This window comes from Stenotrophomonas acidaminiphila (genome assembly GCF_014109845.1).
GTDB classification, from domain to species: domain Bacteria; phylum Pseudomonadota; class Gammaproteobacteria; order Xanthomonadales; family Xanthomonadaceae; genus Stenotrophomonas; species Stenotrophomonas acidaminiphila.
This window is the reverse complement of the sequence record NZ_CP043567.1, coordinates 1,414,893-1,470,771: the sequence shown is the minus strand read 5'-3', so window position 1 is coordinate 1,470,771 and position 55,879 is coordinate 1,414,893. Positions and strand designations below refer to the sequence as shown.

General features: G+C 69.8%; 54 protein-coding genes and 1 pseudogene (2 of these 55 only partly in view). 17 read left to right on the top strand and 38 right to left on the bottom strand.

Going from position 1 to position 55,879, the window contains the following annotated elements:
• The 8 genes from F0P95_RS06720 to F0P95_RS06685 form a co-directional block, all read right to left on the bottom strand.
• On the bottom strand, positions 1–54 hold the start of the coding sequence (locus F0P95_RS06720; protein WP_182336186.1) for a D-alanyl-D-alanine carboxypeptidase family protein. The gene continues 1,146 nt to the left of window position 1, outside the view; only the first 54 of its 1,200 coding nucleotides appear in the window; it begins with the start codon at positions 52–54; its stop codon lies off the left edge, out of view.
• A 116-nt stretch (positions 55–170) separates the two neighbouring features.
• Positions 171–1,382, bottom strand: coding sequence for a septal ring lytic transglycosylase RlpA family protein (locus F0P95_RS06715; protein ID WP_182336185.1), 1,212 nt, complete (start codon positions 1,380–1,382; stop codon positions 171–173).
• On the bottom strand, positions 1,379–2,515 hold the full coding sequence (gene mltB, locus F0P95_RS06710; RefSeq protein ID WP_182336182.1) for a lytic murein transglycosylase B: 1,137 nt from the start codon (positions 2,513–2,515) through the stop codon (positions 1,379–1,381). The genes F0P95_RS06715 and mltB overlap by 4 nt, the downstream gene beginning before the upstream one ends.
• Before the next feature lie 411 nt (positions 2,516–2,926).
• On the bottom strand, positions 2,927–4,057 hold the full coding sequence (gene rodA, locus F0P95_RS06705; RefSeq protein ID WP_182336180.1) for a rod shape-determining protein RodA: 1,131 nt from the start codon (positions 4,055–4,057) through the stop codon (positions 2,927–2,929).
• On the bottom strand, positions 4,054–6,054 hold the full coding sequence (gene mrdA / locus F0P95_RS06700) for a penicillin-binding protein 2 (RefSeq protein WP_182336179.1): 2,001 nt from the start codon (positions 6,052–6,054) through the stop codon (positions 4,054–4,056). The genes rodA and mrdA overlap by 4 nt, the downstream gene beginning before the upstream one ends.
• 3 nt (positions 6,055–6,057) lie before the next feature.
• Entirely contained in the window at positions 6,058–6,543 is a 486-nt protein-coding gene (gene mreD, locus F0P95_RS06695; protein ID WP_054662893.1) for a rod shape-determining protein MreD, read from the bottom strand.
• Entirely contained in the window at positions 6,540–7,601 is a 1,062-nt protein-coding gene (gene mreC, locus F0P95_RS06690) for a rod shape-determining protein MreC (RefSeq protein WP_182336177.1), read from the bottom strand. Before mreC ends, mreD begins: the two co-directional genes overlap by 4 nt.
• Positions 7,602–7,727: 126 nt before the next feature.
• Complete coding sequence (locus tag F0P95_RS06685; RefSeq protein WP_182336175.1) at positions 7,728–8,774, bottom strand: rod shape-determining protein; 1,047 nt, start codon at positions 8,772–8,774, stop codon at positions 7,728–7,730.
• A gap of 275 nt (positions 8,775–9,049) precedes the next feature.
• Between F0P95_RS06685 and F0P95_RS06680 the strand changes: the two genes are divergently transcribed.
• Entirely contained in the window at positions 9,050–9,982 is a 933-nt protein-coding gene (locus F0P95_RS06680; RefSeq protein ID WP_182336173.1) for a carbohydrate kinase family protein, read from the top strand.
• A 79-nt stretch (positions 9,983–10,061) separates the two neighbouring features.
• Here the strand turns inward: F0P95_RS06680 and F0P95_RS06675 are convergent, their stop codons facing one another.
• The 3 genes from F0P95_RS06675 to F0P95_RS06665 are packed head-to-tail and all read right to left on the bottom strand — an operon-like array spanning position 10,062 to position 11,565.
• Entirely contained in the window at positions 10,062–10,298 is a 237-nt protein-coding gene (locus F0P95_RS06675; RefSeq protein ID WP_054662880.1) for a hypothetical protein, read from the bottom strand.
• Positions 10,298–10,819 (bottom strand): hypothetical protein, encoded by a 522-nt coding sequence (locus tag F0P95_RS06670; protein WP_182336172.1) that lies wholly within the window; start codon positions 10,817–10,819, stop codon positions 10,298–10,300. The genes F0P95_RS06675 and F0P95_RS06670 overlap by 1 nt, the downstream gene beginning before the upstream one ends.
• Before the next feature lie 5 nt (positions 10,820–10,824).
• Positions 10,825–11,565, bottom strand: coding sequence for a hypothetical protein (locus F0P95_RS06665; RefSeq protein ID WP_182336170.1), 741 nt, complete (start codon positions 11,563–11,565; stop codon positions 10,825–10,827).
• 328 nt (positions 11,566–11,893) lie between these two features.
• Here F0P95_RS06665 and F0P95_RS06660 point away from each other — a divergent pair, with 328 nt between their 5' ends.
• Positions 11,894–13,207 (top strand): acetamidase/formamidase family protein, encoded by a 1,314-nt coding sequence (locus F0P95_RS06660; RefSeq protein WP_198422028.1) that lies wholly within the window; start codon positions 11,894–11,896, stop codon positions 13,205–13,207.
• A gap of 236 nt (positions 13,208–13,443) precedes the next feature.
• On the opposite strand, the gene F0P95_RS06655 is transcribed toward F0P95_RS06660, so the two are convergent.
• Both F0P95_RS06655 and ubiE read right to left on the bottom strand, forming a co-directional pair.
• Positions 13,444–15,396 carry a M1 family metallopeptidase gene (locus tag F0P95_RS06655; protein ID WP_182336168.1) on the bottom strand — a complete coding sequence of 651 codons (1,953 nt, stop codon included), beginning with the start codon at positions 15,394–15,396 and terminating at the stop codon, positions 13,444–13,446.
• 109 nt (positions 15,397–15,505) lie between these two features.
• The gene (gene ubiE / locus F0P95_RS06650; RefSeq protein ID WP_054662867.1) at positions 15,506–16,270 is read right to left on the bottom strand and encodes a bifunctional demethylmenaquinone methyltransferase/2-methoxy-6-polyprenyl-1,4-benzoquinol methylase UbiE; all 765 of its coding nucleotides are present in this window, start codon (positions 16,268–16,270) and stop codon (positions 15,506–15,508) included.
• Positions 16,271–16,362: 92 nt separating this feature from the next.
• On the opposite strand from ubiE, the gene F0P95_RS06645 reads away from it, so the two are divergent.
• Complete coding sequence (locus tag F0P95_RS06645) at positions 16,363–16,815, top strand: nucleoside deaminase (protein WP_054662863.1); 453 nt, start codon at positions 16,363–16,365, stop codon at positions 16,813–16,815.
• 129 nt (positions 16,816–16,944) lie between these two features.
• Positions 16,945–17,196 carry a hypothetical protein gene (locus tag F0P95_RS06640; RefSeq protein WP_182336166.1) on the top strand — a complete coding sequence of 84 codons (252 nt, stop codon included), beginning with the start codon at positions 16,945–16,947 and terminating at the stop codon, positions 17,194–17,196.
• A gap of 94 nt (positions 17,197–17,290) precedes the next feature.
• Here F0P95_RS06640 and smeE read toward each other — a convergent pair whose 3' ends face one another.
• Positions 17,291–20,437, bottom strand: coding sequence for a multidrug efflux RND transporter permease subunit SmeE (smeE, locus tag F0P95_RS06635; protein WP_182336165.1), 3,147 nt, complete (start codon positions 20,435–20,437; stop codon positions 17,291–17,293).
• 12 nt (positions 20,438–20,449) lie between these two features.
• A complete protein-coding gene (locus F0P95_RS06630) occupies positions 20,450–21,622 on the bottom strand; it encodes an efflux RND transporter periplasmic adaptor subunit (RefSeq protein ID WP_182336163.1) in 1,173 nt (390 codons plus the stop codon).
• A 187-nt stretch (positions 21,623–21,809) separates the two neighbouring features.
• Here F0P95_RS06630 and F0P95_RS17805 point away from each other — a divergent pair.
• Positions 21,810–21,962, top strand: a pseudogene (locus F0P95_RS17805) (TetR family transcriptional regulator); the annotation flags it as partial.
• Positions 21,963–22,329: 367 nt separating this feature from the next.
• Positions 22,330–22,509 carry a hypothetical protein gene (locus F0P95_RS17660; RefSeq protein ID WP_269150870.1) on the top strand — a complete coding sequence of 60 codons (180 nt, stop codon included), beginning with the start codon at positions 22,330–22,332 and terminating at the stop codon, positions 22,507–22,509.
• A gap of 64 nt (positions 22,510–22,573) precedes the next feature.
• Here F0P95_RS17660 and hslU read toward each other — a convergent pair whose 3' ends face one another.
• Complete coding sequence (gene hslU, locus F0P95_RS06620; protein WP_182336161.1) at positions 22,574–23,950, bottom strand: ATP-dependent protease ATPase subunit HslU; 1,377 nt, start codon at positions 23,948–23,950, stop codon at positions 22,574–22,576.
• Positions 23,951–24,076: 126 nt separating this feature from the next.
• Entirely contained in the window at positions 24,077–24,628 is a 552-nt protein-coding gene (gene hslV / locus F0P95_RS06615) for an ATP-dependent protease subunit HslV (protein WP_104938016.1), read from the bottom strand.
• Positions 24,629–24,778: 150 nt separating this feature from the next.
• Here hslV and F0P95_RS06610 point away from each other — a divergent pair, with 150 nt between their 5' ends.
• Positions 24,779–25,219: a CopD family copper resistance protein gene (locus tag F0P95_RS06610; protein ID WP_198422027.1), complete on the top strand. Its 441-nt coding sequence runs from the start codon at positions 24,779–24,781 to the stop codon at positions 25,217–25,219.
• On the opposite strand, the gene F0P95_RS06605 is transcribed toward F0P95_RS06610, so the two are convergent.
• From F0P95_RS06605 to F0P95_RS06575, 7 genes are all read right to left on the bottom strand, one after another.
• On the bottom strand, positions 25,207–25,602 hold the full coding sequence (locus F0P95_RS06605; protein ID WP_232528879.1) for a DUF1203 domain-containing protein: 396 nt from the start codon (positions 25,600–25,602) through the stop codon (positions 25,207–25,209). The genes F0P95_RS06610 and F0P95_RS06605 overlap by 13 nt on opposite strands.
• A gap of 192 nt (positions 25,603–25,794) precedes the next feature.
• Entirely contained in the window at positions 25,795–26,685 is an 891-nt protein-coding gene (gene xerC, locus F0P95_RS06600; RefSeq protein WP_182336159.1) for a tyrosine recombinase XerC, read from the bottom strand.
• A gap of 13 nt (positions 26,686–26,698) precedes the next feature.
• Positions 26,699–27,376, bottom strand: coding sequence for a DUF484 family protein (locus F0P95_RS06595; RefSeq protein ID WP_182336157.1), 678 nt, complete (start codon positions 27,374–27,376; stop codon positions 26,699–26,701).
• Complete coding sequence (dapF, locus tag F0P95_RS06590) at positions 27,373–28,209, bottom strand: diaminopimelate epimerase (RefSeq protein ID WP_425515916.1); 837 nt, start codon at positions 28,207–28,209, stop codon at positions 27,373–27,375. The genes F0P95_RS06595 and dapF overlap by 4 nt, the downstream gene beginning before the upstream one ends.
• Before the next feature lie 7 nt (positions 28,210–28,216).
• Positions 28,217–28,417 carry an LPS translocon maturation chaperone LptM gene (gene lptM, locus F0P95_RS06585; protein WP_182336153.1) on the bottom strand — a complete coding sequence of 67 codons (201 nt, stop codon included), beginning with the start codon at positions 28,415–28,417 and terminating at the stop codon, positions 28,217–28,219.
• 54 nt (positions 28,418–28,471) lie between these two features.
• Positions 28,472–28,882 carry a YbaN family protein gene (locus F0P95_RS06580; RefSeq protein WP_413975699.1) on the bottom strand — a complete coding sequence of 137 codons (411 nt, stop codon included), beginning with the start codon at positions 28,880–28,882 and terminating at the stop codon, positions 28,472–28,474.
• 8 nt (positions 28,883–28,890) lie between these two features.
• Positions 28,891–30,999 carry a S9 family peptidase gene (locus F0P95_RS06575; protein ID WP_182336151.1) on the bottom strand — a complete coding sequence of 703 codons (2,109 nt, stop codon included), beginning with the start codon at positions 30,997–30,999 and terminating at the stop codon, positions 28,891–28,893.
• 108 nt (positions 31,000–31,107) lie between these two features.
• Here F0P95_RS06575 and F0P95_RS06570 point away from each other — a divergent pair, with 108 nt between their 5' ends.
• Entirely contained in the window at positions 31,108–32,301 is a 1,194-nt protein-coding gene (locus F0P95_RS06570; RefSeq protein WP_425515915.1) for a pyridoxal phosphate-dependent aminotransferase, read from the top strand.
• Between the two features lie 94 nt (positions 32,302–32,395).
• Here the strand turns inward: F0P95_RS06570 and F0P95_RS06565 are convergent, their stop codons facing one another.
• Positions 32,396–34,495, bottom strand: coding sequence for a prolyl oligopeptidase family serine peptidase (locus F0P95_RS06565; RefSeq protein WP_182336148.1), 2,100 nt, complete (start codon positions 34,493–34,495; stop codon positions 32,396–32,398).
• 68 nt (positions 34,496–34,563) lie between these two features.
• Entirely contained in the window at positions 34,564–34,872 is a 309-nt protein-coding gene (locus F0P95_RS06560) for a hypothetical protein (RefSeq protein WP_182336147.1), read from the bottom strand.
• 131 nt (positions 34,873–35,003) lie between these two features.
• On the opposite strand from F0P95_RS06560, the gene F0P95_RS06555 reads away from it, so the two are divergent.
• From F0P95_RS06555 to F0P95_RS06535, 5 genes are all read left to right on the top strand, one after another.
• Positions 35,004–35,603 (top strand): lipocalin family protein, encoded by a 600-nt coding sequence (locus tag F0P95_RS06555; RefSeq protein ID WP_054662824.1) that lies wholly within the window; start codon positions 35,004–35,006, stop codon positions 35,601–35,603.
• 171 nt (positions 35,604–35,774) lie between these two features.
• Entirely contained in the window at positions 35,775–36,191 is a 417-nt protein-coding gene (locus F0P95_RS06550; RefSeq protein ID WP_182336146.1) for a putative zinc-binding protein, read from the top strand.
• The gene (ubiT, locus tag F0P95_RS06545; protein ID WP_182336145.1) at positions 36,184–37,035 is read left to right on the top strand and encodes a ubiquinone anaerobic biosynthesis accessory factor UbiT; all 852 of its coding nucleotides are present in this window, start codon (positions 36,184–36,186) and stop codon (positions 37,033–37,035) included. Before F0P95_RS06550 ends, ubiT begins: the two co-directional genes overlap by 8 nt.
• A gap of 67 nt (positions 37,036–37,102) precedes the next feature.
• Positions 37,103–38,131 (top strand): quinolinate synthase NadA, encoded by a 1,029-nt coding sequence (gene nadA, locus F0P95_RS06540; protein WP_182336143.1) that lies wholly within the window; start codon positions 37,103–37,105, stop codon positions 38,129–38,131.
• Positions 38,128–39,546 carry an L-aspartate oxidase gene (locus F0P95_RS06535; RefSeq protein ID WP_182336142.1) on the top strand — a complete coding sequence of 473 codons (1,419 nt, stop codon included), beginning with the start codon at positions 38,128–38,130 and terminating at the stop codon, positions 39,544–39,546. The genes nadA and F0P95_RS06535 overlap by 4 nt, the downstream gene beginning before the upstream one ends.
• 216 nt (positions 39,547–39,762) lie before the next feature.
• On the opposite strand, the gene F0P95_RS06530 is transcribed toward F0P95_RS06535, so the two are convergent.
• Complete coding sequence (locus F0P95_RS06530; protein ID WP_182336141.1) at positions 39,763–40,635, bottom strand: U32 family peptidase; 873 nt, start codon at positions 40,633–40,635, stop codon at positions 39,763–39,765.
• A gap of 10 nt (positions 40,636–40,645) precedes the next feature.
• Positions 40,646–41,644 (bottom strand): ubiquinone anaerobic biosynthesis protein UbiU, encoded by a 999-nt coding sequence (ubiU, locus tag F0P95_RS06525; RefSeq protein ID WP_182336140.1) that lies wholly within the window; start codon positions 41,642–41,644, stop codon positions 40,646–40,648.
• Between the two features lie 172 nt (positions 41,645–41,816).
• On the opposite strand from ubiU, the gene F0P95_RS06520 reads away from it, so the two are divergent.
• Positions 41,817–42,302, top strand: coding sequence for a DnrO protein (locus tag F0P95_RS06520; RefSeq protein WP_182336139.1), 486 nt, complete (start codon positions 41,817–41,819; stop codon positions 42,300–42,302).
• Here F0P95_RS06520 and F0P95_RS06515 read toward each other — a convergent pair whose 3' ends face one another.
• Positions 42,303–43,769 carry a UbiD family decarboxylase gene (locus tag F0P95_RS06515; RefSeq protein WP_182336138.1) on the bottom strand — a complete coding sequence of 489 codons (1,467 nt, stop codon included), beginning with the start codon at positions 43,767–43,769 and terminating at the stop codon, positions 42,303–42,305.
• 99 nt (positions 43,770–43,868) lie between these two features.
• A complete protein-coding gene (locus F0P95_RS06510) occupies positions 43,869–44,834 on the bottom strand; it encodes a helix-turn-helix transcriptional regulator (protein ID WP_054662802.1) in 966 nt (321 codons plus the stop codon).
• A gap of 161 nt (positions 44,835–44,995) precedes the next feature.
• Here F0P95_RS06510 and F0P95_RS06505 point away from each other — a divergent pair, with 161 nt between their 5' ends.
• Positions 44,996–45,772, top strand: coding sequence for a DUF481 domain-containing protein (locus F0P95_RS06505; RefSeq protein ID WP_182336137.1), 777 nt, complete (start codon positions 44,996–44,998; stop codon positions 45,770–45,772).
• An 84-nt stretch (positions 45,773–45,856) separates the two neighbouring features.
• On the opposite strand, the gene hemC is transcribed toward F0P95_RS06505, so the two are convergent.
• The 7 genes from hemC to F0P95_RS06470 all read right to left on the bottom strand — a co-directional run bounded on the left by hemC (position 45,857) and on the right by F0P95_RS06470 (position 52,772).
• On the bottom strand, positions 45,857–46,765 hold the full coding sequence (gene hemC, locus F0P95_RS06500; protein WP_054662796.1) for a hydroxymethylbilane synthase: 909 nt from the start codon (positions 46,763–46,765) through the stop codon (positions 45,857–45,859).
• Positions 46,766–46,787: 22 nt separating this feature from the next.
• Positions 46,788–47,513 carry a LytR/AlgR family response regulator transcription factor gene (locus F0P95_RS06495; protein WP_182336136.1) on the bottom strand — a complete coding sequence of 242 codons (726 nt, stop codon included), beginning with the start codon at positions 47,511–47,513 and terminating at the stop codon, positions 46,788–46,790.
• Between the two features lie 94 nt (positions 47,514–47,607).
• On the bottom strand, positions 47,608–48,273 hold the full coding sequence (locus F0P95_RS06490; RefSeq protein ID WP_182336135.1) for an alpha/beta hydrolase: 666 nt from the start codon (positions 48,271–48,273) through the stop codon (positions 47,608–47,610).
• Positions 48,274–48,685: 412 nt separating this feature from the next.
• On the bottom strand, positions 48,686–50,596 hold the full coding sequence (mdoH, locus tag F0P95_RS06485; RefSeq protein WP_182336134.1) for a glucans biosynthesis glucosyltransferase MdoH: 1,911 nt from the start codon (positions 50,594–50,596) through the stop codon (positions 48,686–48,688).
• A gap of 294 nt (positions 50,597–50,890) precedes the next feature.
• The gene (locus F0P95_RS06480; RefSeq protein ID WP_182336133.1) at positions 50,891–51,196 is read right to left on the bottom strand and encodes a DUF3817 domain-containing protein; all 306 of its coding nucleotides are present in this window, start codon (positions 51,194–51,196) and stop codon (positions 50,891–50,893) included.
• 213 nt (positions 51,197–51,409) lie between these two features.
• Entirely contained in the window at positions 51,410–52,036 is a 627-nt protein-coding gene (locus tag F0P95_RS06475; RefSeq protein ID WP_182336132.1) for a CoA transferase subunit B, read from the bottom strand.
• A gap of 1 nt (position 52,037) precedes the next feature.
• Positions 52,038–52,772 carry a CoA transferase subunit A gene (locus tag F0P95_RS06470; protein ID WP_182336131.1) on the bottom strand — a complete coding sequence of 245 codons (735 nt, stop codon included), beginning with the start codon at positions 52,770–52,772 and terminating at the stop codon, positions 52,038–52,040.
• Between the two features lie 146 nt (positions 52,773–52,918).
• Between F0P95_RS06470 and F0P95_RS06465 the strand changes: the two genes are divergently transcribed.
• Both F0P95_RS06465 and F0P95_RS06460 read left to right on the top strand, forming a co-directional pair.
• The gene (locus F0P95_RS06465; protein ID WP_182336130.1) at positions 52,919–54,265 is read left to right on the top strand and encodes a phosphohexomutase domain-containing protein; all 1,347 of its coding nucleotides are present in this window, start codon (positions 52,919–52,921) and stop codon (positions 54,263–54,265) included.
• Between the two features lie 9 nt (positions 54,266–54,274).
• Positions 54,275–55,678: a mannose-1-phosphate guanylyltransferase/mannose-6-phosphate isomerase gene (locus F0P95_RS06460; protein WP_182336129.1), complete on the top strand. Its 1,404-nt coding sequence runs from the start codon at positions 54,275–54,277 to the stop codon at positions 55,676–55,678.
• Positions 55,679–55,811: 133 nt separating this feature from the next.
• Here F0P95_RS06460 and F0P95_RS06455 read toward each other — a convergent pair whose 3' ends face one another.
• A protein-coding gene (locus F0P95_RS06455) for an acyltransferase family protein (protein ID WP_182336128.1) crosses the window boundary here: on the bottom strand, positions 55,812–55,879 show its end. The gene runs 1,021 nt beyond the window's last position; only the last 68 of its 1,089 coding nucleotides appear in the window; its start codon lies off the right edge, out of view; the stop codon is at positions 55,812–55,814.

Here is a 55,879-nt window from a genome sequence, read left to right as displayed (position 1 = left end):
CAGGCCGATGGCGAACGTCGTGGCCATGGCGGCGGCGGCAAAGCGGAATTTCATCGGAAAACGGTTCCTGTCGGGACAAGGAATGGAAAACAGGCGGTCATTGTAGGACGTGGCGGCAGCATCGCACCGGCATCAGCGCCCATCGGCGTGGCTTCCATGCCGTACTGCGGTCAATCGCGGACGATCTGCGGCCTGCCGAAGCCCAGACCGGCGATGCGGCCGGCAAGTTCCGCCGCCTTGGCCACGTCGTCGGCGGGCACGCGCAGGCGCCACAGCGTGCGTCCGCCGCTGACCACGTCGCTGAGCGTGGCACCGGCGATGCCGGCCGCACTCAGTTGCCCCAGGGCGCGGGAGGCGTTGTCGCGACTGGAAAAGCTCGCCACCTGCAGCAGGATCGCGCCCAGCGCACGGGCCGCGGCGTCGGGCGCCGGGGCGGCCGCCAGCGGCGCGACGGCGACGGGCAGCGTCGAAGGCGACGGATCAGGGGCAGCCGGCAATGCCTGCACGGCCACCGCCTGCGCAGCCGGACCGGCGGCGTGGACTTCGGCCGGCCGCGGCGTCCGCGCCGCGCCGGGCGTGGCCGGCAACGCCTGCACCAGCTGGTCCATGCGACTGGGCGGTGGCGCGGCGGCGGTACCTGCCGCCGGTGCCGCGGCGCGCCCGCGTGCCGGGCGACGCGTCTCCCGCGAGGCCAGCAGGCTGTCGCTGCCCGGGGTCAACCCGCGCACCTCCACCCGGCCGGTGCCGCGCTGGGTGATGCCCAGCCGCACCGCCGCGGCATAGCTCAGGTCGATCACGCGGCCGTCGTGGAACGGGCCACGGTCGTTGACCCGCACGATCACCGACTCGCCGTTGTCCAGATTGGTGACACGGGCGAAGCTCGGCAGGGGCAGCGTCTTGTGCGCGGCGGTGAACTGGTACATGTCATAGACCTCGCGGTTGGAGGTCAGGCGCCCATGGAACTTGGCGCCGTAATAGGACGCGGTGCCCTGTTCGACGTAATCGTCGACCCGCTCCATCACCCGGTATTCCTTGCCCAGCACCACGTACGGCGAGCGGTTGCCGACGGTCGAACGCGGCTCGTCGCTGACCAACGGCTCGGGGATGCAGGCCACGTCAGGCACGTAGTCGGGGGTGGTGTCCTTGACGCCCGGGCGGTACAGGCCGCCGGCACTGTAGTTGCCGCGCGTGGTGGGGTCCTCCTGCGCCCTGGCGTAGGGCGAGCCCTCGGGGCAGTGCGACGGACGCCCGCCGTGGCCGTGCACCACGCTGCCGGGCGAGGCGCCATGGCCGGCGCCGCTGGACTTGGACCTGGGTGGCGCGCTGCTGCAGGCAGCCAGCCCGAGAACGATCAACGCAGGGACCAGCCACTTGCTGTTCATGCCGGAGGCAACTCCTGTCCGGCGATGGCCTGGGACAACTGGAACACGGCCATCGCGTACATCTTGGAAAGGTTGTAGCGGGTGATCGCGTAGTAGTTCTGGAAGCCCAGCCAGTACTGCTTGCCGTCGCTGCCTTCCAGGGTGATCGGGGTGGCGGTGGCGCCGGCCGCGCGCACCGGCACGACCGCGTGGTAGCCGCGCGCGGCCAGCGCGTCGATGCCCAGGGTCGGCGTCCAGTCCACGGGATTGAGTTCCTCGCGGCCCGCATCGAGCGTGGCCGGCACCGCGACGGTGCCGCCACGCACCCAGCCGCCCTTCTTCACGAAGTAATTGGCGATGGACGCGAACACGTCGTCGTAGCTGTTGAACAGGTCGCGGCGGCCGTCGCCGTCGCCATCCACGGCATAGTCCAGGTAGCTGGACGGCATGAACTGGCCCATGCCCATCGCGCCGGCATAACTGCCCTTGAGCGCGGCGATGTCCAGCTTCTCCTGCGCGGCCAGTTCGAACAGCTTGGCCAGCTCGTCGCGGAAGAACAGCTCGCGGCGCACCTCGCGCTCGAGCTTTTCCGGATCGCCGCTGCGCGGGTACTTGAACGCCAGCGTGTACAGCGCATCGAGCACGCGGTGGCTGCCGGTGTTGGCGCCATAGCTGGTCTCCACACCGATGATCGCCACGATCACCTCGGCCGGCACGCCGCTGCGCGCCTGCACGCGCTGCAGGGCGTCGCGGTGCGTGGCCAGGAACCTGCGTCCACCCTCGATGCGCGCCTGGCTGATGAACATCGGCCGGTACTCGTTCCACGGCTTGACCCGTTCGGCCGGGCGCGCCATGGCGGCGATGATCGGCTCTCGGATCTGCGCCTGCGCCAGCACCGACTCGATGTAGGCCGGGTCCAGGCGATAGCGGGCAGCGGTATCGCGTACGAAATTGGCGCGCGCGGTCTCGAACGGCACCGGGGTGAGGTCCACCGGCGGCAGGTCGGGCTTGCGCTCGGGGGCGGCTTCGGCCGGCGTACCGCCCGTGCCTATCGGTTTCCCCGCCGGGTGCGGAGCGGGAGCAGGCGCCTGGGGCTGGGTCGCGCAGGCGACCATGCCCAGGGTAAGACAGCAGACCAGAACACGTCGAATCATTAGCCGAGATTAACAGGTCATTGATGAATTTCCATCAATAACACCATGAATCGCAAAGAGATTGAAGTGCCAGGGATGAGCGCAGCGGAGGACACGCCACCACGTTGCAACGGCCGGGAAACTGAATGCGCAACGGCCGGGCAGTCCCCTGCGCGGACGCCAGAAAAAATCTGGGCACCGGCTGCACCCCCATCCCCGCGGGTGCAGCCGGTGCCCGGACCGGATTGCGACACAAGCCGGGCGTCTCCCCACGCCCGGCCTGCGGATCCCGGCCTTGCCGTCCAGCAGGTCTGCAGGCCGGCCGCCACGGCGCGACGCGTCCGGTGGCGGATGCCATTGTGACGCTTTTGTTAAACCCGGTGTTTGATCCTGATCAACCTCTTCCGGACGGCGCCCGCCTGTGCCGCCGGCTCAGCCGTGGCCGCCATGCACCGGGTTGTAGCCGCGCGCGGCCATCACCAGGCCGAACCCGGCCAGCAGCGACACCGCGGCGGTGCCGCCGTAGCTGATCAGCGGCATCGGCACGCCCACCACCGGCAGCAGGCCCGAAATCATGCCGCCGTTGACCAGCGCATACACGAAGAAGGACAGGCCGATGGCACCGGCAACCAGCCGCGAATAGCCATCGCGCGACTGCGCCGCGATCCACAGGCAGCGGCCGATGATGAAGATGTACAGCGCGATCACGAGCGCCACGCCCAGCCAGCCGAATTCCTCGCTCAGCACCGAGAACGCGAAATCGGTGGTCTGCTCGGGAATAAAATTCAGGTGCGACTGCGAACCCAGCCCCCAGCCCTTGCCGGTCAGCCCGCCCGAGCCGATGGCGATCTTGGACTGGATGATGTTCCAGCCAGCGCCCAGCGGGTCGTTGTCCGGATCGCGGAACGTCAGGATGCGATCCTGCTGGTAGGGCCGCAGGAACGAGAACCACGAGATCGGCGCGAACAGGACCACCGCCAGGGCGCTGCCGCCGACCGTGCCGGCGGTGATGAACCACCACCACGGCATGCCCGACAGGTACAGCACGAACACGCCGCTGGCGGCGATCAGCATGGCGGTGCCCAGGTCCGGCTGCAGCATCACCAGCGCGGTGGGCACGCCGATGATCATGCCGGCGACCAGCACCACCGGTATCCGCGGCGGCAACGGCATCCGGTGCAGGTACCACGCCACCATCATCGGCATGCTCACCTTGAGCAGTTCGGCCGGCTGCAGGTAGAACAGTTTCAGGTCCAGCCACTGGCGGCCGTACTTGCCGGTGCCCAGCACGAACACCGCCAGCAACGGCAGCATCGACAATGCGTAGATCATCGGCGTCCAGGCGCGGATGCGCAGTACCGGCACCCGCGCGATCGCCCACATCGCCACCAGGCCCACCGCGAATCGCGCGCCCTGGGCCATCACCAGGCCACTGCCCCCGGCACTGTCCAGCACCGCCAGGCCCATGCCCATCAGCGCGCACAGCGCCAGCAGCAACGGCCAGTCCAGGCCGCGGGTAAGGCGCTGCGCCATTTCCAGCAGCCAGCGCAGGAAGTCCCTCATCGCCGTTCCTCCTGTGCCGGTTCCGGCGACGATGCCGGCGACGGTACCGGTGTCGGGAGCGGTTCGCCCGGCGGCGCTACCGCCGGAGCGGGGGCGGCGGAAACGGCAGTGGCCGCACCTTCGACCACGCCACTGGCATCGGCGGCCTGCTGCACGTCGGGCATCACCCCGAGCAGCCACGCATCGAACACCTTGCGCGCGATCGGCGCCGCCGCCGCGCCGCCGTAGCCACCGCCCTCGACCGCGACCGCGATGGCGATCCGCGGATCCTCGGCCGGGGCGAAACCGATGAACAGCGCACGGTGGCGCAGGTGCATCGGCAGGTTCTTCGGATTCACCGCGGCGGTGCCCTTGCGGCTGACCACCTGCGCGGTACCGGTCTTGCCGGCCATCAGGTACGGCGCGCCGGCCGCCACGCGCCAGCCGCTGCCGCCCGGCTGCATGGTGCCCATCATGCCTTCGCGCACGGCCTGCAGATTGGCCGGATTGGGACTGATCGGCCTGGATTCGGGCTGCGGCAGCGGCGCCCAGTCGTGGTCGAAGCCCACCTTCTGCTCGACCACCAGGTGCGGCCTGCGCAACTGCCCGGAGGCCAATCCGCCCACTCCGCGCACCAGCTGCAGCGGGGTCACTTTCCACAGGCCCTGGCCGATGCTGGCGTTGACCATGTCGCCCGGATACCAGCGCTCCTTGCGCAGCCTGGCCTTGGCCGCCGGCGACGGCAGGATGCCGCCGATCTCGCCGGCCAGATCGATGCCGGTGGGCTGGCCGAAGCCGTAACGGCCGCCCATGTACTGGTCGTAGCGCTCCACGCCCATGTCGGTACCGAGCTGGTAGTAGTACGTGTTCACCGACTGCGAGATCGACTTGCGCAGGTCGGTCCAGCCATGGCCGCCGCGATTGGCGTCGCCCCAGCCGCGGCTCACGCCCGGCAGGTAGAACATGCCGCGCGAGAGGATCTTGTCCTCGGGCCGGCGCAGGCCGCTGTCCAGCCCGGCCAGGCCGAGGAACGGCTTGACCGTGGAGCCCGGCGCCACGCCGCCGAGCACCAGGCGGTTGAACTGCGGCCGCGAGGGGTTCTCGTTGAGGCGCTTGAAATCGGCGTGGGAAATGCCGTTGACGAACAGGTTGGGGTCGTACGACGGCAGGCTGACCATGGCCAGGATCTCGCCGGTGCGCGGGTCGATCGCCACCGCCGACCCTTCCTGCTCGCCGAACGCGGTCACCATCGCCTGCTGCAGGTCGACATCGATCGACAGGCGCAGGTCCGCGCCTGACTGCGCGGGCACGCGGCCAAGCGTGCGGATCGCCCGGCCCTGCACGTTGGTCTCCACCCGCTCGTAGCCGACCTTGCCGCGCAGCTGGTCCTCGTAATAACGCTCCAGCCCGGACTTGCCGATATGGGTCAGCGCCGCGTTGCCCTCGCCCAGCTCCTGCAGGTCCTTGTCGTCGACCCGGCCGACGTAGCCGATGACATGCGCGAGCAAGTCGCCGTAGGGGTAACGACGGGTCAGGTAGGGCTCCAGCTCCACGCCCGGGTAGCGCCAGCGGTCCACCGCGAAGCGCGCCATCTCCTCGTCGCTGACGCGCAGCTTCAGCGTCACCGGGATGAAGCTGCGCCGCGCCTTGCGCGACTGGTTGAAACGCTCGATGTCCTCGTCGCTCAGCGAGAAGATCGCCCGCAGCCCGTCCAGGGTGGCGGCCATGTCCTGGACCTTGTTGGGGGTCACGTCCAGGCGGAACGCCGGCACGTTCTCCGCCAGCAGGCGGCCCTTGCGGTCATAGATCAAGCCACGCCCGGGCACCACCGGCCGCGCCTTGATGCGGTTGGCTTCCGAGCGGGTGGCGTAGACGTCGTGGTCCAGCACCTGCAGCTTGAAGTACCAGCCGGCCAGCACGCCGAGCCCCAGCAGCACGCCGAGGAAGCCGACCGCCGCACGGCGCCGGAACTGCTCGGCCTCGGCCTGCGGGTTCTTGTGCTGGCGCCGCCCGTACATGGCTCAGTGCCCGCGCTTGCCCAGCCGCGCGGCGTCCAGCAGCACGTAGATCGGCAGCCACAGCAGCATGCCCGGCAGCGGCGCCCACCAGTAGCTCCACGGCAGCAGCGGCTCGGCGGTGAACAGGCGCACGGCGGCGCTGATGATGCGGTCGTTGAGCAGCAGCCCGCCGATCGCCAGCGCCTGCTGCGACAGCGGGAAGAAGCGGATGCGGGCACGGAAGCGCTGCAGGATGAAGGCGAACACCACCAGCCGCAGCGCCTGCTCGCCGAGGATCCCGCCGTACAGCAGGTCGGCCAGCAGGCCGATGCAGAAGGCGAAGCCCAGCCCGACCCGCTCGGGGGTTTCGATCACCCAGTAGCCCAGCACCAGCGCCAGCCAGTACGGGCGGATCGGCTGCAGCAGGTCCGGCAGCGGCACCAGCCCCAGCAACAGGGCCAGGGCGATGCTCGCCGGCAATACCCAGCCCCGGCTGCGCAGGCGGCTCATCGGCGGTCTCCTGCCGGCGCCGCCGGCACGTCGGTGGCCGGGGACGCGGTGGCGGCCGGCGTCGGTACGGGCGCCGGCGGGGTTGCCGGTGCGGTGGCCGCATCGGCTGGCGCCGCCGGTGCAGCGCCCCGCGGCACCTCGTTGCCCGGCACCGGACGCGGACCCGGCGCGGTGTCGCCGGCCGGCGGCTCCAGGCCGGTGGTCACCGGCATGCGCGGGATCTGCGGCACCGAGCGCAACAGCAGCACGTCGCGGCCGCGGTCCAGCTTGGCCGCCGGCTCCAGCTCGCCGACCAGGAAGGCATGGGTGTCGTCCGGCCGCAGCTGCAGGATCCGGCCCACCGGGAAGCCGGCCGGGAAGCGCCCGCCGAGCCCGGAGGTGACGATCTCGTCGCCCACTTCCACCCCGGCGCTGAGCGGAATGTCGCGCAGCTCGAGGCGGTCGCCGCGCCCGTAGGCGATCAGGCGCACGCCGTTGCGCGCCACCGTCACCGGCACCGCATGGTCGGGGTCGGTCAGCAGCAGCACGGTCGAATGCAGCGGGGTCACCGCGATCACCTGCCCCATCAGCCCACCGGCATCGATCACCGCCTGGCCGATGCGCACGCCTTCGCGGCTGCCGGCATCCAGCACCAGGCGCTGCTTCACCGGGTCCAGGTCGATATCCAGGATCGGCGCCAGCTGCACGTCCAGCCCGCTGCGCTCGGCCACGTTCAGCAGCTCGCGCAGCTGGGCATTGTCCAGCGCCGCGGTCTGCAGGCGGGTCAGGCGCGCGTTGGCCAGCAGCAGCTGGTTGCGCAGTTCACGGTTCTCGGCGACCAGTTGGTTGTGGCTGGCGGCGTTGTCGCGCACCGAGGCGCCCAGGCGCCCGGGCAGGCCGGCCAGCGCCCACACCGGCTGCACCGCCACGGCGGCCTGCGTGCGCAGGCGCGACAGCCAGCCGCCCTGGTCGTCCAGCACGATCAGGGTGATCGCCAGGGCCAGGTAGGCCAGCAGCCGCAGGGTGCTGCTGGCGTCGCCCTGTCGGGAGGCTACGGGTGGACCGGCATAGGGCGGCACGACGGACTTCAGCTGGAAAAATACGGGAGAAGGATGCGACGACGCCCCGGCGGTGCGATGCCCGGCGCCTGCGCGCCACGGGCACCGCGCCGCAGAGGCGCAGGCGCGGCAGGGAGCCGGTGCGGCTTATTCCGGCGCAAAGAACTCGTTGCCGTGCATGTCGACCAGCTCCAGTGCACGGCCACCGCCACGCGCCACGCAGGTCAGCGGGTCGTCGGCCACCTGCACGTGCAGGCCGGTTTCCTCGGAGATCAACCGGTCCAGGTCGCGCAGCAGGGCGCCACCGCCGGTCAGCACGATGCCGCGCTCGGCGACGTCGGCGCACAGTTCCGGCGGAGTCTGCTCCAGTGCCAGCTTGACCGCCGAGACGATCCCCGACAGCGGCTCGTGCAGGGCCTCGAGCACCTCGTTGGAGCTGATCTTGATCATCTTCGGCACGCCCTCGGCGAGGTTGCGGCCGGAGATTTCCATCTCCTGCACCTCGGCCTGCGGGTAGGCGCAGCCCAGTTCCACCTTGATGCGCTCGGCGGTGGCTTCGCCGATCAGCATGCCGTGGTTGCGGCGCACGTAGTTGGTGATCGACTCGTCGAAGCGGTCGCCGCCGATGCGGACCGAGGCTGAATAGACGATGCCGTTGAGCGAGATCACCGCCACTTCGGTGGTGCCGCCGCCGATATCGATGACCATCGAGCCGCACGCCTCGGTGACCGGCATGCCGGCGCCGATGGCCGCCGCCATCGGCTCCTCGATCAGGTACACGTCGCGTGCGCCGGCCTCCTCGGCCGATTCCTTGATGGCGCGGCGCTCGACCTGGGTCGAGCCGGCCGGCACGCATACCAGCACGCGCGGGCTCGGGCGCAGCACGCGCGACTTGTGCACCTTCTTGATGAAGTGCTTGAGCATCGCCTCGGTGTAGGTGAAGTCGGCGATCACGCCGTCCTTCATCGGGCGGATGGTGGTGATGTGCCCCGGGGTACGGCCGAGCATCTGCTTGGCCTCGGCGCCGACGGCGGCCACCGAGCGGGTACCGCCGATGGCGCGGTCCTGGCGCACGGCCACGACCGACGGCTCGTTCAGCACGATCCCCTGCCCGCGCACGTAGATGAGGGTGTTGGCCGTGCCCAGGTCGATGGACAGGTCATTGGAGAACATGCCGCGGAGCTTCTTGAACATCTGGGGAGTGATCCTGAGGGCGCGCGCCCACGCCGGATGGCGAAAAAATGGGCAGAAAACGAGGTTGGCTAGCCTATCAACCCACCCCGGCACGGGCAAGGAAAATCCATGCCCGCAGCGGGTTTGGAGGCCCTTGCCCGGGCGCCCCGGCGACACGTGGTTCTGGTCGCGCGCCGCCGCAGCCGGTACCCTTATGCACTTTGGCGCGCGCCCGCGCCACCCCGCCTGCGCCCGCATGGCGGCGGCCCCCCTTTACCCGTATAGGCCCGTTCGCGATGTCCGCTCTGATCTGTGGTTCCCTTGCCTTCGACACCATCATGGTGTTCCCGGACCAGTTCAAGAACCACATCCTGCCGGACAAGGTGCACATCCTGAACGTGTCCTTCCTGGTCCCGCGCATGCGCCGTGAGTTCGGCGGCTGCGCCGGCAACATCGCCTACAACCTGCACCTGCTCGGCGGCGCCCCGATCCCGATGGGCACGGTGGGCTCGGACTTCGGCCCGTACCGCGAGCACTTCGACGCACTGGGCATCGACCTGACCCGGGTGCGGGTAATCGAGGAGCTGTTCACCCCGCAGGCGTTCATCACCACCGACCACGACAACAACCAGATCACCGCCTTCCACCCGGGCGCGATGATGCGGTCCTACGAGAACCACGTGAAGGACGTGCCGGGCGTGACCCTGGGCCTGGTCGGCCCCGACGGCCGCGAGGGCATGATCCAGAACGCCATCGAGTTCAAGGAGATGGGCGTGCCGTTCATCTTCGACCCGGGCCAGGCCATGCCGCTGTTCAACGGCCCGGAGCTGCGTACCTTCATCGAACAGGCCGACTACGTGGTGGTCAACGACTACGAGTCCAACCTGCTGCAGGAGCGCACCGGCTGGAACGAAAAGGAGATCGTCGGCCGGGTCAAGGCCTACATCACCACCCGCGGCCCCAAGGGCGCGGTGATCCACACCCCGGAAAAGAGCTACGACATCCCGCCGGCGCACGAACGCCGCGTGGTCGACCCGACCGGCTGCGGCGACGCGTTCCGCGCAGGCCTGATCTTCGGCATCCAGAAGGGCTACGACTGGCTGACCATCGGCCGCATGGGCAACCTGATGGGCGCGCTGAAGGTCGAACACCCGGGCACCCAGAACCAGCGCTTCGACTTCGACGAGTTCAACGAGCAGTTCAAGCAGCAGTTCGGCTACGCGCTCTGATCCTGCGCGCCCGGGACACATGCAGACGGCGCCGCAGGGCGCCGTTTTCGTTTGCGTCTGCGGACCGCGCCACGGCCCATTAGCGCGGCGCGTAGCGCGCCGCCTCGCGCTCCAGCCACGCCGGCAGCTCGCGCCGGCGCACGCCGTCGTCCCTGGCGCGCTGCAGGCAATCGAGCATGTAGCGCCGTTTGTCCTCGTCATCGCCGGCCAGCGACAGCGCCAGGTCACGGTCCATCCAGCGCCGGAACAGCAGGTACAGCACCACGTGCAGGGCGATGGCCAGCACGCTGACCACGATCACGATCACCAGATCCATCACCGCACCTCCGTCGTTGCCGGCGCCACCATCGACCCGCGCACCCGCGCCAGTTCCTGGCCCAGGGTGAGTTCCCGCGACCCGCGCCGCAGGTTGCCGGCACGCAGCACGCTGCCGCCGGCCAGATAGAGCAGGTAATGCTCCCCGGGCCGCAGCGCGACATTGCCGAATTCCGCCGACGGCAGGCAGCCGATGGCGTCGAGCCGGTTCGCCGGCGCCACCTGCAGCGCCGCATCCCCTGCCCCCTTGATCCACTGGCGCACATGCACCCGGGCATCGTCCGGTGCGACCGCCACGACGTCGGCGATCACGATGGCGTCGGCCCGGGTGGCAAGCATGGCGGCCAACGCCTGTTGCCGTTGCAGGTCCCCAGCCACGAGCCGGCGCTGCATGTCGGCGGGCAGGCTGCCGCAGGCGAGCGCCGGCGGCGGGGGCAGCCACAGCAGCGCGACCAGCGCGCATGGCCAGTACGCGCGCGGCGCACCGCGGCGCAGCGGCTTGGAGCCGGCGTGCGTGTCCATGCCGCTCAATCCCAGCCCGCGGGCATCTGGCTGCCATCCAGCCCGCCGGTCTCGAAGACTGCTGTACGGGTGCCGCCGGCCTTCACCGGGAACTCGATGCGCACCACCCGGGCCTTGCGCGCCAGCCGCCACAGGCCACGGTTATCGGTGATGAACATGGCGATGGCCTCGTCGGTGTCGGGGCGGTACGCGGCCATCCGCCGCGGCGCCTGGTCGTCCACCGTCACCGTGACCTGGCAGCTGGCATAGCACGCCTTGGCGAAATCGCCGGTCTGCAGCACCAGATAGGCGTGGCGCTTCCATTCCGGATGATCGCGGAACACCAGCTGCACCACCTTGGGGCCGGTGCCGTCGACATCGACCCGCTCCTTGCCCTGGATCATCGCCGAGCGCTGCACGCCCTTGCTGCCGACGGCCACCTGGTTGTAGCTCCACAGGCCCTGCATGCGGCGCAGTTCGCGCGCGGCCTCCGCCTTTTCCTTGACCTCGGCGAAGCCCGGCTCGATGCGGCTGGCGGCAGCCGATCCGGGAAACTGGTCGAGCAGCGCGGCGCCGTGGACACGCGCCTTCTCCCACTCGCTGGCGGTCACCGCCGCGTCGTAGAGCCTGGCGATGCCGTCGGCATCGGCCTCGCGCCGGGCACGTTCCTGGGCGGCGGCGGCCTCCTGCTGCTGGCGCTCGGCCTCCGGGTTGCTGCAGGCGGCCAGGGCGACGACGCACAGGGCGCCAAGGATCAGGGGTTTCATCGAGCGACTCCGCGTGGACAGGCGCGGCGATGCCGCGCGATGGCGTCCACTTTAAACACCCGCGTGGTGCTCCGTCATTCCCGCGCCGCCCACCCCCATGCCGCGGGTGGCACCGGCGCGTGCATGCCAGCCACTCCCGCATCTCCGGCGTGGCCAGCGCCGCGCCACGCCGTACTCGACGCCGGCAGCGGGTTTGCCGCTCCAATCGTCCCCGCCCTGCGACCCATGCACCGGCAGCCCATCCCGTTACGTTTGACACTGCGGCAGCGGCATACCCCTTCGTAGACTCCGCCAACATGCCCCCGGGCGCCTCACGGGCACACGACACGTGCGTACCCCACTGAAATGGTCCTCGCTGTTGTTGTCCGCATTCCCGTTCGGCGCCCTCGCCGCCGACCAATGGATCCTGACGACCGATCTGTGGGGCAACACCGCCCAACAGACCTTGAACCTGGACGTGCAGGGCGCGCGTGTCAGCGGAACACTGGGCGGGGACCCGATAACCGGCCGCCTGGAGGGTGCGCAGCTGCAGTTCACCGCGACCGACAGCGACGGCCAGCTCCATCACTACGACGGCCGCATCGAGGGAAACCACATGCAGGGCCGCAGCGACGAGCCCGATACCAACAACCGCAGCGCGCGTGCGGCGCACTCCTTCAGTGCGTGGCGGGTACCGACGCGGGCGGACGCTGGGCCACGCCTGCACGCGTTCACGCCAACCGATTATTCCAACACGTTCGATGCCGATCGCGCTGCGGTACTGGTGATCTGGCCGGGCGATTCGGTGCAGACCCGCACCCTGGATTCCGGTGGCGTCGACGAGAACGGCATCACCCGCGCATTGTTCGGCAACCCACAGGTCGGCCCCTTCTTCGTAGCCGGGGCTGAACCGGGCGATACGCTGGCGATCACACTCCAATCGCTCGGACTCAACCGCGATTACGCCGACAGCCTCGACGGCATCGTCGGGCGTTTGAAGACCCCTCGCATCGCCACGGAAACATCCAAGCTGGGCAACCCGGTTCGCTGGGAACTGGATCGCGTGCGCGGCGTGGCGCGGCCGCAAGGCGCCAGCGGCAGGTTGAGGAACTTCGAAATCCCGGTCAAGCCGATGCTCGGCGGTCTCGCCGTCGCACCCGGTTTCGGTTACCCCCCCTTTTCCACCGGCGACACCGGCGACTTCGGCGGCAACATGGATTTCAACGCCGTGGTCCAGGGAAACACGGTTTACCTGCAAGTGCAGCAACCCGGGGCGCTGCTCTATCTGGGCGATGGGCATGCCCTGCAGGGCGATGGCGAAACCAGCCAATGGGCGCTGGAAACCTCGCTGGATGTGGTGCTGAAGGTTGAGCTGATCAAGAACCACCCCATTGCCACTCCGCGGGTGGAATCACCCACCCAGATCATGACGCTGGGGCAGGCCGGCTCCAGCGACGATGCGCTGCGCCTGGCGACATCGGGGATGCTGCAGTGGCTGCGCCAGGCCTACGGCCTGGACATGTCGCAGGCCACCCAGGTACTCGGGGTGGCAGCGCAGTACAGCGTGGTCAATCTTGCTGGCCGCAGCGTTGGCGTAGCGGCGAAGATCGACAAATCGGTGCTGAAGAGTCTGCCGGTTGCCGCGGGAAAAGCGGGCGACTGACCGGCCGTGGCCGGGGTCGAGCCCCGGCATGCGCAACGCCCGGCAAGCACCGCGCATTGGGCGCGCCATCCAAAGGCGCCCGCGTGCTGCTACGTGCCCGTCCCCTGCCCGGCCAACGGCCTGTCCCGGGGGGGGCGCCGCACGGGTCCGGGCGGCACGCCCCTTGGCATTCGCGGGGATGGAAACACGGACGGCGAGCCGAAGCTCGCCGTCCGGGTGAAGCGCGATCGGGCTGATTACTGCTTCGGCACTGCGTCCGGCTTCGGCGCGGCCTCGGCCTTGGCGATCATGTCGGCCACCGACGCGGTGGTGATCGGGTGATAGCCCGGCTTGGCCCTGGCGAATACCTCCTTGGCGAAGGCCAGGCCTTCCGGGGTCTTCAGCAGCTCGGCGTAGATCGGCAGGATCAGCTTGCGGCGACCGACCTTCTGGATGAACTCGCCGGCGGCCGGCTGGGCCTGGGTGTAGCCGCTGCGGATGGCCAGCGGATACCAGCGCATGGCGATCTCGCCGTTCGGGGTGCCGGTGAAGTGGTAGCCCTTGTCCAGCTGTTCGAGCTTGGCCACCGGCACGGTCTTGCCCAGGCCGTCGATGAAGCGCACCCATTCCTGGGTGGTCCACTGGCTGGTCACCTGGTTGCTCGGCAGCTGTTCGCTGCCCAGCCAGGCGATGCGTGCGGTGTCGACCACGGCGAAGCCGCGCGAGCGGGCCTTCGGCGCGAACGACGGGATGCCCGGCTCCTCCAGCCACGCGTGCAGTTCGGCATCGCTCACCGCGGTCGGGTTCTTCGGCAGCAGGTTCTTCTTCAGGTACTCGACGAACTGGTCGGTATTGGCGCTCTGGAAGGCATGGTCATCGAACCAGCCGCGCAGGAATGGATCGAACACCTCGCGGCCGAAGCGCTGCTCCAGGAACTGCAGGAACCATGCGCCCTTGACGTAGGCCACCTGGCTCAGCGCGTCGTCCGGGTCACGCTCGTTCAGCGGCGGCAGCGCCAGCGCCTGGTCGGCCGGGCTCATGTCCTTCACTTCGTTGAGCAGGTCGGTCTGGTCGATCTCGCGCTCCATCTCGGCCGCCTCCTGGCCGTACAGCGCTTCGGTGATGCGCGCCTGCACGTAGGTGGTGAAGCCTTCGTTGAGCCAGATGTCCTTCCAGCTGGCGTTGGTCACCAGGTTGCCCGACCAGCTGTGCGCCAGCTCATGGGCGACCAGCGAGACCAGCGACTTGTCGCCGACGATCACGGTCGGAGTGGCGAAGGTCAGGCGCGGGTTCTCCATGCCGCCGAACGGGAACGACGGCGGCAGCACCAGCATGTCGTAGCGGCCCCAGCGATATTCGCCGTACAGCTTCTCGGCGGCACCGATCATCTTCTCGGTGTCCTCGAACTCCTTGGCCGCCTTGTTGACCATGGCCGGCTCGGCCCACACGCCCGAACGCGGCGAGATCGGCTCGAACACCAGGTCGCCGGCGGCGATGGCCAGCAGGTAGGACGGGATCGGCTGCGGCATCTTGAAGGTGTAGTCGCCATCGCGGGCGGCCTTGGGGTCGTTGTCGGCGCTCATCAGCACCATCACGTCCGGGCGGCTGGCCACGTGCGCGCTGTAGGTGAAGCGCACGCTCGGGGTGTCCTGCAGCGGCACCCACGAGCGCGCGTGGATGGCCTGCGACTGGCTGAACATGAAGGGCAGCTTCTTGCCCTCGGTCATCGACGGCTCCAGCCACTGCAGGCCCGAGGCGGTCGGCGCGGTGTGGTAGGTGATGCGCACGCTGGCCGGCTGCTCCGGGGCCTGGATGGTCAGCTTGCTGCCGAACACCTTGTCCGCCGGCGCCAGCTCGAACTGCAGCGCGGTGGCGGCGCCATCGGCAGCCAGCGCCTCGACCTTGGCGATGGTCAGCTCGCGGGTATCCAGCACCAGCTGCCTGGCGGCCTTGTCCTTCCACTCCAGCGCATAGGTGGCGGTGCCGCCGATCTGCTTCTGCTCGAAGTCGACCTTCAGGTCCAGCGCCAGGTCCTTGATGACGACCTTGTCCGGCTCGGCGTAGGAGCTTTCATCGTGGCTGCGGCTGACGGTGTTCACGGCGGCGGCGGGCTTCTCGGCGACGGGGGCGGCGACGGGGGCGGCGGGGTCCTTGGCGCAGCCGGCGGCGAGCGCGACGGCCAGGGGCAGCATCAGGAAGGGTGAACGCATGGGATTACCTTTGCAGCGAAGGAGTGGGTGCAGCAGGCGAGGCGCGGAAGAAGGCGGGAACGCGGACCCGGGCAGCGCCCGTCCCCGGTTCCCGGGCCCTCTCCCATGCCTAGATCTTGTAGCCGGAGTGGATGGCGACGATGCCGCCGCTGAGGTTCTTGTAATGGCAGCGGGCGAATCCGGCCTCGGCCATCATCGCCTTGAGCTCTTCCTGCGGCGGATGCTTGCGGATGCTCTCGGCCAGGTACTGGTAGCTGTCGCCGTCACCGCGCGCGAACAGCTTGCCGAGCCGCGGCAGCACCTTGAACGAATGGAAATCGTAGATCGGCTTGAACCAGTCGGCGGTGACCTCGGAGAACTCCAGCACGCGGGCCTGGCCGCCGACCTTGAGCACGCGGTACATCTCGCGCAGCGCGGCGTCCTTGTCGGTGACGTTGCGCAGGCCGAAGGAAATGGTCACCAGGTCGAAACTCTGGTCCGGGAACGGCAGCGCCTCGGCGTTGAGCTGTACCCACTCGAAGCCGGACACGTGGCCGCGGTTGGTGAGGCGGTCGCGGCCCACCGACAGCATGCCGGCGTTGATGTCGCCCAGCACCACGCTGCCTTCGGCGCCCAGCCGCTCCTTGAGCAGCACCGCGATGTCGCCGGTGCCGCCGGCCAGGTCGAGCACGCGGTCGCCCGGCTTCACCTGGGCGGTGGCCACGAAGTAACGCTTCCACAACCGATGGATGCCCAGGCTCATCAGGTCGTTCATCAGGTCGTAGTTGTCGGCCACCGACGTGAACACCTGGCCGACAAGCTTCTGCTTGTCCTTGGCCGGCACGTCGCGGAAGCCGAAGTGGGTGGTGCCGCTCTTGTAGGGGGATTCGCTCATGCGCCCGATTATCGCACTCCCGCGGCGGCGGCGTGCCGGGGCCCGGGAGCGGGCCGTTATCATGGCCGGCCACCCGACGGATGCCCGCCCCCATGATCGCCACGCCCGACTACCGCGCCCTGCTCGACACCGCCATCGCCGAGGCCCGCCAGGGCCTGGCCGAGGGCGGCATCCCGATCGGCGCGGCGCTGTACCACAACGATGGCCGCCTGCTCGGCTGCGGCCACAACCGCCGGGTGCAGGAGGGCGACCCCTCCATCCACGGCGAAACCGACGCCTTCCGCAAGGCCGGCCGCCAGCGCGGCTACCGCGACACCATCATGGTCACCACCCTGGCCCCGTGCTGGTACTGCTCCGGGCTGGTGCGCCAGTTCAACATCGGCACCGTCGTGGTCGGCGAATCGGTCACCTTCGCCGGCGGCATCGACTGGCTGCGCGAGAACGGGGTCAGGGTCATCGACCTGAACGATGCCGGCTGCATCGAGATGATGCGCGGCTTCATCGCCGGCAATCCGGAAGTCTGGAACGAGGACATCGGCGAGTAGGCCCGGCGCGACGCCACCGGATGTGACGCGCTCCACATCCGGGCGATTCCGCCATCGCGCCGCCACCCAGGTGTCATCGGCACCGGCTATGCTCGGTCATGCAGGGGGCACTGCCATCAAGGTGACGCGATGCAATTTTCGCCCGTACACGGACGCCATCGGGAATCGCTGCGCCAGGCCGGAGAACGCCTGCGCGCCCACTATGCCCGCCATCGCCGCTCCGCCGCCTTCTGGGACGCCTACCAGCAGATCCAGAACGAGCTGGCCGAGGCCTTCCCCGAACACCGCGCCGAACTGTGCAACCGCATGGCCACCTTCGCCCAGCGCCTGGGCGCGGTGGAGGAGGCGCAACTGGTGGATGCGGAGGTCCGGCCGGACTGACCGCCAGGGCACATGACGACGACGCCGGGGCATGCCCCGGCGTCGCCATGCCGGCGGGGCGACCGGCGCCACGCCGGCCCCCGCGGCACCGGGCTCACGCCTGCGGCGGTTCCCCGTTCGCGGCCAGACGGCGGCGATTGAACAGGCGCTGCACCACCACGAAGAACAGCGGGATGAAGAACAGGCCGAGCACCGTGCCGGCGATCATGCCGCCCAGCACGCCGGTGCCGATGGCGCGCTGCGCGCCGGAGCCGGCGCCCGAGGCGATGGCCAGCGGCAGCACGCCCAGGCCGAACGCCAGCGAGGTCATCACGATCGGGCGCAGGCGGTCGCGTACCGCATGCATCGTCGCCTCGATCACGCCCGCGCCCTTCTCCAGGTGCTCCTTGGCGAACTCGACGATCAGGATCGCGTTCTTCGAGGTCAGGCCCACCGTGGTCAGCATCGCCACCTGGAAGTAGACGTCGCGTTCCATGCCGCGGAAGGTGTTGGCCAGCACCGCGCCGAGGATGCCCAGCGGCGCCACCAGCAGCACCGCGGTCGGCACGCTCCAGCTCTCGTACAGCGCGGCCAGGCACAGGAACACGATCAGCAGCGACAGGGTGTACAGCAGCGGCGTCTGCGAACCGGCCTCGCGCTCCTGGTAGGACACCGCGGTCCATTCGATGCTGAACCCAGGCGGCAACTGGCTGGCCAGCTTCTCCACCTCGGCCATGGCGTCGCCCGAGGCCACGCCCGGCGCCGCCTCGCCCTGGATTTCCAGCGCCGAAACGCCGTTGTAGCGCTCCAGGCGCGGCGAACCGTAGTCCCAGCGCTGGCTGGCGAAGGCCGAGAACGGCACCATCTGCCCGGCGCTGTTCTTCACCGTCCACAGGTTGAAGTCCTCCGGGTTCATGCGGAACCCGTCGTCGGCCTGCATGTACACGCGCTTGACCCGGCCGCGGTCGATGAAGTCATCGACGTAGCTCGAGCCCCATGCGGTGGCCAGGGTGCTGTTGATCGCATCCAGCGACAGCCCGTGCGCGCCGGCCTTGGCCACGTCGATGTCCAGCCGCAGCTGCGGGGTATCGTCCAGGCCGTTGGGGCGGACGTTGGCCAGCTTGTCGCTGCTGCCGGCCATGCCCAGCAGCTGGTTGCGCGCATTGACCAGCGCATCGTGGCCCTGCCCGGTGTTGTCCTTCAGGAAGAAGGTGTAGCCCGAGGCGGTGCCCAGTTCCGGCATCGCAGGCGGCGGGAAGGCGAAGATGAACGCGTCCTTGATCTGCCCCAGCGCGGCCATCGCGCGCCCGGTGATCGGGCCCACGCCCTGGTCGGGGGTGCGCTCGTGCCAGTCCTTGAGCTTGACGAAGGCCATGCCCGAGTTCTGGCCCATGCCGGAGAAGCTGAAGCCCTGCACCGAGAACACCGATTCCACGGCGTCCTTCTCGTTCTGCAGGAAGTGGTCCTCCAGCTTGTAGATCGACTCCAGGGTGCGCTCCTGGGTGGCGCCCACCGGGGCCTGCACCAGCGCCATCAGGATGCCCTGGTCCTCGTTGGGCAGGAACGAGCTGGGCAGGCGCATGAATAGCACGCCCATGGCCACCGCCAGCGCCGCGAACACCGCCATGAAGCGCCACGGCCGCGCCAGGATGCCACGCACGCCGCGCTGGTAGGTGCCGCTGGTGCGGTCGAAGCCGTTGTTGAAGCCATTGAAGAAACGCCCGGCCAGGCCGCGGTGGGCGACGTGGTGCTCGCCCTTCTTCAGCGGCTTGAGCATGGTCGCGCACAGCGCCGGGGTCAGCACGATCGCGACCAGCACCGACAGCGCCATCGCCGAAACGATGGTCGCCGAGAACTGGCGGTAGATCACGCCGGTGGAGCCGCTCATGAACGCCATCGGCACGAACACCGCCGACAGCACCAGGCCGATGCCGACCAGCGCGCCGGTGATCTGGCCCATCGACTTGCGCGTGGCTTCCAGCGGCGACAGCCCTTCCTCGGACATGATGCGCTCGACGTTCTCCACCACCACGATGGCGTCGTCCACCAGCAGGCCGATCGCCAGAACCATGGCGAACATCGTCAGCATGTTGATCGAGAAGCCCAGCGCGGCCAGCACGCCGAAGGTGCCCAGCAGCACCACCGGTACCGCGATCGTCGGGATCAGCGTGGCGCGGAAGTTCTGCAGGAACAGGTACATCACCAGGAACACCAGCACGATCGCCTCGAGCAGGGTCTTGACCACGCCCTTGATCGACACCTTCACGAACGGCGTGGTGTCGTACGGGATCACCGCCTTCAAGCCGTGCGGGAAGTTGGCCGCCAGCTCGTCCAGGGTCGTGCGCACGCCCTCGGCGGTGGCCAGCGCGTTGGCGCCGGTGGCCAGGGTGACGGCCAGGCCCGAGGCCGGCTTGCCGTTGTACCGGGTGACGAAGTCATAGGTTTCCGCACCCAGCTCCACGCGCGCCACGTCGCCCAGCTTCAGCGTCGAGCCGTCGGTCTCGGTGCGCAGCACGATGTCGCGGAACTGCTGCGGGGTCTGCAGCCGGTCCTGCGCGTTGATGGTGGCGTTGAGCTGCTGGCCCTTCACCGCCGGCGCACCGCCCAGCTGGCCCACGGCCACCTGCGCGTTCTGCGCGCGCACCGCCGCGGTCACCTCGTCCACCGAGACCCGGTAGGTCTGCAGCTTGTTCGGATCCAGCCAGATGCGCATGGCGTACTTGCCGCCGAACACCTGGATCGAGCCCACGCCCGGCACGCGGCTGAGCGGGTCGATCACGTTGGAACCGACGTAGTCGGAGATGTCGTGCTCGTCCATGCTGCCGTCCTCGGACACGAAGCCGATGACGTTGAGGAAGCCCGAGCTGGACTTGGCGACGTTGATGCCCTGGCGCTGCACTTCCTGCGGCAGCAGCGGCATGGCCAGCTGCAGCTTGTTCTGCACCTGCACCTGGGCGATGTCCGGGTTGGTGCCGCTCTCGAAGGTCAGGGTGATGCTCGCCTGGCCGTTGGAAGAGCTGTTGGACGAGAAGTAGATCAGCCCGTCCAGGCCCTTCATGTTCTGCTCGATGATCTGCGTCACCGAGTCCTCGACCACCTTGGCCGAGGCACCCGGGTAGTTGGCCGAGATCGATACCGCCGGCGGTGCGACCTCCGGGTACATCGAAATCGGCAGCTTGAGCATCGCCAGCGCGCCGGCGAGCATGATGATGATGGCGATGACCCACGCGAAGATGGGCCGGTCGATGAAGAAGCGAGCCATGTGCGTCTCCGCTTACTGCTTGGCGGCCGGCGCGGACGGCGCGGCGGGCTTGGCGGGCGCGGCACCCTTCTCGGTGGCCTGCACCGGCATGCCCGGGGCGATCTTCTGCAGGCCCTCGACGATGACCTTGTCGCCGGCCTTGAGGCCGTCCTCGACCAGCCACGTGTCGCCGATGGCGCGGCTGACGGTGACCGCGCGCTGCGCGACCTTGCCCTCGGCGTCCACCACCATCGCGCTGGTGTTGCCGCGGGGATCGCGGGCAATGCCCTGCATCGGCACCAGCAGCGCGTCCTGGCGCACGCCGCTGCCCAGCACGGCGCGCACGAACATGCCCGGCATCAGCACCTGGTCGGGATTGTCCACCCGCACGCGCAGGCCGTAGCTGCCGGTACCCGGGTCGACGCTGACCTCGGAAAACTCCAGCGTGCCCTTGTGCGCGTAGGTGCTGCCGTCTTCGAGCACGATGTCCACCGGCAGCTCGGAGGCGCCCTGCAGGCGCCCGGCGGCCAGCTCGCGGCGCAGTTGCAGCAGCTCGGCCGAGGACTGGCTGACGTCGATGTAGATCGGGTCCAGCTGGTTGATCGTGGCCAGCGCTTCGGCCTGGCCGGCGTTGACCAGCGCGCCCTGGGTGACGCTGGACTTGCCGATCTGGCCGCTGATCGGCGCGGTGATGCGGGCATAGCCCAGGGTCACGTTGGCCGCGTCCAGCGCGGCGCGGGCGGCGCCGACGTCGGCCTCGGCCTGCTTCCAGGCGGCCTGCGCGTTCTCGTCGTCCTGCACGCTGATGACCCTGCTCTTGACCAGCTCGCTGCTGCGGCGCGCGGCCAGGCGCGCGGCGTTGGCGCTGGCCTCGGCCCGTGCCAGCTGGGCGCGGGCGCTGTTGGCCTGGGCGCGATAGGCGGCGTCGTCGAGCTGGTACAGCGGCTGGCCCTGCTTGACCACGCTGCCCTCGGTGAACAGGCGCCTGGCGACGATGCCGCTGACCTGCGGGCGCACCTCGGCGACCTGGTAGCCGGTGGCACGGCCGGCCAGTTCACGGGTCAGGGTGACCGGCCCGGCCTTCAAGGTGACGACGGTGACCTGGCCGGGACCACCGCCCTGCTGCGGCGGCTGCCCGCCGCAGGCGGCCAGTGCGGCGGCAACCAGCAGCGACAGGAGGGCGGGACGGAGAATCGATCGATTCATGGCGGGGAGACTCGGCAGTAGGTAAGGAAGCCACCCGACCGGGCCGGCCCGCCCCGGAGGGCGGCCACCCGCGGCGGTGCGCGGGGCGAACCTGCGCACGCGGCCGTGATCGGACGACGGGAAAAGAGCGCGGAAGAATACATACATGCACGTCTGTTTGTAAATTGGTAGAATTCAGACATGTTTCATGTCAGCTGTGAGCAACGGCAGTGCGATGGCGCGTAAGAGCAAAGAGGACGCGCAGGCGACCCGCGAGGGCATCCTCGACGCGGCGATCGCCTGTTTCCACGAACATGGGGTGGTCGGTACCACGCTGGCGATGATCGCCACCCGCGCCGGTTATACCCGCGGCGCGGTGTACTGGCACTTCAAGAACAAGACCGAAGTGCTGGAGGCGATGATCGAGCGCGACCGCATGCCGTTCGTGCAGCGCCTGCAGCGCACCTACGCACCGCAGCGGCAGACCCCGATCCTGGACCTGCGCGAGGTCATCCGCGTCTCGCTCGCCGAGCTGGTCGGCGACCCGCGCCAGCGCAGCCTGATGGAGATCCTGCTGCGCAGCGAGCAGTCCAGCGAAAGCCTGAGCGTCCAGGCGATGCAGCGCCAGAACTCGCAGGAGGAGCTGGACATGGTCACCCGCACCCTGGAACGCGCGCGTGAGCTGGGGCAGCTGCGCCCGGGGCGTCGATCCCGCCGCCGCCAGCCGCATGCTGCACATCAGCCTGACCGGCGCGCTGTACAACGCCATGGCGCAGCCGGAGCAGTACGACCTGGAACGCGACGGGCTGATGGTGATGGACGTGGTGCTGCAGGCCTACGTCCGCGACGGGGTGTTCCAGCCGGGCGTGTTCCCGGCCCAGGCCGACAGCGCCGGCTGGGACGCCTGATCCCGCGCCACCGGTACCAACGACAACGGCGCCCGCGGGCGCCGTTGTCGCAATTGCGGTCCGGTTACAGGATGTAGCGGCTCAGGTCCGGGTCCTGCACCAGTTCGCCCAGGTACCTGTCGACGTAAGCGGTGTCGATGGCGAGGGTTTCGCCGTCGCGGTCCGGGGCCTCGTAGCTGAGCGTGTCCAGCAGCCGTTCCAGCACCGTGTGCAGGCGACGGGCACCGATGTTCTCCTGGCGCTCGTTGACCTGGAAGGCGATCTCGGCCAGGCGCTCGATGGCGTCGGCGGTGAAGCTCACCTTGACGCCTTCGGTGGCCAGCAGCGCCTCGTACTGCTTGGTCAGCGCCGCCTTCGGCTCGGTGAGGATGCGCACGAAGTCGTTCTTGCTCAGCGCACCCAGCTCCACGCGGATCGGGAAACGGCCCTGCAGTTCCGGGATCAGGTCGCTGGGCTTGGCCAGGTGGAACGCGCCGGAGGCGATGAACAGGATGTGGTCGGTCTTGACCGTGCCGTACTTGGTGGACACGTTGGAGCCTTCCACCAGCGGCAGCAGGTCGCGCTGCACGCCTTCGCGCGAGACGTCGCCACCGGACGCGTTCGAATCACCGCGCTTGGCGACCTTGTCGATCTCGTCGATGAACACGATGCCGTGCTGCTCGCAGGCCTCGATGGCCGCGCTGCGGATGTCGTCCTCGTTGACCAGCTTGCCGGCCTCCTCTTCCACCAGCAGCGGGCGCGCGGCCTTGATGGTCAGGGTGCGCTTGTTCGACTTGGCGTTGCCGAGGTTGGCGAACATCGAGCGCAGCTGCTGGCCCATTTCCTCCATGCCCGGCGGGGTCATGATGTCCATGTTCACGTTGGCGGACATCTCCAGCTCGATCTCGCGCTCGTCCAGCTCGCCGTTGCGCAGCATGCGCCGGAACTTGATGCGGGTCTCGCTGTCGGCCGCCGACGGCTCGTTGCGCGCGGCTTCCGGATCGAAGCCGATGCCGGCGCTGCGGCGCGGCAGCAGCGCGTCGAGGATGCGGTCCTCGGCCTTCTCCTCGGCCTGGGTGCGCACCCGCACCTTGGCCTGCTCGCGGTACAGCTTGACCGCCGTGTCGGCCAGGTCGCGGATGATCTGCTCAACGTCCTTGCCGACGTAGCCGACCTCGGTGAAGCGCGTGGCCTCGACCTTCACGAACGGCGCATTGGCCAGCGTGGCCAGGCGCCGGGCGATCTCGGTCTTGCCGACGCCGGTGGGGCCGATCATCAGGATGTTCTTGGGCATCACCTCGTTGCGCAGCTCGGCCGGCAGCTGCATGCGGCGCCAGCGGTTGCGCAGGGCGATGGCGACCGCGCGCTTGGCATCGTGCTGGCCGACGATGTGGCGGTCCAGCTCCTGCACGATCTCGCGCGGGGTCATGGTGGCGGAGGACACTTCGATCTTGTGGTTCATGGCTTTACCTGGAAAACGATGGCGCCGGGGGGCGGGAGTCGCGGGCTGCACGGAATGCCGGAACCGGTGGAAGCGGGATGCCGCACGTGGGCTCCGCCGCCTGCAGGTCGCGTCCGGCACGTGCCCTCAGAGTTCTTCGACCACCACGTTGGTATTGGTATAGATGCAGATGCCGCCGGCGATGTTGATCGCCTCGGTGGCCACCGCGCGCGCGTCCATCTGGGTATGCGCCAGCAGCGCGCGCGCCGCGCTCAGGGCGTAGGAGCCGCCGGAGCCGATGGCGATGATGCCGTCTTCCGGTTCGATCACGTCGCCGGTGCCGCTGATGATCAGCGAGGTTTCCCTGTCGGCCACGGCCAGCAGCGCCTCGAGCTTGCCCAGGCGGCGCTCGGTGCGCCAGTCCTTGGCCAGCTCCACCGCCGCGCGGGTCAACTGGCCGTGCTTCTCCAGCTTGGCTTCGAACAGCTCGAACAGGGTGAAGGCATCGGCGGCGGCGCCGGCGAAGCCGGCCAGCACCTGGCCGTCGCGGCCGAGCCGGCGCACCTTGCGCGCATTGCCTTTCATCACCGTGTGGCCCAGCGTGACCTGGCCATCGCCGGCGATCGCCACGTGTTCGCCGCGGCGCACGCAGCAGATGGTGGTGGCATGGAAAACATTCGGGTTCTGGCTGGGATCCATTGGAGCCTCCGGGGTGTCCCGGCAACAATGGGGGCAGCGGCGGACGGTTCAAGCATCCGCGCCCGGGCGGCCACTGCTTGATTCAGGTCAAGCAGCGCCCGCGGCGGCGGGACGATCATGGCGGCGTGGCCCGGCCACCCGAGGAACACCGTGATCCCCTACCCGCTGCTGCTCATCGCCCACCTGTTCGCCGCATTGATGTTCGTCGGCGCGGTGTTCTTCGAGGTGCTGATCCTCGGCAGCGCCCTGTCGCAGGTGTCGGCGGCGACCCGGCAGCGCATCGAGGCGGGCATCGCCCGCCGCGCGCGCCGGGTGATGCCCTGGGTACTGGCGGTGCTGTACGCCAGCGGCCTGGGCATGGCCTGGCATTACCGCGTGGCGCTGGCGCAGCCGCTGGTCAGCAGTTTCGCGCTGATGCTCACGCTGAAGATCGCGCTGGCGCTGAGCGTGCTCGGCCATTTCGCCGTGGCGATGGCCACGCGCGGCCACGGCGAGCGCATCACCCGCCGTTTCCGGCGCATCCACCTCAGCGTGTTCTGCCACATGCTCGGCATCGTGCTGCTGGCCAAGGCGATGTTCTATCTCACCTGAGTGCGCGCGCGCCCGGCATGGCACAGGTAGCAGCCATGGCGGGCGCTGTGCAGGTGCGCATACGCGATGCCCGGGTCGTCCAGCTGGCCGCCCAGCCACGCCCCCACCTGCACGCCCTCCATCACCTCGGCGGCCACCAGGCAGTCGGCGTGGTCGTAGGCGCGCACCGACACCAGCCGTTGCGCGACATACGGCGGCACCGCGTTGGCCGCCAACCGCGCCGGCATCGCGCCGCGGCGGATGAACACCGGCCCGCAGGCGCGGTACGGCGAAGCCGCGGGCTGGTGCCAGTACGGCACCAGCAGCAGTTCCTCGCCGACCGCGGCGTCGCGCAGGCTGACGCGACAGGGAAAGCCGCGCGCGCTGTCGGCGATGCGGCGCACGGCGTGGTGCGCCGCCAGCCCGGCGTCATCGAGATCGAACAGGGCTGCAGCGATGCGGGATCGATGCCGGAAAGCACGAAGGCGGCCATGGCGGTCAACGGGAAGCGGGACAGGCACGCAGGATGCCGCCGCGATGACGCGCCGGCCGGCCATATCCAGACCCGGCATTGCGTCCGTGCGCGGCCCCGCCGCTCAGTCCGATGTGGAGCTGCGCCGCTTGGCGCGCGGATGCGCCGCGTCGTAGACCTTGGCCAGGTGCTGGAAATCCAGGTGGGTGTAGATCTGGGTGGTGGCGATGTCGGCATGGCCAAGCAGTTCCTGCACGCCCCGCAGGTCGCCGGACGACTCCAGGATGTGGCTGGCGAAGCTGTGCCGCAGCATGTGCGGATGCACGTGCTTGAACAGCCCCTGGCGCTGCGCCAGCTGCTTGATCCGGATCTGCACCGCGCGCTGGCTGATCGCACCGCCACCGCGGCCGGGGAACACCGGGCCGTCGTTGGCGCCGCCACTGTCCTTGCGCCACGCCAGCAGTGCCGCCATCGCGTGCGAGCCCACCGGCACGGTGCGCTCGCGGTTGCCCTTGCCGTGCACCAGCACCATCGCGCTGGCCAGGTCGATATCGCGCCAGCGCAGCGCGCACAGCTCGCTCAGGCGCAGGCCCGAGGAATAGAACAGCTCCAGCAGCGCGCGGTCGCGCAGGCCCAGCGGCGCGTCGGTCGGCAGCTCGACCAGGCGCACCGCCTCGTCGGCATCGAGCACCTGTGGCAGCTTGCGCGGCGCCTTGGGCGCGCGCAGCCCGGCCGCCGGGCTGCTGCCGATCGTCCCGCGCTTGAGCAGCCAGGCGTAGAAGCTGCGGATCGCCGACAGGCGCCGCTGCAGGCTGCGCGGCGACAGGCCGCGGCGGTGCCCGGCGGCGATGAATGCGCGCAGTTGGTCGGTTGTCAGCGCCAGCGGTTCGCCGGCCCCCTGCGCATCGCACCACTGCGCCAGCGCCGCCAGATCGCGGCGATACGCATCGAGCGTGTGCGCGGACATGCGCCGCTCGACCTGCAGGTAGGACAGGAAAGCTTCGACGGCGCCCATCGCCGCGGCCACCTCAGCCGACGCGGAAGCGCTGCAGCGCCACCACCAGCGATTCGCCCATCATGCGCAGGAACAGCGTGCCCATGCCGGGATAGAAACGGTTGGAGTCGTGGCTGCCGACGGCGATCAGGCCGACGCCCGGCAGCGGCAGCAGCGCGGTGGACATCACCTCGCCGACCCGCTCGCCATACAGCACGTCGTTCTTCTCCGGCTGCAGGCGGCCGCAGATCGGCTCGCCATCCTGCAGGCAGTCGTGGAACGGTGCCAGCCGCGCATCACCGGCGGCGATGACCTGCAGCCACGGCGCCTGCTCCAGTTCCGCCACCGGCTGCAGGCTGACGATGCGCACCAGGTCGCCGGCGAAGTCTTCTTCCAGCGACGCGGCCATCGCGCGCAGGGTGTCGGCGGCGGTTCCCTGGCGCATCAACGCCAGGGTCAACTGGTGGGTGCGGACCGCCAGGCGCTCGTTGACCTGCGCGTTGGTGCCCAGCTCGGCCAGCCGCCGCGACAGCTCGCGGTTCTTGTCGCGCAGCACTTCCAGCTGGTAGCTGGCCAGCGACGCGGTCGGGCCGTCGTCGCGCGGTACCACCAGCGTCAATGCCAGGTCGGGGAACTGCTTGAGGAAGGTCGGATGGCGCCGCAGCCAGGCCGCGACTTCGTGGGCGCCGATTTTCTCCAGGGTCTCGTTCATCCCATCCACTCTCCATCGAATACGAAGGCCGCCGGGCCGGACATCACGATCTGCGCATCGTCGGCCGGCCACTGGATGCGCAGGTCGCCACCGGGCAGCGAGATCACCGCATCGCGCGCCAACCGGCCGCGCTGCATCAGCACCGCCGCCGCCGCGCAGGCGCCACTGCCACAGGCCAGGGTCTCGCCGACGCCGCGCTCGAACACCCGCAGGCGCACGTGGCCGGGGCCCAGCACCTGGGCGAAACCGACGTTCACCGACTCCGGGAACGATGCATGCTGCTGCAGCAGCGGACCGATCCGCTCCACCGGGGCGGCATCGATCAGGCCCACTTCCAGCACCGCGTGCGGGTTGCCCATCGACACCGCGCCGAAGCGCACGTTCTCGCCCTGCAGCGGCATCACGTATTCCTCGCGCGCGCGCGGGAAGCCAATCAGCGGAATCCGCGCCGGCTCGAACTCGGGCCGGCCCATCGCCACCGCGTAATGCCCGGCGTCCAGCCGCCGCACGACATGCGTGCGCAGCGGGCTGTCGATCAGGAATTCATCCCCCTGCGCCGCGCCGTCGCGTACCAGCCAGGCGCCCACGCAGCGCGCGCCGTTGCCGCACTGCTGGGAGGTGGAGCCGTCGGCGTTCCAGATCCGGTACGCGGCAACCGAGCCGGCGGTGCGCGGCGGCTCGATGGTCAGGATCTGGTCGCAGCCGACGCCACGGTGGCGGTCGGCCAGGCGCCCGGCAAGGTCGGCGTCGGGCGGCGGCGCGCCATCGCGCAGGTCCAGCACCACGAAATCGTTGCCGGCGCCATGCATCTTGGTGAAACGCAGGCGCGGCATGGCCGGCCTATTCATGGTCGTGGCCGTCGGCCTTCGCTTCCTGTGCGGGGCCGTCGGCCTGGGGGTGCGCGGCGGGTTTCACTTCCTGCTCTTCCACCGGCACCGGCTTCTGCGGCATCACCAGCAGCCCCTTGTTGCCGCAGGCGGTGAGGACCAGCAGCGCACAGGCGGCTGCAACGAGCATCGGAAGGCGGGACGTCTTGTTCATGGCCCGAGTATATCCACTCGTGCGTCAATGCAGCCGCGCCAGCGCGCGCGCCGCTCACCCCGGCGGCGGCAGCGGGCGCAGCCACAGCCAGGTGCAGACGCAGGCCATGCTGCCGATCGAAAACCACTTCACCCAGGCCAGCGGGACGCACCACAGCATCACCAGCGCGCACACCAGCATGGTGAGGGTGGCCATCCACTTGCCCCTGCGGCTGACCGCGCCATGCGCCTGCCAATCGGCGATGGCCTTGCCGAAGCGCGGATGCGACAGCAGCCAGCGGTGCAGCCGGTCGGAGCCGTGCGAGGCGGCCCAGGCCGCGATCAGCACGAACACCGTGGTCGGCAACCCCGGCACGAAGATGCCGACGATGCCCACCCCGAGGCTGGCATAGGCCAGCAGCCACCAGGCCCAGCGCAGGCGCGCCGGGCGTCGTCCGGGCGGTATGGGCGGCTCCGGCACGGGCACCGCTGCCGTCAGTGCGCCACGTCCAGCTGCGACAGCACGAACGCGTAGGACTTGGCCAGTTCGTGGTAGCGCTGGAAGCGGCCGGACTTGCCGCCATGGCCGGCTTCCATGTTGGTGCGGAAGACGATGGGATGGGTGCCGGTGTTGACGTCGCGCAGGCGCGCCACCCACTTGGCCGGCTCCCAGTACTGCACCTGCGAATCCCACAGGCCGGTGCCCACGAACAGCGCCGGGTAGGCCTGCGCCCGCACGTTGTCGTAGGGCGAGTAGCCGAGCATGTAGTCGTAGTACGGCTTCTGCTCGGGGTTGCCCCACTCGTCGTACTCGTTGGTGGTCAGCGGGATGCTGGCGTCGAGCATGGTGGTGACCACGTCCACGAACGGCACCTGCGCCACCATTACCCGGTAGTCGCCCGGCGCCTGGTTGGCGACCGCGCCCATCAGCAGGCCGCCGGCGCTGCCACCGGACGCGGCCACCCGGTCCTTCGCCGCGTAGCCCTGCGCCACCAGCGCACGGGTGACGTCGACGAAATCGTTGAAGGTGTTCTGCTTGTGCAGCAGCTTGCCGTCCTCGTACCAGTGGCGGCCCATTTCCTCGCCGCCGCGGATATGGGCGATGGCATAGACCACGCCGCGGTCCAGCAGGCTGACCACGCTCTGGTTGAAATACGGATCCATCGACATGCCGTAGCTGCCGTAGGCGTACTGGTACAGCGCGGCGGTGCCGTCCTTGCTGAAGCCCTTCCTGTAGACAAGCGACACCGGCACCCGGGCACCGTCGCGCGCGGTCACCCAGACGCGCTCGGTCTGGTACAGCGACGGGTCGTAGCCGATCACCGGCTGCTGCTTGAGCTGGCGCCGCTCGCCGGTCTTCACGTTCAGTTCGTAGGTGGTGGCCGGCGTGGTCAGCGAGGTGTAGCTGTAGCGCAGCCAGTCGGTGTCCGGCTCGGCGTTGACCGACAGGCCCATCGAATACGCCGGCTCGTCGGCCTTGACCAGCTCGCTGCGGCCATCGGCGAACAACAGGCGCACGCGTTCCAGCGCCTCGGCGCGCTCGGCGATGGCGGTATAGCCGTCGAACAGCTCGAAGCCTTCCACCAGCACCTGCGGATCGTGCTTCACCCAGTCCTGCCACTGCGCGCGCGAGGTGGCACCGTCCGCCGCGGTGACCAGCTTGAAGTTCTTCGCGCCGTCGGCATTGGTACGGATCACCCAGCGGCCGTCGAAATGGTCGGCGTCGTATTCCACGTCGCGCGCCCGCGGCGCCAGCACGGTGAAGGCCGCCGGGTCGTTGGCCGGCGCGTAGCGCAGCTCCGAGGACACGGTGCTGTCTACGCCGATGGTGATGTAGCGGTCGTCGCGGGTACGGCCCACGCCCATGTAGAAGCTGTCGTCGCCTTCCTCGTAGACCAGCGCGTCGCTGCTGGCCGGGGTGCCCAGCACGTGCTTCCTGACCCGCACCGTAAGCAGGGTTTCCGGGTCGTTTTCGACGTAGAACAGGGTGCGGTTGTCGTCGGCCCACACCACGTTCGGCGACACCCCCTGGATCACGTCCGGCAGCAGCTGCCCGGTGGTGAGGTCCTTGAAGCGGATCACGTACTGGCGGCGGCCGACGTCATCCTCGGCCCAGGCCAGCAGGCGGTTGTCCTGGCTCACTTCCATGTCGTCGACGGCGAAGTAGCCCTTGCCCTCGGCCATGGCGTTCAGGTCCAGCAGCACCTCTTCCGGCGCCTGCATGTCGCCCTTGCGGCGGGCATGGACCGGGTAGTCCTTGCCGGTCTCGTAACGGGTGTAATGCCAGTAGCCGCGCTCGCGGTAGGGCACGCTGGCGTCGTCTTGCTTGATGCGGCCGACGATCTCGGCGTAGAGCGTGTCCTGCAGTGGCCTGAGCGGCGCCATCAGCGCATCGGTGTAGGCGTTCTCGGCGTTGAGATAGGCCAGCATCGCCGGATCCTTGCGCTCGTCGTCGCGCAGCCAGTAGTACACGTCCTCGCGGACCGCGCCGAACGGCGCCTTGACCTGGTGGGGACGCTTTTCGGCATCGGGGGGGATGGGCGGGGAGGCGGCGGCGGTATTCATCATCAGGCTTGCGACCAACAGGCAAAGGACAGGTTTCACGGCGCGGGCTCCATGGACGGGCACGCTGCCGCCCGGGCAATGGCCGACAGTGTGCCATGGACCTCGCGACCGGCACCGCCCGCCGCCCGGCGGCCTATGATGGCGACGATGAACACCGCCGCCCCCGCCCCGTCCGGCTACAGCCGGCGCAGCCACGAGATCGCCCCGTTCCACGTCATGTCCCTGCTGGCCCGCGCCAATGCGCTGGAGCAGGCCGGCTTCGACGTGATCCACCTGGAGATCGGCGAACCCGATTTCACCACCGCCGGGCCGATCATCCGCGCCGGCCAGGCCGCGCTCGCCGCCGGCCATACCCGCTACACCGCCGCGCGCGGCCTGCCGGCGCTGCGCGAGGCCATCGCCGGCTTCTACCGCGGCCGCTACGGCCTGGAGATCGATCCGGAACGGATCCTGGTGACCCCGGGCGGCTCGGGCGCGCTGCTGCTGGCCTCCAGCCTGCTGGTCGACCCGGGCCGGCACTGGCTGCTGGCCGACCCGGGCTATCCGTGCAACCGCCATTTCCTGCGTCTGGTCGAGGGCGCCGCGCAGTTGGTACCGGTCGGCCCGGACAGCGGCTACCAGCTGACCCCGGCGCTGGTCGAGCGGCACTGGAACGATGACAGCGTCGGCGCGCTGGTCGCCTCGCCAGCCAATCCCACCGGCACCACGCTCGATGCCGCGCAACTGGCGGCGCTGTCGGCCACGCTGAAGGCGCGCGGCGGGCACCTGGTGGTGGACGAGATCTACCACGGCCTGACCTACGGCTTCGACGCCCCCGGCGTGCTGCAGGTGGACGACGAAGCGTTCGTGCTGAACAGCTTCTCCAAGTATTTCGGCATGACCGGCTGGCGCCTGGGCTGGCTGGTCGCGCCGCCGGCGGCGGTACCCGAGCTCGAGAAGCTGGCGCAGAACCTGTACATCAGTGCGCCGTCGATGGCCCAGCACGCGGCGCTGGCCTGCTTCGAGCCGGAAACCATCACCATCTTCGAGCAGCGCCGCGAACAGTTCCGCCAGCGCCGCGACTACCTGCTGCCGGCGCTGCGCAGCCTCGGCTTCCGCATCGACGTGGAGCCGCAGGGCGCGTTTTACCTTTACTGCGACGTCAGTGGGTTCACCGACGACGCACAGGCGTTCTGCGCGCACTTCCTGGAGACCGAGCACGTGGCGTTCACCCCGGGGCTGGACTTCGGCCACCACCGCGCCCACCAGCACGTGCGCATCGCCTATACCCAGGACGTGGCGCGGCTGCAGGAAGCGGTGATGCGGATCCGGCGTGGGCTGGAAAGCTGGTGCGGGGCGTAGCCGCGCCGGCAGTGGATGCACCGGAAACGACGACGCCACCGTTGCGGTGGCGTCGTCGTTTCATCCAGGCACGAAGCGGTTCATCCGCAGCGGATCATTTCCCGCCCAGCTGCTCCCACAGGAAGCTGTAGGCCAGCGCCGACATGTGCGCGGCCTGCGCATTGTTGGCTGCGCCGCCGTGGCCACCTTCGATGTTCTCGTAGTAGGTCACGTTCTTGCCGGCGTCGATCATCCTGGCCGCCATCTTGCGGGCATGGCCCGGGTGCACGCGGTCGTCGCGGGTGGAGGTGGTGAACAGCACCGGCGGGTAGTCCTTCGCCGGGTCGAACAGGTGGTACGGCGAGAAGGTCTTGATGAACTCCCAGTCCGCGGTGTCCGGGTTGCCGTACTCGGCCATCCACGAGGCGCCGGCCAGCAGGTGGCTGTAACGCTTCATGTCCAGCAGCGGCACCTGCACCACCACCGCACCGAACAGCTCCGGATACTGGGTGAGCATGTTGCCGGTGAGCAGGCCGCCATTGCTGCCGCCCTGCACGCCCAGGTGCCTGGCGCTGGTGATCCTGCGGCTGACCAGGTCCTGCGCCACCGCCGCCATGTCCTCATAGGCCTTGTGGCGGTTCTGCTTCAGCGCCGCCTGGTGCCAACGCGGGCCATATTCACCGCCGCCGCGGATGTTGGCCACGACATACACGCCGCCCTTGTCCAGCCATGCGCGGCCCATGCCACCGGAATAGGACGGGGTCAGCGAGATCTCGAAACCACCGTAGCCGTACAGCAGGGTCGGGTTGGAGCCGTCCAGCTTCATGTCCTTGCCGTGCACCACGAAGTACGGCACGCGGGTGCCATCCTTGCTGGTGGCGAAGTGCTGTTCGATCACCTTGCCGCTGGCGTCGAAGAACGCCGGCATGGTCTTGAGCACTTCCGGCTGCTGGCCGATCTGCGCCAGCGACAGCGTGGTCGGGGTCAGGTAGTCGGTGACGGTCATCCACACCGCGTCGCTTTCGTCCGGATCGACGGCGCCGACACCGATGGTGCCGAAGGCCGGGGCGCCGACGAAATCGCTGCGGGTCCAGCCGTCCTTGCCGTGGGTCAGTACCTTCAGGCGGTTCTTGACGTCATCGAGCACGTTGAGCACGACATGGTTGCGGGTCCATGCCGCGCCGGCCAGCGAGGTGGTGTCGGTCGGCGCGAACAGCACGTCGAACTCGCGCTTGCCGGCCATGAAGTCGTCGAACTTCGTCGCCAGCAGCGAACCGGCGGCGTAGGTCTTGCCGCCCACGGTCCATGGCTCGCGCAGTTCCAGCGTCAGCCACTCGCGGCGCACGCCCTTCTCGGCCGAATTGGGCGCGTCGATCTTGGTCAGCGCGCCGTCGGCGCCGATCAGGAACAGCTCGTTGTTGTAGAAGGCGATGGTGCGGCTGACGAAGTCGCGCTCGAAGCCCGGGGTGTCGTCATGCATCGCCGCGATGTACATGTCCTGCGGCGTGCCCTCGTACACCGGGGTGGCCGCCGACATCGGCGTGCCGCGCTTCCAGCGCTTGACCACGCGCGGATAACCGGAGGTGGTCATCGTGCCGTCGCCGAAATCGGTGTAGACGAACACGTTGTCCTGGTCGATCCAGCCCAACCCGCCCTTGGCCTCCGGACGGAAGAAGCCGTCCTTGATCCATTCCTTCCTGGCGATGTCGAACTCGCGGGTGACGTCGGCGTCGGCACCGCCGCGCGACAGCGCGATCAGGCAGCGCGTGTACTGCGGGCGCAGGCAGTTGGCGCCATGCCACACCCAGTTCTCGCCCTCGGCCTTGTTCAGCGCGTCCAGGTCCAGCACGGTTTCCCACAGCGGCTCGGCTTTGCGGTACTCCACCAGCGTGGTGCGGCGCCAGACGCCGCGCTCGTGCTGCTTGTCCTTCCAGAAGTTGTAGTAGTAGTCGCCGATCTTCTCGACGCCGGGGATCTTGGCGTCCGAATCCAGCACCGCGCGGATGCCGGCCTCCATCTCCTTGAACTGCGGGCTCTGCGCCAGCCGTGCCTCGGCCTTGGCGTTCTGTTCCTTTACCCATGCCAGCGGCTTGTCGCCGGTGACGTCCTCCAGCCAGGCGTACGTGTCCTGGCCTTCATCGGCGGCCATGACGGCTCCGGACAGGCTGGCGGAAATCAGGCCCGCGGCGAGGCAGGCGGAAGTGAGTCGGGACATGATGGCTCCATGCGGTCATAAGCCGCGCACGCTAGCACAGCCGCCCTGCGGGGTTCCCCTGTCGAAGGTCAGGCCGCCCGCACCGCGCCGACACGACGCGCCCGGCGCAGGCGCCGCGCCTGCGGCCGCTGCCGGCCGCCCGCATGCTGCCGCCGGTTGCGCCAGGCCGCGGGCAGGCGGAACCGGTAGAGCGCCCACCACGCGCTCAACGGCATGCCCAGCAGCCACAATGGCAGCCAGCCGATCCAGGCATTGCTGCCGCGCATGGCCGGCCACACCAGTACCAGGGCCAGCCCCGCAAGCGCGGCCTGCCTGACGCAGCGCAGCACGCGCGGATCGGGATGTTCGACGGTAGTGCGGCGGGACGACTCGGTCATGACACGCTCCGGTAACGGGTTCGGGCGCATGCTGCCGGCCATCCATCTCAGAGCTTGCGACCGGGCATTGACGCATCCATCGCCGCCCATCGAACATGCTTGCGTTACCCACCATGGCGCTCCACTCCGCAATGCGACCCATTCCCGCGTTCCTGTCCGCTTTGTTGCTGAGCCTGACCCTGCCGCTGGCGCCGGCCCTCGCGCAGGACGCCACCGCGGCCGCCCCCCAGGCCGAGGGCATCGCCGAAGGCCCGATCGACCTGCAGCGCTTCATGGGGCGCTGGTACGTGATCGGACGGGTGCCGAATTTCGTCGAGCGCGGCCATGTCGCCAGCGTCAACACCTACACCCTGCGCGGCGGCGACCGGGTGTCGATCCGCTACCAGTTCCGCGACGGCTTCAATGCGCCTGAAGAAGAGCTCGACCTGCGCGCGCGCGTGGACGAGGACAGCGGCAACCGCCGCTGGCGCACCTGGTTCTACAAGGTGGTGCCCACCCACACCCGCGTGCTGGAAGTGGCGCCGGACTATTCCTGGGCGCTGATCGGCTACCCGGGCCGCGAAATGGCGTGGATCTTCGCGCGCGAGCCGGACATGGACGCCGCGCTGTACCGGCAGCTGGCTTTGCGCCTGCGCGACCGCTACGAGGTCAACACCGACAAGCTCAAGCGCGTGCCGCAGCACCCGGCGCAGGTCGGCAAGCTCGGCTTCGAGGTTCCCAACCGCGACTGAGCGGCGCCGCCGAAGCCGGCGGGTTTGACCTGCGTCAATGGCCGCGCGCCTGCCGCGGCCTAGCATGGGTGTCCTTCGACCGGGACAACGCCATGACCGATGCTCCTGCCCGTCCTTCCGCTCCCCGGCCTGCACGGCGACGATGAACGCGCGGCAGGAACCCGCGGCAGCATGCCGGCATTCCCACGGCACGCGGGCGACGGCGTGAGCCGCTCGCGGCCGCTGGTGTATTCATGCTCGGGCTGCTCCAGCGCGGCGCAGATGGCCAACCACCTGGCACTGCGGCTGGACCGTGCCGGCCAGGCGGAGATGTCCTGCATCGCCGGGGTCGGGGGCGGCGTTGCCGGGCTGGTGCGCACCGCGCGCAGCCGGCGCCCCATCCTCGCCCTGGACGGCTGCGTGCTGCATTGCGTTTCCGCCTGCCTGGCGAATGCGGGCGTGGTCGCCGACACCCACCTCGTCCTGTCCGATTACGGGGTGAAGAAGCACAAGCACGCCGATTTCGATGCCACCGAGGCCGAAACGGTCTACGCCACGCAGGTGCTGCCGGCCGTGCAGGCGCTCAACCAGGAAAAAACGCATGGCTGAACAGGCACGCGGGCTGGCGCCGGTGCGGCTGGCCATAGACGGCGTGGACGACGGGCTGGTGCTGCTGCTGGCCACGCGCACGCGGCTGGCGCGGCTGGCCGGGCGCATCAAGACCCATGCCGGGGTCCATGGCCGCGATGGCGCGCGCGAACAGCGCGTACGCCGCCGGGCCGAGCGCCTGGCCTCGGTGCTGGGGGTGCCGCCGGAGACCGCCAGCGGCGTACTGGCGCTGGCCATCGGCGACGCCTGCCGCACGCAAGGGCTTGAACCTGATCTGGATCAAGGAGCAATCGCGGGCAATGCCCCGATCATCGCCCCCATGATGCACACCCATGACGCTTACCCGCCGACACCGGCGCACACCCTGCTGCGGCTGCTGCCGCCGCCCCGCCGCATCGCCCCGCTGCTGCGGGCGGTACCGCCTGTGGCGCACAGGCGCCTGCTGGAGCGGGCGATGGCCAAAGTGCTGGCCGCGCCGCTGCGCGACGGCACGCTCGACTTCATGGCCGGCCGCCGGCTGGGCATCGAGGTCAGCGACCTCGGCCTGCGCTGGGTGGTGGAGCTGCAGGGCCAGCGCCTGGCAGCGGTCGACGACGCCGCCGAAGCCACCGTGCGCGGCAGCGCCACCGACCTGCTGTTGCTGGCCGGGCGGCTGGAAGACGCCGACACCCTGTTCTTCCAGCGGCGACTGCTACTCACCGGCGACGTCGAGCTGGGCCTGACCGCACGCAACCTGCTGGACCGGCTGCCGTGGGAAAGCGTGCCGCTGGGGTTGCGCATCGCGCTCAACCGCGGCGCACGCCTGGCCCGCGCGGCACGCAGCGCGCACCAGGCGCGGGCCTGAGCAGCGGCGCGCTTACGATGCCCGCGCCGGCACCGCGCGGGAGCCCTCCCTCCCATCCCGGTACCGCATGAACGCCTCCACCACGCCCGCCTGGCACCCCGAGCTCGAAGTGCGTTACGCACCGCTGGTCGACACCCTGGAACGGCTGATCCCGTGCCTGGAGGTACCGCTGCACCTGCCGTGGATCGACGCCATCGGCGAACTCAAGCGCCAGCGCGGCGCGGTGATCATGGCGCACAGCTACCAGTCGCCCGAGATCTTCCACGGCGTGGCCGACGTCACCGGCGATTCGCTGGCGCTGGCGCAGGCGGCGGCCGACTGCGACGGCGAGCTGATCGTGCTGTGCGGCGTCCACTTCATGGCCGAAAGCGCCAAGATCCTGGCCCCGGGCAAGACCGTGCTGATCCCCGACCCGGACGCCGGCTGCTCGCTGGCCGCCTCGATCACCGCCGACGACGTGCGCGCCCTGCGCGCGCGGCATCCCGGCATACCGGTGGTGAGCTACGTCAACACCAGCGCGGCGGTGAAGGCCGAATCCGACGCCTGCTGCACCTCGGCCAACGCGGCGCAGGTAGTCGAGGCCATTGCCGCCGAGTTCGGCACCGGCAAGGTGATCTTCCTGCCCGACCGCTACCTCGGCGCCTGGGTCGCACAGCAGACCGGTGTCGAACTGGTGCTGTGGAACGGCCAGTGCGAGGTGCACGAGAAGTTCACCGCGATCGAAGCCCGGCATACCCGCGAGCGCTTCGACGCGAAGATCGTGGCGCACCCGGAGTGCCCGCCGGACGTGCTGGCCGAAGCCGATTTCGTCGGCTCGACCAGCGCGATGGGACGCTGGCTGGCGCAGGAAAAGCCGGCGCGGGTGGCGATGATCACCGAGTGCTCGATGGCCGACAACCTGCGCAACCAGTTCCCGCAGGTGGAGTTCATCAAGCCCTGCAACCTGTGCCCGCACATGAAGCGGATCACCCTGCCCAACATCCATGCCTGCCTGCGCGAGCTGCGCCACGAGGTCACGGTGCCGGACGACATCGCCCGGCGCGCGCGCACGGCACTGCACCGCATGTTGGCGGTGGGCCGTCGCGACGCGGTGTGAACGCGCCCATCCTCATCGTCGGCGGGGGCATCGCCGGGCTGGCGACGGCGCTGGCCGCCGCGCCGACGCCGGTACTGCTGCTCACCCGTGCGCGTGAAGGCAGCGATGTGGCCAGCACGCTGGCGCAGGGCGGCATCGCCGCGCCGGTCGGCGATGGCGACACCGCGCAGGCCCATGCGCACGACACTTGCGTGGCCGGCAGCCAGCACAACGACCTTGCCGCGGTCGAGCGGCTGACCGGCGACGCGGTGGCCGCGGTCGAGTGGCTGCAGCACCAGGGCGTCGCCTTCGACCGCGACCCCGGGGGTGCGCTGCAGCTCGGCCGCGAGGGTGGCCATGACCGCGCGCGCATCGTCCATGCCGGCGGCGATGCCACCGGCGCGAAGGTCATGCAGGCCCTGGTCACGGCCGCGCGCCGCGCGCCGCACATCCACCGCTGCGCGGGCCTGGATGTCACCGGCCTGCTGCTGCGCGATGGCCACGCCTGTGGCGTCCACGCGCTCGATGCCTATGGCCATGCCGAGCGGATCCACGGGTGCGCGGTTGTGCTCGCCACCGGCGGCATCGGTGGGCTGTTCGCACGGACCAGCAACCCGGCCGATGCCGACGGCAACGGGCTGGCGCTGGCCCTGGCCGCGGGCGCCGCGCTGCGCGACCTGGAGTTCGTGCAGTTCCATCCCACCGCGCTTGCCGTGCCCGGGCTGCACAGCCTGCCACTGGTGACCGAGGCGCTGCGCGGCGCCGGCGCGCGGCTGCTCGACGCCGAAGGCCGGCCATTGATGGACGGCGTGCATCCGCTGGCCGATCTGGCGCCACGCGATGTCGTCGCGCGGCAGGTCTGGCAGGCCTGCCGCGAAGGCGGCGCATGGCTGGATGCGCGCGGCATCGGCACGACGTTCCCCGCGCGCTTCCCCACGGTGTTCGCTGCCTGCATGCAGCACGACATCGACCCACGCCTGCAGCCGATCCCGGTGACACCGGCCGCGCATTTCCACATGGGCGGCATCGCCGTCGATACCGATAGCCGCAGTTCGCTGCCCGGCCTGTACGCAGTGGGCGAAGCAGCCTGCAACGGCGTGCACGGGGCCAACCGCCTGGCCAGCAACTCCCTGCTGGAAGGCGTGGTCTTCGGCCGCAGGCTGGGGACGCTGCTGGGCGCACTGCCAGGCACCGGCGCAAGGCACGGCGGATGCACGCTGGTGCGGCGCGGTCCATCGCTCGATGCCATACGCATTGCCGGCCTGCGCGAAACCATGATGCAGGCCATGGGGCCGGTGCGCAGCGGCAAAACCCTGCAGGCCGCCCTGCGCCAGTACCAGGCAGCGGACGGGTGGCAGGGCGGACTGGCGCGCACGCTGCTGGCGGCGGCGCTGCGCCGCACGCAGAGCCTGGGCGCGCACTTCCTGGCCGACTGAACCCGTCGCCGGCATGCCGGCTGCCCATGGCTGGCGGCAGCGGGACCGAACCACGCATGCAGTGGCGGCCGGGTTGGCTGACGCGACCATCGCGCCCCCGCATTCCAGATCCGCGCGCGCGCTCATGGCCGGAGCACTGCCCACTCAGGCCGGTAGGCGCGGCCTGTGGGCCGCATTTCCGCACCGCGGTGCGGCAACGCGACCGCGGGTGCCCGCTCAGGCCTGCATGCGCATGCCCGGCTCGCCGTGCCAGTAGCCGTTGCGCTGGCCCAGCCGCGGCGGCACCGTTGCACCGGTGCGTGCCTCGTCGAAATGCCGCACCACCGCTTCCATGCCTTCGGCCTGCGGATACAGGCGCAGGATGTCCACGCCCAGCGTGCGCAGCTCCGGCAGCTCCGGCCCAAGGTCGGTGGTTTCCTCGCCCTGCACCGAGATGCCGTTGATGCGCAGGAACGGGCGGCCCTCGCGGGTGGCCAGCGGCATGCCGTCGGGATGTTCGATGCAGCGGAAGCCGCACTGGTCCTTGGGCACGTCCAGCGCGCGCGCGGTGAAGCAGCGCGCCGAGTACGACAGTGGCAACCGGCCCCAGGCGGTCACTTCCAGTTCCGGCATCGCGCCGCCGGCGGCGACGAAGGCCTGCTTCAGCTCGCCGATCAACGTGCGCCCCTGCTCGACGCCGGGCACCCAGCGGCGCATGCCGTCCTCGGCCAGCATCGCCAGCGCGCGATGGTTGTAGACGTTGAGCGAAGGCCCGGCCACGAACGGGCGGCCCTTCTCCCGGCACAGCTGCACCGCGGACAGGTCGTTGGCCTCTATCCAGAAGCCGCCGTGCGACACCTGGCGGTCGAGCACGCCCAGTTCCGACTCGGCCTCGATCAGCGCCAGCGTCGACAGCACGATCTGCTTGCCGGAAGCGGCCAGCTCCTCGGCGAGCGCCAGCCAGTCGGCGGTGCGCAGTTCGCGGCGCTTGCTGCACACGGTCTCGCCCAGGTAGACCACGTCCAGCGGCCAGTGGATCGCCTCGCGGTAGAACGCCAGCGTGCGCTCGCGCGGCCAGAAGTACTGCAGCGGGCCAAGGCTGAGTTTCATCGTCGCTCCTTCAATGCCAGGCGCGGTGGTACGGGCCGAGCGTGGTCTGGTGGCCCTCGGCATGGCGCGCCAGTTCGGCCTGCCACTCGGGCCGTGCCTGCCAGTGCGCGGGATCGGCGGCGAGCTGGTCGATGGCCCTGCGCCAGGTGCGCGTGACCGAACCGACGTAGGCCACGCCACGCTGGCGCCCTTCGATCTTCAGCGCGGCCACGCCGATCTGCTTGAGCCGCGGAAGCAGTTCCATGGTGTTGAGGCTGGTCGGCTCTTCCAGTGCATGGAAGACCTCGTCGCCGACCTCGAAGCGGCCCTTGCACACGGTCGGGTAGCCGGCCGGTTCATCCGGCTTGAACGCGTCGATCAGCACGTCGTTGAGGCGCACGCTGCGGCTGCCGTCGGTGTGCTCGTCCCAGCGCACGAACTTGGCCGGGGAACACACGCCATGACGGTTCGGCGAGGCACCGGTAACGTAGCTGGACAGCTGGCAGCGACCTTCGACCATGATGCACAGGCTGCCGAAGGCGAACACCTCCAGCGCCACCGGCGACCTTTCGCACAGGCGTTCGACCTGCTGGATGGACAACACCCGCGGCAATACCGCGCGGCTGATGCCGAAGCGCTCGTACGCATAGTGCAGCGCCGGCGCGGTGGTGGCCGAGCCCTGCACCGACAGATGGCGCGGCAGCCGCGGATGCGTGCGCATGGCGTAATCGAGCACCGCCATCTCCGCGGCGATGATGGCGTCGGCACCCAGCGCGGCGGCCTTGTCCACGGCCGCGTACCAGTCGCCCAGGCGCGCGCTGTCGGGATAGGTGTTCAACGCCAGGTAGACGGATGCGCCGTGCGCATGCGCATAGCGGATGCCGGCACGCAGTTCGTCGTCCGAGAAGTTCAGGCCGGGGAATGCACGTGCGTTGGTCTGGTCGCGGAAGCCCGCGTACACCGCGTTGGCCCCGGCATCCACCGCCGCCTGCAGGGCCGGCAGGTTGCCGGCGGGACATACCAGTTGCATGCGGAGGCTCCGGCCCGGGGGAGCCGGCATGATCCTGCGGGCAGCCACATGCGTCCTTGACGTGGGTCAAGCGCTGCACGCGACCGCCGTTGACGTGGATCATGGGCGCCGGCGCGGCTGCATGTGATGCTGCGGCACGGATGGGCATCGGCCCATCGTTCCGGAGAACATGATGCGACGCACGATCCTGCTTTGCGCCCCGCTGCTCATCCTCGCGGGCGCGCTTTCCTCCGCGACCGCCGCCGCGCAGTCGGCCCATGAGGGGCATGCCGCGCATGCGCATGCCCCGGCCACCGCGACGGCGCCGGTACCCGCGCAGCGCTGGGCCAGCGACGCGCCGCTGCGCGAGGGCATGCGTTCCATCCGTGTGGCGGTGCAGGCGCTGGAGCACTACGAGCACGGCCACATGGGCATCGCCCAGGCGAGCAGCACGGTGGCGCTGATCGATACCGCGGTCAACGACATCTTCGCCAACTGCAGGCTCGAGCCCGAGGCCGACGTGGCGCTGCATGGCCTGCTGGCACGGTTCCTGGCCGGTGCCGAGGCGGTGCGTACGTCGCAACAGGTGCCGGTGGCGGAGATCGCCGCCATGCGCGCGGCGCTGGCACGCTACCCGCAGCTGTTCGACGACCCGGCATGGGATGCCGCCACCGACTGATCAGTGCGCGATCACCGCGCGCCACAGCGCGTCGACACGACGCTCCACCTCCGGGTCGGGCTGGATCGGCTGGCTCCAGGTGCGGGAGGTTTCCGCCGGCCATTTGTGGGTGGCATCCAGTCCCAGCTTGGACCCCAGGTTCGGGGTCGGGCTGGAGAAGTCCAGGTAATCGATGGGCGTGTTCTCCACCAGCATGCTGTCGCGCGCCGGGTCCACCCGCGTCGAGATCGCCCAGACCACCTGCGACCAGTCGCGCACGTCGATGTCGTCGTCGGTGACGATCACGAACTTGGTGTAGGTGAACTGGCGCAGGTAGGACCAGATGCCCATCATGATCCGCCGCGCGTGGCCCGCGTACTGCTTGCGGATGCTCACCACCGCGATCCGGTACGAGCATGCTGCCGGTGGCAGGTAGAAATCCACGATCTCGGGGAACACCTTGCGCAGGATCGGCACGAACACGTCGTTCAGCGCCATCGACAGCACCGAAGGCTCGTCGTACGGTGCGCGCCCCATGTAGCTGCCGTGGTAGATCGCACCGGTGCGCATGCGCATGCGTTCGACGGTGAACACCGGGAAGGTGTCCTGCGCGTTGTAATAGCCGGTGTGGTCGCCGAACGGGCCTTCCAGCGCGGTGTCGCCCGGGTGGATGAAGCCCTCCAGCAGGATCTCCGCGCCGGCCGGTGCGTCCAGCCCGGTCAGGGCGCTGCGCCACAGCCGGGTGCGCGATGCCCGCAGCAGCCCCGCGAACTCGTATTCGGACAGCGTATCGGGCACCGGCGCCACCGCGGCCAGCAGGGTCGCCGGGTCGGCGCCGATCGCCACCAGCACCGGGAACGGCCTGCCCGGGTGCGCGGCCTGCCAGTCGGCGAAGTCCAGCGCGCCACCGCGGTGCGGCAGCCAGCGCATGATCACCCGGTTGCGGCCGATCACCTGCTGGCGGTAGATGGCCACGTTCTGCCGCGGCTGGCGGGTGCCGCGGGTGACCACCAGGCCGAAGGTGATCAGCTTGCCCGCGTCCTGCGGCCAGCAGCGCTGCACCGGCAGCACGCCCAGATCGACGTCCTCGCCGCTGCGCACGTCCGCGTCGAACGCGGCCTCGTCCACCCGGCGCGGCGCCACGTGCGCCAGCTGCGCCAGTTCCGGCCAGTGCGCCAGCGCCTGGCGCAGGTTGCCGGGCCAGCGCGGCTCCTTGACCGCGGCCAGCAGTTCGCCGAGTTCGCGCAGCGAGGCCAGCGGGCGCCCGGCCAGGGCCAGCTCGATCCGGCGGCTGTGCCCGAACAGGTTGCCCAGCAGCGGATGCGCCGAACCGGTGGCCGGCATGAGCAGCGCCGGCCCCTGCGCCCGCAGCGCACGCAGGCACAGTGCGGTGCTTTCCAGTTCCGGATCCACCGGCACGCCGAGTTCGCGCAGCTGGCCGCAGGCGCCCAGGTGCTGCAGGAAACCGCGCAGATCGTGGAAGGCCATGCGGCGGCTCCGGGCCATCGGGGACACAGATTCTGGCGACGCGGCCGGCGTCGCCCCATGACCTGGGTCAAGCGCGCCGGCTTTGCGGCGCGGGCCGGGTCAGTCGTAGTTGCTCAGCGCCAGCGACAGCAGCGCCTTGGCCTGCTCGCGCAGCGACTGCGGCTCGACGATCTCGGCGTCCGAGCCGTAATGCAGCACGTCCATCAGCAGTTCCCGCGACACGCTGTACGGCACCTTCAGCTCATAGCGGCCGTCGGCCAGGAAGCGGCCCTGCTGCCTGGAATGCCAGTGCTCGTCGGCCACCCAGCGCGCCGCCTTGGCGCTGAACACGATGGTCGCCCAGCCCTTGGGCGCGCCGGAGAAGATGCCGTAGCCGGCGCCCAGCTGCGCGTCCAGTTCGCTGTCGTCGATGTCGCGCGCGGCCTGGTCGATCACCCGCGCCTTGTGGATGCGGTCCACGGCGAAGCTGCGCAGCGCCTCGCGACCATGGTCCCAGGCATCCAGGTACCAGTTGTCGCGGTAATGGGTGATGCGCTGCGGCGAGACCGTGCGCCGGGTGACCTCGTCGGTGGAACGCGCCCGGTAATCGAAGGACAGCTGGCGGCGCTCGAGCACGCCCGAGGCCACCGTGCGGAAGCTGGCCTCGTCGAGCTTGCGGCCGCGATGCGGGATCACCCGCACCCGCTCCACCGGCCACGTCGACGCACCGGCCTGGGCCGCCAGCAGGCTTTCGATGCGCTGCTGCAGCGGTGCCAGCACCGAGGACAGCACGCCGCCGCCGGTGCGTGCCAGCAGGTGCTGGGACGCCAGCAGCGCATGCAGCTCCTCCGAGCTCAGCCACAGCCCGGGCAGCTCGAAACGGTCGCTTTCCCCGCTCTGGTAGCGGAAACCCGCCTCGCCGTCGCCCTCCACCGGCGCCATCAGGGCGTCGCGCAGGAAGGCCAGGTCGCGGTAGACCGTGGCCCGTGAACAGCCCAGTTCCTCCTGCAGGCGCGCCACCGTGATCGGATAGCGCGCGGACTTGAGCAGGCGATGCAGTGCGTTGATGCGTTCATAGCGGTCCATGGCCCGATTATGTCCGACTCGGAGGTGAATGGCGCGCGGCGGGCGTGGCGCCAGGCTTAACCGTGGGCCAAGCGCCACCCGGGGGGCGCAGCGGGCGCGGCGGGGTCATCCGGTATCATGAAAACGGTTCCCGTTCCCGCCTTCCCCCTGGAGACTTCCCGATGTCCCTGCGTGTTTCCCTGCTCCTGCCGCTGCTGTTGTGCGCCCCGATGGCGTGGGCGGACGATGCCTCCGACCCTGCCGCGATGACCTCGCCATGGAGCGGCAGCGGCGGCGAGCTCGGGTTCGCCTCGGCGCGCGGCAACAGCTCCACCGAAAGCCTCAATGGCCGCCTCAAGCTGCGCTACACCGATGACGACTGGGTGCACAGCATGGACCTGTTCGGCCTGCGCTCCAGCGCCGAGTACAAGCAGACCGCCGACGACGGCAGCACCTACCGCAAGCGCCAGACCACCGCCAACCGCTATACCGCGGGCGCCGGCAGCGCCCTGCAGCTGGGCGAGCACCGCCAGCTGACCGCCACGGTGCGCTACGAAAGCGATGATTTCGCCACCTACGACCGCCAGGGCAGCTTCGGTCTCGGCTACGGTACCCGGCTGATCGACGGCGAGCGCCTGGTGCTGGACACCCAGATCGGCCCCGGCGTGCGCCGCTCGCACAACTCCGAGACCGACGAGAACCGCACCGGACTGATCGGCCGCGGCCTGTTCGACCTGAAGTTCGGCCTCACCGACAACACCGACCTGGTGAACACCCTGCTGGTCGAGTCCGGCTCGTACAACACCTTCGCGCAGAACGATTTCGGCGTTTCGGTGGCGATGAACCGCCATTTCGCGCTCAAGGCCGGCTGGCAGGCCCGCTACAACAGCGACGTGGCCGAGGACAAGCGCAAGACCGACACCCTGGCCACGATGAACGTGGTCTACAGCTTCAAGTAAGCAAGCACGACACGGGGTGGCCCGGGCCGGCGGCTGACCGCCGGCGGCGGGCCGCCGTTCCCACCGGCGCCGCGGCCAGCGCTCTCAGCGCAGCAGTTCGCCGGCGCCGCCGTCCAGCAGCTGGCGCGCGACATCCCGGCCCAGCGCTTCCGGATCATTGCCCGGGCCCTGGGCCTGCGCGCGCACCGCGCGCCCGTCGGCGACACCGCCGACCAGCCCCTGCAGCCACAGGTCCTCGCCGCGCCATTGCGCCAGCCCGGCCACCGGCACGTGGCAGCTTCCGTCCAGCGCGCGGTTCATCGCCCGCTCGGCCTCCACGCAGGCACGGGTGCCGGCATGGTCCAGCACCGCCAGCAGCGCGATCACGTCGGCGGCATCGGCGCGGCATTCCACCGCCACCGCGGCCTGCGCCGGCGCCGGCAGCCACTGCGGTGCGCGCAGGCGGTCGCGGATCCGCGTACCCAGCTCCAGGCGCTCGAGTCCGGCGCAGGCCAGGATGATGGCGTCGTAGTCGCCGGCGTCGAGCTTGGCCAGGCGGGTATTGACGTTGCCGCGCAGGTCGCGCGCCTGCAGGTCCGGGCGCAGCGCGCGCAACTGCGCCTGGCGGCGCAACGACGAGGTGCCCACCACCGCGCCGTGCGGCAGCGCGTCCAGGGTGGCATGGCGGTTGGAAACGAAGGCATCGGCCGGATCGGCGCGTTCCAGGATCGCCGGCAGCGCGAACGGCGCATCCAGTTCCATCGGCACGTCCTTGAGCGAGTGCACCGCGCAGTCGGCCTCCCCGCGCAGCATCGCCAGTTCCAGCTCCTTGAGGAACAGGCCCTTGCCGCCGATGGCGGCCAGCGAGCGGTCCAGGACCTCGTCGCCGCGCGTGCTCATCGGCACCAGTTCGACCGACAGGCCCGGGTGCGCCTGGCGCAGGCGGGCGGCGACGTGTTCGCTCTGCCACAGGGCGAGCGGGCTCTTGCGGGTGGCGATGCGCAGCATGTTCATGGCGCCATTATCGGCGCAGGACTCACGTGCCGGCCAGTTCCGCCTTCAACGCCGCCACGCAGCGGCGGCTGACCTCCAGCGGCTGCGCCACCCCGCGCAGCACCGCCTGCACCTGCCCGGCCGCGGTCCGCCGCAGTTCCTGCAGGCGTTCGCGCGAGACCAGGCAATTGCGGTGGATGCGCACGAAGCGGGTGCCGAACTCCTCCTCCAGCGAGCGCAGCGATTCCTCGATCAGGTCCTCGCCGTGCACGTGGTGGACCACCACGTACTTCTCCTCGGCCTGCAGGTAGAACACGTCCTCCAGCGGGATCACCCGCAGGTTGCCGCGCAGCCGCGCGCACAGCACCCGGCGTCCGCCCGCGGCGGGGGCCGCCCCGCCGACCCGTCCGGCCAGGAAGGTACGGGCCCGCTCCAGCGCGGCCGCCAGCCGTTCGGCCCGCACCGGCTTCATCAGGTAATCGATGGCCGCCGCCTCGAACGCCGACAGCGCATGCGACTCGTAGGCGGTGCAGAACACCACCGCCGGGCGCGGCTCGAGCCGCGCCAGGTGCCGCGCCACGTCCAGGCCGTCGATACCGGGCATGGCGATGTCCAGCAGCACCACGTCCGGCCGCGCGCGCGCGCAGGCATCGAGCGTCGCCTGGCCGTCGCCGGCCTCGGCCACCACCGCCACGTCGCCGTGCGCGGACAACAGCATGCGCAGGCGTTCGCGCGCCAGCGGCTCGTCATCGGCAATGAGTATCTTCATCGCCACTCCCCTGCCCCGCATTGCTCCCCGGATGACGCATGGTAGCCAACCCCGGCGCGCGCCGGCAGCCGCCAGCCCCCCACCTGCCCCGGATTCAGCCCGCCGCGAAGCGCGCCTGCAGCCAGTCGCCGAGTGCCTGGGTTTCCTCGGCGCAGACCTGGTGCGCCATCGCATAGCGGTGCCACTCCACCCCGAACCCCAGTTGCCGGAGCACCTGCAGGCTGTGCTCGGCGACCTGTACCGGGATCACCGGGTCGCCGCTGCCGTGGGCCATGAATACCGGCTGCGCGGTGGCGCCTGCGGCCAGCTGCGCGGCGGCGGCATCCACTTCCGGCAGGTAGGTGGACAGCGCGACCAGCCCGGCCAGCGGCGACTGCTGCCGCAGGCCGGTGGACAGGGTGATGGCGCCGCCCTGCGAAAAGCCGGCCAGCAGGATGCGTTCGCGCGGCGTGCCGCGAGCCTGTTCGCGGCTGATCAACGCCTCCACCTGGGCCACGGATTCGGCCACGCCGGCGGCGTCGGCGCGGCTGCGGAAATCCAGGCTGACGATGTCGTACCACGCGCGCATCGGCATGCCGTTGTTGATGCTGACCGGACGCTTGGGCGCATGCGGGAACACGAAGCGGATCGCCGGCCAGTGCGGCCGCACCAGCTCCGGCACGATCGGCGCGAAGTCATGGCCATCGGCGCCCAGCCCGTGCAGCCAGATCACCGACCATTCCGGCGCCGCACCGGTTTCCTGCTCCACTGTTTCCAGCATTTCCTGCAACTCCAAGGGACCAGGACGCATTATGCCTGCGCGGGCAGGCGGCCAAGCCGATGCCGTGGTTGTTCACCGTTGCTGTTGCTGCTGTTGCTGCTGCCTGGGATTTTGCTGCCTTCCTGGACTTTTTGCCTTCCGGGGCCCCCTTCCGCAGCGACGGAGCCGGCGGGAATAACCCGAAGGGCGACGCACATGGATGCACGTCGCCCCTGCGGTGTCTTGTCCGTCGGCTCCGTCGCTGCGGAAGGGGACCCGGAAATCAAAAACGCAGAAGCAAAAGCACGAGCAACCGCGAAGGCGAAGGCGAAGGCAAAGGCAAAGGCATCTTCACCCCTCGAACCGTTTCACACCCGATCCGCTCTACAGCCGAAACCAGAAGCCGGTCGTCAGCAGAACGGGGACCGCCGTGCTACTCCACGGAAAGCGGTGCCTGCATCGCCGCCGCACGCAGTTCCGCCGCGCGCACCAGCACCGGCGGCGGCGCACTCTCCTCGGGAATGGACAGCAACCGGTGCCGGCGCAGCCAGTCGCCGATCTTGCGCGAGGAGGTCAGCCCCACCACCGGCACCGCCAGCACCATGCCGATCACCACCGGCGCCATCCACGCCGCCAGCGACGGCGACACCGCGTAGGCCATCGCCCCCATCGCCAGGCCGAACACGCTCAGCCCGCCGTAGCTGCGCAGCAAGGCGGGCCACGATACCCGGCCGTCATCGCGCTGCTGCGCGTCCCAGCCCGAGTCCTTGCCGGCCAGCACCTCGGCCACACCACGCGACTGTACGTACATCACCACCGGCGCCATCAGTGCCGCCAGCAGCGTTTCCAGCAGCATCGAGACGAACGCGCGCAGCGCGCCGCCGCACCCCTGCCGCTCGCTGCGCGCGCTGAGCATGGCCACGTAGCCCATCGCCTTGGGCGCCAGCAGCACGCCCATGGTGACCGCGAACACCCACAGCACGCCCTGCTCGTCCAGCCCGCGCCAGTAGTGCGCCGGCGACAACCGCAGGTGCAGCTCCTCGGCCAGGTCGATGCCACCATGGATCAGCGGGATGGCCATGCCGATCAGCATCAGCATCGCCCACATCGGTGCGGTGAAGTAGTGGCCGATGCCGACCAGCATGTGCACCCGGCTGATCCAGTGCAGGCCGGCGGCGGTGACCACCTTGGAGTGCTGCAGGTTGCCCTGGCACCAGCGGCGGTCGCGGATGAGCAGGTCAGTCAGCGTCGGCGGCCCTTCCTCGTAGCTGCCCTGGAGGTAGGGCACCATGTGCGCGGCCCAGCCGCCACGGCGCATCAGCGCGGCCTCGACGAAATCGTGGCTGAGCACGTGCCCGCCGAACGGCTTGCGCCCGGGCAGTTCCGGCAACCCGGCCTGCTCGGCGAAGGCGCGGGTACGGATCACCGCATTGTGGCCCCAGTAGTTGCTCTCGGCACCGTGCCACCAGGCCACGCCGTAGGCCATCACCGGGCCATAGACGCGGCCGCCGAACTGCTGCATGCGCGCGAACGCGGTACGCCCGCCGACCACCGCCGGCAGCGACTGGATCAGGCCGACGCCGGGGTGCTTTTCCATGGCCGATGCCAGGCGCACGATCACCTCGCCGGTCATCAGGCTGTCCGCGTCCAGGATCAGCATCTGCGGATAGGCACCGCCGAAACGGCGCACCCAGTCGGCGATGTTGCCGGCCTTGCGCCCGGCGTTGTCGGCGCGGCGCCGGTAGAACAGCCGGCCGCGGCCGCCGGTGGCCTCGACCAGGCGCGCGAACACCTGCTCCTCGGCGCGACCGATGGCCTCGCGGGTGGTGTCGCTGAGCACGAAGAAATCGAAGCGATCGAGCTGGCCGGTGGCCGCCACCGATTCGTAGATGGCCTGCAGCCCGGCCATCATCCGCCGCGGATCCTCGTTGTAGGTGGGCATCAGCAGCGCGGTGCGGCTGTGCAGTGCGGGCAGCGGCGCGTCCGGGTGGATGCCCAGCTTGCGCCGTCCGCGCAGCAGCGCCTGCAGGCCGGCCAGGCTGCTGACGAATGAAAATGCGATCCAGGCGAACAACAGCACGAACAGGCCCAGCAGGCAGGCTTCGAGCACGTTGATGCCGCCGTTGGCCAGGACCCGCGCCATCATCCACGTCGCCACCACGGTCATTGCCGCGGTGCTGCCGAACACGTACAGGCGGCGCAGCACGATGTTCGGCGGCGACGTGTCCTGCCACCGCCCCTGCAGGCGACCCTCGCGCAGCGACTGCACGGGCATGGACAGCGGGCTTTCCGGCGGCAGCACGGCGATGCCTGCATCGCGCGCGGCAACGGGTGTACCGGTCATGGATTCCACCACGCGCCGGGACGTGCCGGGCAGCAGGCAGGCGCCGCCGCCGGCAGGCGATCGGAAACGACGGCAACAGGGGGGGCGTGGTGCACGGGGCTCTCCGTGGGTCAGACAGGCGCCAAAGCTAGAAGATCGAACCTAAACAGGCTGCGAACATGCCCGAAGCAGGCGGCCAGCCACGCTCGCCGGCCCGGGATCCCCCGGTACCCGGCCCGCGGGCCCGGCATCATCGTAGTGGCCGCCGCGCCCCTGGGCCACACCGCCGCGGGTCGGCCCGGGCCGGCGCCCGGCTCAGCGCACCGGCGACAGCAGGCCGCGACGCCGGAACCACCATTCCAGCGGCACCGTGACCAGCGGCGGCACCGCCGCCAGCAGGGCCAGCAGCAGCGCCCACGACGGCCAGCGCTGGCGCACCCCGACATACACGCTGGCGACCACGTAGAACAGGAACGCCAGCCCGTGCAGGCGCCCGAACAGCCATACGCCCAGCTCGGTCGTCTGCGTGCCGTACTTGAGCAGCATGCCGACCAGCAACCCGGCCCAGGTCGCGCCCTCGACCAGGGCGGCGACGGCGAACAGCTTTCCAGCGGCGGACATCGGGTTTGCAGGCATCGGCACGTCGTCATCGAACGGAAGGACGCGGATTGTAGGCTACCTGCGTCCCGCGCACGGATTGCACGCCCGCACCCGAAGGCAGGCGGCTCGCGCCGGACAGGCGCGGGCATCGGCGTGATCCCGCCGGTTTCAGGGCACCGGCGTGCCCGGAACCGTCGCGCCCCCGGCTGGCTGCCTGCCAGCCGGGGATTTGCTTCAGGCGAACGGCACGCCGGTCCGGGCCTTCAGCTCTTCCAGATCCACCCCGGGCGCCACCTCGACCAAGGCGAGGCCGGCGTCGGTGACGTCGAATACCGCCAGGTCGGTGATGATGCGGTCGACCACCCCCACGCCGGTCAGCGGCAGCGTGCATTCGGGCAGGATCTTGTGCTCGCCGTTCTTGGCGGTGTGCTCCATCAGCACCACCACGCGCTGCACGCCGGCCACCAGGTCCATCGCGCCGCCCATGCCCTTGACCATCTTGCCGGGCACCATCCAGTTGGCCAGGTCGCCCTTGGCGGTGACCTGCATGGCACCGAGGATGGCCAGGTCGATGTGGCCGCCGCGGATCATCGCGAACGAATCGTGGCTGCCGAAGTAGCTGGCGCCGGCGCGGGCCGTCACGGTCTGCTTGCCGGCATTGATCAGGTCGGCGTCGACTTCGGCGTCGGTCGGGAACGGGCCGATGCCCAGCAGGCCGTTCTCCGACTGCAGCCACACGTCCATGCCCTCGGGGATGTGGTTGGCCACCAGCGTCGGCAGGCCGATGCCCAGGTTCACGTACGCGCCGTCGGTCAGTTCGCGCGCGGCGCGCTGCGCCATCTCGTCACGGGTCCAGGCCATTTCAGTTCTCCTCCTGGCGCACGGTGCGCTGTTCGATGCGCTTCTCCGGCGTGGCGTTCAACACGATGCGGTCGACGTAGATGCCCGGCAGGTGCACCTGGTCCGGGTCGATCGCGCCTACCGGCACGATCTCCTCCACTTCGACCACGCAGACCTTGCCGGCCATGGCGCAGACCGGATTGAAGTTGCGCGCGGTCTTGCGGAACACCAGGTTGCCGGCCGCGTCGGCCTTCCACGCCTTGACCAGCGAGACATCGGCCTTGAGCGCGGTTTCCATCACATAATGCTTGCCGTCGAATTCCCGGGTTTCCTTGCCCTCGGCCACCACGGTGCCGTAGCCGGTGGCGGTGAAGAAGGCGGGGATGCCCGCGCCGCCGGCACGCAGGCGCTCGGCCAGGGTGCCCTGCGGGTTGAACTCCAGCTCGAGCTCGCCGGCCAGGAACTGCCGCTCGAACTCCTTGTTCTCGCCCACGTAGGACGAAATCATCTTGCGGATCTGGCGGGTTTCCAGCAGCTGGCCGAGGCCGAAGCCGTCGACGCCGGCGTTGTTGGAGATAACGGTCAGGCCGGCCACGCCGGAATCGCGCAGCGCTGCGATCAGCGCCTCGGGAATTCCGCACAGGCCGAAGCCGCCGACCGCAAGGGTCTGGCCGTCGGCGACCACGCCGTCCAGCGCCTGGGCCGCGCTGGCCACCACCTTGCCGCGCCGCCCGTCCAGGGTTGAAGGATCGCTCATCGCATCATGCCCACAGTCATAAGGATGGCGGCATTCTAGCCCCAGTCCAGCGGCGGCCCTCTTGGACCTTCGTCCAGCCGCGAACGGCCCGCTAACCGCCAAGCGACTAAACTGGGCGCCTTTCCACGCTTCGACAGGTTGCCCGCATGCCATTACCCGCGTTCAAGGCCTACGACATCCGCGGCCGCGTGCCCGAGGAACTCAACGAGGACCTCGCGCGCCGGATCGGCAAGGCCCTGTCGGCCCGGCTCGAAGACGGTCCGGTGGTGCTGGGCCACGACGTGCGCCTGACCAGCCCGGGCCTGCAGGACGCGCTGGCCGCCGGGCTGCGCGGCGAGGGCCGCGAGGTGATCGACATCGGCCTGTGCGGCACCGAGGAAGTCTATTTCCAGACCGACCACCTGGGCGCGGCCGGCGGGGTGATGGTCACTGCCAGCCACAACCCGATGGACTACAACGGCATGAAGCTGGTCAAGGCGCAGGCGCGGCCGATCAGCTCGGACACCGGCCTGTTCGCCATTTCCGACGCGGTGGCCGCCGATGCCGCGCCGGCGCAGGCGCCGCGCGCCGGACAGGTGCAGCGGCACGACAAGCGCGCCTATATCGCGCACCTGCTGTCCTATGTGGACGTGGCTACGCTGCAGCCGCTGAAACTGGTGGTCAATGCCGGCAACGGCGGCGCCGGCGCCATCATCGACCTGCTTGCCCCGCACCTGCCGCTGGAATTCGTGCGCATCTGCCACGAACCCGACGGCAGCTTCCCCAACGGCATCCCCAATCCGCTGCTCCCGGAGAACCGCGCCGCGACCGCCGACGCGGTGCGCGCGCATGGCGCCGATTTCGGCATCGCCTGGGACGGCGACTTCGACCGCTGCTTCTTCTTCGACCACAGCGGCCGCTTCATCGAGGGTTACTACCTGGTCGGCCTGCTCGCCAAGGCGATCCTGGCACGCAACCCCGGCGGCAAGGTCGTGCATGACCCGCGCCTGGTGTGGAACACGGTGGAGATGGTGGAGGCGGCCGGTGGCGTGCCGGTGCTGTGCAAGAGCGGCCACGCCTTCATCAAGGAGAAGATGCGCGCGGAGAACGCGGTCTACGGCGGCGAGATGAGCGCGCACCACTATTTCCGCGCGTTCGCCTATGCCGATTCGGGCATGATCCCGTGGCTGCTGATCGCGCAGCTGGTGTCCAGCAGCGGCCAGTCGCTGGCCGAACTGGTCGAGGACCGCATGGCCGCCTATCCCTGCAGTGGCGAGATCAACTTCAAGGTGGCCGACGCCAAGGCCGCGGTCGAGCGGGTGATGCGCCACTTCGCCCCGCTGTCGCCCGCGCTGGACCACACCGACGGGGTCAGCGCCGACTTCGGCGACTGGCGCTTCAACCTGCGCAGTTCCAACACCGAGCCGCTGCTGCGGCTCAATGTCGAGACGCGCGGCGACGCGGCGCTGCTGCAGGCGCGCACCGACGAGATCTCCACCCTGCTTTCGGCCTGAGACTTCAACATGAGCAACATCACGCCCGTCATCCTGTCCGGCGGCTCCGGCACCCGCTTGTGGCCGCTCTCGCGCGAGACCTACCCCAAACAGTTCCTGCCATTGACCGGCACGCAGACCATGCTGCAGGCAACCTGGCACCGGGTCGCGGCCGTCGCGGCGCGCGGTCCGCTGGTGATCGCCAACGAGGCGCACCGCTTCGTCGCTGCCGAGCAGCTGCAGCAGGTCGGTGCGGAGCCGCAGGCGATCATCCTCGAGCCGATGGGGCGCAATACCGCGCCGGCCATCGCGGTAGCCGCACTGGAAGCCAGCCGCCAGGGCGACGACCCGCTGCTGCTGGTGTTGCCGTCGGACCACGTGATCACCGACGAGGCTGGCTTCCATGCCGCCGTGCGCCAGGCGGCGACCGCAGCCGATGCCGGCAAGCTGGTGACGTTCGGCATCGTCCCGACCGGTCCGGAGACCGGCTACGGCTACATCAAGGCCGCGCCCGGCAATGGCGCCCGCCCGGTCGAGCGCTTCGTCGAGAAGCCCGACCTGGATACCGCCACCGCGTATGTCGCCAGCGGCCAGTACCTGTGGAACAGCGGCATGTTCCTGTTCCGCGCATCGCGCTACCTGGAGGAACTGGCCCGGTTCAACCCGGCCATGCTCGAACGCAGCCGCAACGCCTGGGAAAGCGCCCGCCGCGATGCCGACTTCACCCGGCTCGACGCCGGGACGTTCGCAGCGGTACCGTCGGATTCGATCGACTATGCGGTGATGGAGAAGACCGCCGATGCGGTGGTGGTGGCGCTGGACGCCGGCTGGAGCGATGTCGGCTCCTGGACCGCGCTGCGCGACGTCTCCCCCCGCGATGGCGACGGCAACGCCCACCACGGCGATGTGATCGCCATCGACTGCCGCAACACCTACGCCTACGGCGAACGGCTGGTCGCGCTGGTGGGACTGGATGACGTGATCGTGGTCGAGACCGATGACGCGGTGCTGGTCGGCCGGGCCGACCGCATGCAGGAGGTCAAGGACGTGGTCGCGCGGCTGAAGGCCGAGGGCCGCAGCGAGGCCGCCTGGCACCGCAAGGTGTACCGCCCGTGGGGCGCCTACGACTCCATCGACAACGGCGAGCGTTTCCAGGTCAAGCGCATCACGGTCAAGCCCGGCGGTACGCTGAGCCTGCAGATGCACCACCACCGCGCCGAGCACTGGGTGGTTGTCAGCGGCACCGCCGAGGTCACCCGTGGCGACGAGGTGCTGCTGCTCAGCGAGAACCAGAGCACCTACATCCCGCTGGGGGTGACGCACCGGCTGCGCAACCCCGGCAAGCTGCCGCTGGAGCTGATCGAGGTGCAGTCCGGCAGCTACCTGGGCGAAGACGACATCGTGCGCTTCGAGGATACCTACGGGCGCAGCTGAGGCACGCTTGCACACACGGCGCTCCCGGCCGACGCCAGGGGCGCCACGCGCGTCACGCACGGCCACCTGGCCGGAGGTACACGCGGCAGGGCCATCCGGCATCAGGCCCGTCGCGCCGGCGTATGGCCGGTCGCTATCGTTGCCGGCGCAGCCGTATGCCCTGCAACGGGCGCTCGAACAGCCACCAGGAAAGCCCCGCCA

Coding starts and splice junctions, on each gene's coding strand:
- F0P95_RS06570 (WP_425515915.1), top strand. CDS start 31,108: ATGAACACCGCCGCCCCCGCCCCGTCCGGCTACAGCCGGCGCAGCCAC.
- dapF (WP_425515916.1), bottom strand. CDS start 28,209: ATGCCGCGCCTGCGTTTCACCAAGATGCATGGCGCCGGCAACGATTTC.
- xerC (WP_182336159.1), bottom strand. CDS start 26,685: ATGGGCGCCGTCGAAGCTTTCCTGTCCTACCTGCAGGTCGAGCGGCGC.
- F0P95_RS06465 (WP_182336130.1), top strand. CDS start 52,919: ATGCCATTACCCGCGTTCAAGGCCTACGACATCCGCGGCCGCGTGCCC.
- F0P95_RS06460 (WP_182336129.1), top strand. CDS start 54,275: ATGAGCAACATCACGCCCGTCATCCTGTCCGGCGGCTCCGGCACCCGC.
- F0P95_RS06510 (WP_054662802.1), bottom strand. CDS start 44,834: ATGGACCGCTATGAACGCATCAACGCACTGCATCGCCTGCTCAAGTCC.
- F0P95_RS06640 (WP_182336166.1), top strand. CDS start 16,945: ATGCAATTTTCGCCCGTACACGGACGCCATCGGGAATCGCTGCGCCAG.
- F0P95_RS06655 (WP_182336168.1), bottom strand. CDS start 15,396: ATGCGTTCACCCTTCCTGATGCTGCCCCTGGCCGTCGCGCTCGCCGCC.
- mreD (WP_054662893.1), bottom strand. CDS start 6,543: ATGAGCCGCCTGCGCAGCCGGGGCTGGGTATTGCCGGCGAGCATCGCC.
- F0P95_RS06505 (WP_182336137.1), top strand. CDS start 44,996: ATGTCCCTGCGTGTTTCCCTGCTCCTGCCGCTGCTGTTGTGCGCCCCG.
- F0P95_RS06560 (WP_182336147.1), bottom strand. CDS start 34,872: ATGACCGAGTCGTCCCGCCGCACTACCGTCGAACATCCCGATCCGCGC.
- F0P95_RS06670 (WP_182336172.1), bottom strand. CDS start 10,819: ATGGACACGCACGCCGGCTCCAAGCCGCTGCGCCGCGGTGCGCCGCGC.
- hemC (WP_054662796.1), bottom strand. CDS start 46,765: ATGAACATGCTGCGCATCGCCACCCGCAAGAGCCCGCTCGCCCTGTGG.
- F0P95_RS17660 (WP_269150870.1), top strand. CDS start 22,330: ATGCTGCACATCAGCCTGACCGGCGCGCTGTACAACGCCATGGCGCAG.
- lptM (WP_182336153.1), bottom strand. CDS start 28,417: ATGAACAAGACGTCCCGCCTTCCGATGCTCGTTGCAGCCGCCTGTGCG.
- ubiU (WP_182336140.1), bottom strand. CDS start 41,644: ATGCAACTGGTATGTCCCGCCGGCAACCTGCCGGCCCTGCAGGCGGCG.
- F0P95_RS06495 (WP_182336136.1), bottom strand. CDS start 47,513: ATGAAGATACTCATTGCCGATGACGAGCCGCTGGCGCGCGAACGCCTG.
- ubiT (WP_182336145.1), top strand. CDS start 36,184: ATGGCTGAACAGGCACGCGGGCTGGCGCCGGTGCGGCTGGCCATAGAC.
- F0P95_RS06555 (WP_054662824.1), top strand. CDS start 35,004: ATGCGACCCATTCCCGCGTTCCTGTCCGCTTTGTTGCTGAGCCTGACC.
- F0P95_RS06530 (WP_182336141.1), bottom strand. CDS start 40,635: ATGAAACTCAGCCTTGGCCCGCTGCAGTACTTCTGGCCGCGCGAGCGC.
- F0P95_RS06515 (WP_182336138.1), bottom strand. CDS start 43,769: ATGGCCTTCCACGATCTGCGCGGTTTCCTGCAGCACCTGGGCGCCTGC.
- F0P95_RS06550 (WP_182336146.1), top strand. CDS start 35,775: ATGCCGGCATTCCCACGGCACGCGGGCGACGGCGTGAGCCGCTCGCGG.
- F0P95_RS06480 (WP_182336133.1), bottom strand. CDS start 51,196: ATGTCCGCCGCTGGAAAGCTGTTCGCCGTCGCCGCCCTGGTCGAGGGC.
- mltB (WP_182336182.1), bottom strand. CDS start 2,515: ATGATTCGACGTGTTCTGGTCTGCTGTCTTACCCTGGGCATGGTCGCC.
- F0P95_RS06595 (WP_182336157.1), bottom strand. CDS start 27,376: ATGAACGAGACCCTGGAGAAAATCGGCGCCCACGAAGTCGCGGCCTGG.
- F0P95_RS06685 (WP_182336175.1), bottom strand. CDS start 8,774: ATGTTCAAGAAGCTCCGCGGCATGTTCTCCAATGACCTGTCCATCGAC.
- F0P95_RS06470 (WP_182336131.1), bottom strand. CDS start 52,772: ATGAGCGATCCTTCAACCCTGGACGGGCGGCGCGGCAAGGTGGTGGCC.
- F0P95_RS06520 (WP_182336139.1), top strand. CDS start 41,817: ATGCGACGCACGATCCTGCTTTGCGCCCCGCTGCTCATCCTCGCGGGC.
- F0P95_RS06630 (WP_182336163.1), bottom strand. CDS start 21,622: ATGAATCGATCGATTCTCCGTCCCGCCCTCCTGTCGCTGCTGGTTGCC.
- F0P95_RS06665 (WP_182336170.1), bottom strand. CDS start 11,565: ATGAAACCCCTGATCCTTGGCGCCCTGTGCGTCGTCGCCCTGGCCGCC.
- F0P95_RS06675 (WP_054662880.1), bottom strand. CDS start 10,298: ATGGATCTGGTGATCGTGATCGTGGTCAGCGTGCTGGCCATCGCCCTG.
- F0P95_RS06645 (WP_054662863.1), top strand. CDS start 16,363: ATGATCGCCACGCCCGACTACCGCGCCCTGCTCGACACCGCCATCGCC.
- F0P95_RS06490 (WP_182336135.1), bottom strand. CDS start 48,273: ATGCTGGAAACAGTGGAGCAGGAAACCGGTGCGGCGCCGGAATGGTCG.
- F0P95_RS06475 (WP_182336132.1), bottom strand. CDS start 52,036: ATGGCCTGGACCCGTGACGAGATGGCGCAGCGCGCCGCGCGCGAACTG.
- hslV (WP_104938016.1), bottom strand. CDS start 24,628: ATGGATCCCAGCCAGAACCCGAATGTTTTCCATGCCACCACCATCTGC.
- rodA (WP_182336180.1), bottom strand. CDS start 4,057: ATGAGGGACTTCCTGCGCTGGCTGCTGGAAATGGCGCAGCGCCTTACC.
- ubiE (WP_054662867.1), bottom strand. CDS start 16,270: ATGAGCGAATCCCCCTACAAGAGCGGCACCACCCACTTCGGCTTCCGC.
- F0P95_RS06680 (WP_182336173.1), top strand. CDS start 9,050: ATGTCCGCTCTGATCTGTGGTTCCCTTGCCTTCGACACCATCATGGTG.
- mdoH (WP_182336134.1), bottom strand. CDS start 50,596: ATGACCGGTACACCCGTTGCCGCGCGCGATGCAGGCATCGCCGTGCTG.
- smeE (WP_182336165.1), bottom strand. CDS start 20,437: ATGGCTCGCTTCTTCATCGACCGGCCCATCTTCGCGTGGGTCATCGCC.
- F0P95_RS06565 (WP_182336148.1), bottom strand. CDS start 34,495: ATGTCCCGACTCACTTCCGCCTGCCTCGCCGCGGGCCTGATTTCCGCC.
- hslU (WP_182336161.1), bottom strand. CDS start 23,950: ATGAACCACAAGATCGAAGTGTCCTCCGCCACCATGACCCCGCGCGAG.
- nadA (WP_182336143.1), top strand. CDS start 37,103: ATGAACGCCTCCACCACGCCCGCCTGGCACCCCGAGCTCGAAGTGCGT.
- mrdA (WP_182336179.1), bottom strand. CDS start 6,054: ATGTACGGGCGGCGCCAGCACAAGAACCCGCAGGCCGAGGCCGAGCAG.
- F0P95_RS06715 (WP_182336185.1), bottom strand. CDS start 1,382: ATGAACAGCAAGTGGCTGGTCCCTGCGTTGATCGTTCTCGGGCTGGCT.